We start from the raw sequence: 54,410 nt of genomic DNA, 5'->3' as shown, positions 1-54,410 counted from the left end.
GTGGGGCCGGGCCCGGTCGACGACGTGGCGCGTGACGCCGCAAGGGTGAGGGCGGTTCGGGCGTCCGACGAGTCCCTCCGCCATCGAGGCCGGTGCGAATCTGATCGACCCCTCCGCAGTCGAGGCCGGGGCGAATCTCTTCGGCCCCGCTGCCGGACTCGCGTGTTTTTAACCCCCGTAGCACCAACGGGAATGTATGACCGTCCGAGTCTCCCGGACGTTCGAGTTCGACGCGCCCGCGGACGACGTGTGGGCGTTCATCTCGGACGCCGAGAAGCGCGCCGGCGCGATCAGCGTGGTCGACACCTTCGACGTCCACGACGAGAGACGCGCGACGTGGCACGTCGCGCTCCCGATCCCGATGATCCGGTCGACGATCTCCGTCGAGACCGAGGAAGTCGTGCGCGACCCCCCGAACCGAGTGAAGTTCGTCGGCAAGTCGAAGGCGTTCCGCGTGACCGGCGAGCACACGATCACCGAGACCGACGGCGGCTGTCGGCTGGCAAACGAGTTCGTCGTCGACGGTCGACTGCCGGGGGTCGAGTCGTTCTTCGAGCGCAACTTCGACGCGGAGCTCGACAACCTCGAAGACGCGCTGCGGGCCTCGATGGGCCCTAACGAATGAGGATCGCCTGCGTCCAGCTCGGCGTCGAGGGCGGCGCCGTCGCGGCCAACGTCGAGAACACGGTCGAGCGAGTCCGCGCGGCCGGCTGTCCCGGTTCGCGGCCGTCGCGGCCGACGCCGACGTCAACGTCCTCGCCGGGACCGTCGTCGAGGATCTGGCCGCCTCCGCGGCCGACGGGGTCGACGTCCAGACAGCGGAGGGGCTCGCGAACGCGGCCGTGCTCTTCGACCGCGACGGGGAGCGCCGGCTCGTCTACCGGAAGCACCACCTGTTCGGGTACGGCTCCGAGGAGACCGATCGAATGGTCCCCGGCGAACGGGTCCCGGTCGTCGACTTAGAGGGCGTCCGCGTCGGCGTCACGACGTGTTACGACCTCCGGTTCCCGGAGCAGTTCCGCGACATGGTCGAGGCCGGCGTCGAGTGCGTGCTGGTGCCGAGCGCGTGGCCGTACCCGCACGTCGAGCACTGGCGGACGCTCGGTCGGGCCCGGGCGATCGAGAACCTCGCGTACGTCGCGGCCGTCAACGGAAGCGGCGCGTTCGACGGCGACGCGCTCTGCGGCCGGACGGCCGTCTACGACCCGTGGGGGACCACGCTCACGTCCGCGGGAGAGGAGCCCGCCACGGTGACGGCCGAGGTCGATCCGGAGCGAGCGGCGGCGGTGCGCGAGGAGTTCCCCGCGCTGCGGGACCGGCGCTGACCGCCGACCACCGAGCGGCGGTCCCGAAGCCGCGGCCGCCGAGCGCGGACCGTCTGGTTTATACCGGAGAAGCGTTAAGGGGCATTCGCCGAAGTCCGACGCTTTTCTCGTTGGAGTTCGGCGACAACAACGCGCGCCCGTCCCGACCACTCGGGCGGCGACGCCGACGACAGCCCGGGGGTCCGCTGTCCGGCTGCCGCCCGCCCGCCTCCCGTCCACCCTTCGCCGTTCGCCGCGTCCCGCCTTCCCGTTCCGCCTTCCCTCTCACTGGCCACCGGACGATATTTGTGGCCCGTCGAGTATCGGTCTCGATAATTCGAGCGGTAGCTTCTTGTTCCGAATCGGACTGGTCGTAGACGCCGCGGACGAAACCGGCTGTCCCGTCCAGTTTCGGGCGGGACGGCCGGACACTCGCTTCCACCGTCCGTCGTCCGTCGGCCCTCGGGTTCGGGTCCGACCGCTCCCACACCGTACCCGAACCCGTTCTGCGGCGCGGGCGAAAGTTATCGTTCCGACGTTCTCGGCACCTGATAGTCGATACCGTCGTTCGCGGCATCGGGTGCCTCCCGCGACGGACGCGGTTCGAACCCGCCTCGACCGGGTCGGCCCCGATCCGTCCGCCGAGACCGTCACTCGTCCGGAAGCGGAACGCGGCCGGACCGAAGCGCAAGGACGAAACCCCCCGATCCCGAACCGTCGGTCGAATGTTCCCCCGCGAGTACCGCGGCGTCGCCTTCGTCGTCGGCCTGTTCCTCGTCGTCCAGCTCGGCGCGCTGGCGCTGGTCCCCGAGTTCGCCGAGAGCGGGTACCAGGCGGTCGAGAACCCGGACGACCCGACGAACAGCCTCGTGTACGTTCTCGCGATCCTCGTCATGACGGGGCTGATGCTCGCCGCGTTCAAGTACAACTTCGACGGCGCGATCCGACTCCTCATCGTCGGCGTCTCGGCGTGGCTCTCCTGGTACGTCTTCTCCGCGCTGGTGTCTCCACTCGCCGCGGCCGTGCCGGCCGTCGCGGTCGGCGTCGGGCTCCTCGTCTACCCCGAGTGGTACGTGATCGACACGGCCGGGGTGTTGATGGGCGCCGGCGCGGCCGGGCTGTTCGGCATCTCGTTCGGCCTGCTCCCCGCGCTGATCCTGCTCGCCTTCCTCGCTGTCTACGACGCCGTCTCGGTGTACGGCACCGAGCACATGCTGTCGCTCGCGGAGGGAGTGATGGAGCTGAACATCCCCGTCGTGCTCGTCATCCCGCTGTCGCTGTCGTACTCGCTTCTCGGCGGCGACGAGGCGGAAGACGCGGACGGTCCCGACGGCGCGACCGTCGCCGGGGACGACGGGGTCGACGAGAGTGACGGGGTCGACGGGAGTGACGGGGACAGCGAGATGGATCGAGGCGGCGAGCGCGCGGACGACGACGGCGCCGACGTCTCGGACCCCACGCCGATCGAGGAGCGCGACGCGTTCTTCATCGGCCTCGGCGACGCCGTGATCCCGGCGGTGTTGGTCGCGAGCGCGGCGACGTTCTCCCCCGCGGCCGGGCTCGCTGTCCCGCTGATCGGGATCAACCTCCCCGCGCTGCTCGCGATGGTCGGGAGCCTCGCGGGGCTCCTCGTGCTGATGAGTTGGGTGATAAAGGGCCGGCCGCACGCCGGACTCCCGCTTTTGAACGGGGGCGCCATCGGCGGCTACCTGATCGGCTCCGTGGTCGCCGGGGTCCCGCTCGCGGACGCGATGGGGCTCGCCAGGTTCCTCTGAGCGCCCGCAGTCGGACCGCGCGAGGCGGTCGGCGCGCCCGCCGGTCGACACCGTTTTTCCGTCGGTCGCCGTCGTTCGAGCCGTGTCCGATCCGACTCCGCACCACGTCGGCGTCACGGTCGCCGACCTCGACCGCGCCGTCGACTTCTACACCGAGACGTTCGATCTGGACGTCGCCGCCGAGTTCGCCGTGGGCGGCGAGGCGTTCGCGGACGCCGTCGCCGTCGACGACGCGGCCGCCGACTTCGCGCACCTCGTCGCCGGCGGGGCGGGCGACGAGACGGTCGTCGAACTCGTCGCGTACGAACCGGCGGGCGAACCGACGCCCAATCCGGAACTGAACCGACCGGGCGCGATCCACCTCGGGCTCTCCGTGGACGACGTGGAGGGGTTCTACCGCGGTCTCGACGGCGACGTCGAAACCCTCAGCGAGCCGCGAACGACCGAGAGCGGGACCACGATCCTGTTCGTCGTCGACCCCGACGGGAACCTGATCGAAGTGCTCGACGCCTGAGGACGGAGAAAAGCGAGACCGGTTCTTACTTGACTTTCGTGCCCGGCCCGGCGTCCTCGTAGGTCGTGAGGAGGTCGGCCTCGTCGCCGGCAGCGAGCACCATCCCGTTCGATTCGACGCCGAACAGCTCCGCCTTCTCCATGTTGGCGAGCACGACGACCTTCGTCCCGGGCAGGTCGTCGACGTCGTGGAGCTGTTTCAGTCCGGCGACGATCGTCCGGGTCTCGGCGCCGAGGTCGACGCGCAGCTTCAGGAGGTCGTCGGCGCCCTCGATCCCCTCGGCGTCCTCGATCCGGCCGATCCGGATGTCCAGTTCCTGGAAGTCGTCGAAGCCGATGCGGTCGTCGCTGAGGGGCTCGATGTCGGTCATGTCGGTGTCGTCGGTCGCGTCTTCGTCGGTCGCCGCTTCGTCGTCCGATCCGTCCTCATCGCCGTCGCCCTCGTCGCCGTCGGCCGCCTCCGCCTCGGCGACCCACGACTCCAGCTTCTCGTTGAGCGCCTCGACGCGCTCGTCTTCGATCTGCTCGAACAGCTCGGTCGGCTCCGCGAGGTCGCCGGCGGGACCCTCGCGGGCCGCGTCGACGGTGACCTCGTGGACGGAGCCGTCCTCGCCGAGCTGGTCCCACAGGCGCTCGCACTTCTCGGGGGCGATCGGCTCGAAGAGGACGGCGATCGCCTTCGCGATCGCGACGCAGTCGTGGATCACCCGCGCGGCCTCGTCCGGGTCCTCGTCGACGAGGTTCCACGGCTCGCTCCGCTGAATGTACTCGTTGCCGAACCGCGCGAGGTCGGTGACGGCGTCGCCGAGCGCGCGCACGGAGTAGTCGTTGACCGCGGCCTCGACGTCGTCGATCGCCTCTTCGATCCGGTCTCGCACCTCGTCGCTCGTCGCGTCCGCGATGGGCGCGTCGTCGTAGTTGCGGTGGGCGAAGAGGAGGGAGCGGTAGAGGAAGTTGCCGACCGTCCCCACCAGCTCGGTGTTGACGCGGTCGCGGAACTTCTCCCACGAGAAGTCGACGTCCTGCTGGAAGCCGCCGTTGGTCGCGAGGTAGTAGCGCAGCGGGTCGGGGTGGAACCCCTCGTCGAGGTACTCGTCGGCCCAGACGGCGCGGTCCCGGCTCGTGGAGAACCCCTTCCCGCCGAGGGTGACGAAGCCGCTCGCCATCACCGCGCGCGGCTCGGCGTGGCCCGTCGCCTCCAGCATCGCGGGCCAGAATATCGTGTGGTGCTGGATGATGTCGCGGCCGATCACGTGAACGATCTCGCCGCCCTCGGGGTGGGCGTCGCTCGCGCCCTCCAGCCAGGCCGCCTCCCAGTCGAAGGCGTCGGCGCCGACGCGCTCCGAGTACTGCTTCGTCGAGGAGATGTACTCGATGGGGGCGTCCACCCAGACGTAGAGGACGAGGTCGTTGTCGGCGGTTTCACCGCCTCCCCGAGGCGACTCCGTCGCCTCGCCGCCCGGGTAATCGATCCCCCAGTCCATGTCGCGGGTGATACACCAGTCCTGGAGCCCCTGCTCGATCCACTCGCGGGGCTGGTTCCGGGCGTTCGACGTCCCCTCGAGTCGGTCGAGGAAGCCGGAGAGGTAGTCGGAGAACTCCGAGACCTCGAAGAACTTGTGGGTGCGCTCGCGGTACTCGGCGGGGTTGCCGGTGATGGTGGAGACGGGGTCCTCGACCTCGCCCGGTTCGAGGTGGCGCTGGCACCCTTCGTCGCACTCGTCGCCGCGGGCGTGCGCGCCGCAGTACGGGCAGGTCCCCTCGACGTAGCGGTCGGGGAGGTACTGGTCGTCGACGGGGTCGTACGCGACCATGATCTCCTTCTCGTAGACGTGACCGGCGTCCTCCAGGTCGCGGACGAGCTCCTGGGTGACCGCGGTGTTCGTCTCGTCGTGAGTGTGGCCGTAGTTGTCGAACTCGACGTTGAACTTCGGGAACGTCGCGGCGTACCGGTCGTGCCAGTCGAGCGCGAACGCCTCGGGAGAGACGCCCTCCTGTTCGGCGTTGACCGCGACGGGCGTCCCGTGCATGTCCGAGCCGGAGACGAACGCGGTCTCCTGGCCGAGTCGTTCGAGCGCGCGGCTGTACACGTCGCCGCCGACGTAGGTGCGCAGGTGGCCGATGTGGAGGTCGCCGTTGGCGTACGGCAGTCCACAGGTCACCACCGCCGGGTCGTCGGTGGGGAAGTCGTCGTGGCTCATGTGGTGGGTGTATTGAGTTGTCGTGGATACGGGCCTAAAGCCCGCTGATTTTCGGGTGGAATCGAGGCGGGTCGCTCGGTCGGGGGGGAAGCCGCGGCCGATCGCTCAGACGGCTTCCGCACGCGGGCACGGCGACGGTTCCGAGGGGACGCCCCTCAGGGTTCCATCGACCGTTCGGCGCGAGCGGTGAGCCGGTCCGGGTCGAGCCGGTAGAACTCGAACTCCACCCGGCTCGCCGGCTCGCCGAAGACGTCGACGATCGGTATCTGGTCCGTCCGTCCGAGCCCGGCGAGCGACTCCGTGGAGATCGACTCGTCGGTGGTCGACACCAGCCGACCGCTCGCCACCACGCTCTTCCACCGATCGTCGCGCTCGCCGTAGGTGACGAACGTGGTTCCGCGGTCGGTCGGATTCGCCTTTCCGCTCTCTTCCCCGACGGCGAGCCGGAAGTAAAACACCTCCTCGACGGGGTCGTATCCGTACGACACCGGGACCGAGTGCGGGGGATCGCCGGCGGCCGTCGACAGGGAGAGGACTCCCGTTCCCGACCGCCCGAGGAACTCGTCGCGCTCGTCGTCCGCCATCCGAACCGCGTCGGGATCGGTCATACCTGACGTTGGACGGGCGCGGTAATGAATGTCAGCCACGGATCACGGTGAGAGCGGGCCGCGTCGGTCCGCCCCGCCACTACACGATCCCGCGGACGACCGCGGCCGCCTCCGACGCGGTCGGGGCGATCACGTACACGATCGGCTCGACGCCGACCGCGCCGGTCTGGTAGAGGACGAGCGTCGCCGCGTCGTCGCCAGCCGGGAGGTCGGCCGCGGCGACCGCGTCGGCGACCGCCGCGCTCGTCTCGCGTTCGGCGTCGAACTCGACGGTCGGGTGCGACGCGGCGAGCGCCGCGACGGTGTCGGGGTCGTACCGGACGTTCACGGCGCCGCGGGCGGTCGACCCCGCCTCGCGGGCGGCGAGCAGGACCGTCGCGACGTGCTCGCTGACGCCGAACTCGGGTTCGCCGGGGACCATCGCCTGCCCCTTCACGTCGACGAGGCGGCCGGGGACCGCGGCGACGTCGTCGATCGTCCGGGCGTCGTCGAGGCACTCGGCGACGTTGGCGCCGACGTTCGGAATGAGCGCGGCGAAGCCGGAGGCGTTCGTCAGGGTGCGGAGCCCGCGCCGCACCGACCCGAGGACCCGCTCGCGCTCGCGGAGCCCGCTGTCCGGGTCGTGGACCGAGAACTCCACCTCGGCGTCGGCGAGCGCCGGCATCGCCTCCTCGTGGAGGTCCGCGAGGAGGTCGCCCTCCTCCAGACGCCGGATCAGCACCTCGATTTCGACGAGCGCGCCGACGGGGCTCAGGTCGCCGTCGGCGAGCCCCTCGCCGATTCGATCGACCAGATCGCGGACCCGATCGTCGGCGACGATCCGGTTGTTGCGGGCCACTTCGCCGTGGGCGTACTTCGAGACCGCGGACTGGGAGATCCCCAAGGCGTCGGCGACCTCCCGCTGCGTGAAGCCGCGGTCGCGGAGGTCCTCCGCCAGCATCGAGCGGACCGTCGGGAGGAACTCGTCGACGACGACCTCCTCGATGAACTTCATGAGCGGTCCCCCCTCGCCCCGTCGTCGCCCTCGGCGGCGCTCGTCGAGGTCCCCGCTGCGCTCCCGTCGCCCTCGAACTCCGGGTCGTCGCCGATCCGGGAGGCCTGCGGGCCGTCCTGGTCCTGGTACTTCGACCCGCGCTCCGCGCCGTACGGGCGGTCGGCGGGCGACTTCAGCTCGGTGAACGTGAGCTGGGAGACGCGCATCCCCGGCGAGAGCGCGACGGGCGCGGTGCCGAGGTTCGAGAGTTCGAGCGTGATCTGCCCCTTATAACCGGGGTCGCACAGGCCGGCGGTGGCGTGGACGACGATCGCGAGCCGCCCGAGCGACGAGCGCCCCTCGACGTGCGCGACGAGGTCGTCCGGGATCTCGACGCGCTCGGTCGTCGTGCCGAGCACGAAGTCCCCGGGGTGGAGGATGAACTCGTCGCCCTCGTCGACGGTGGTCTCAGTGACGTACTCGCCGACCTCGTCGGCCTCGGTCGGGTGGATGCAGGGGATGTTGGTGCGCTGGAACTCCAGGAATCGCTCGCCGAGCCGTAGGTCGACGCTCGCGGGCTGGACCTGCTGGTCGACGTCGCCGAGCGGCTCGACCACGAGGTCCCCCGCCGCGAGCCGGTCGAGGATGTCCGCGTCCGACAGGATCATGTCGGGAGACGGAGCCCGCTCGGCTTAAAAACTCCCGAATGCGGCGGCTCGCGGTGCGGGGGGGTCACGGAGGTCACGGTGCGCGGGGATCGCGGGACGCGTGCGGCGCCGCGAAGGTGCGGCGCCGCGAGGGTGAGGCAGGCCCTCACACCGCCGCGAGAAGGAACGCGAGCACGGCGAACGCACCGGCGACCGCACCCGCAGTCCCGCGGTCGAGGTCGTGGGCCGCTTCCAACCCCCCGACGACGATCACCCACTGGACCGCGATCACGACCGCCGAAGCGGCGAGCAGGGGCGCCTGCATCGCCCCGATCGCGGCGACGATCTCGTTCGCTATCGCCTCGATCGTGGCGCCGTCGACCGCCGCCGTCGAGAGCGCGTACCAGACCGCCGCGACACCGGCTCCGAGTCGGACGATTTCCGGGAGGATCGCCCACGCCGCGATCACGAACGAGTCGCCCACGGAGCCGCTCCCGCCGGCGAGGCGCGCGCCGCCGTGGAGGACGAGCGCGAAGATCCCCCACCAGATCGGCACACCGAACAGGCCGTACGCGACGTAGTCGCCGGTCGCGCTCCGGAGTTCCTCCCCGACGTCGACGTCGACCCGTTTCGGGCGGTCGCACCGCTCGCCGACGAGCGAGTCGTCGTCGCCGAACGCCTCACAGGTCGCCTCCGGCGGTCGGTCTGGGTTGTCGACGGTGACCTCCCGGTCGATCGTCGCGTCGAACGCCGCGCCGAGCGCGGCGATCCCGCCGACCGTCGAGACGGTGACGAGCAGGACGAGTCCGACCGCGACCGCGCCGGACCGCGGGCGGACCGCCTCGAAGTGGCGGCGGGAGCGGTCGAAAAGCGAACCGACGGCTCGGGAGAGGGGGGCGATCGGGGAGGGCTTGACATCCTCCTCCGCGTAAACGCGGAGGAATCCCGAGCGGTGGGAGTTTCAGGTTCGCAGTCTAATTACCGGACTCCCAGTCCTTTCGGGCACGGGTAGTCCCACAGTGTCGGACTGGTGGACTGCTGGCCATGCCAACTGGCCGTTACCCCTATCCTCGGCCGTGTACGGCGTCCCAGTGTTGTTTTTGCCACGGGGACGCTGGCAGGCATCACCGGAGTTGGGGATATCGTCTGACTCGCTTCGAGCAGTCAACACAGACACACCCTTCGAGGATGTAGCGTTCACCGACTGCCCTTTCAAATACTGCCTCGTTACGCGGGCGGACAGGCCGCCTCTGAAGGACGGTTCGGAATCCGCTCCGTTCCGACCGATTCCTAACTACGTATAGAGCGGCCTGTCAGTTAAACCTCGGTATATGAAACTCGGTACAGACGTTCGGCCAGTGGATTGCTTCCCACCATGTCGGCTTCATCACCCGCCTAAAGGCGGGTGTATTCGCCTTCCAGTCTGTATAACCGGGGTATCCGCGAGGCCGGACAAGTGTCTTGTCCACCCGAGTCCCGAGCGGCCCCGGGGGGGATCACTCGCGTTCGGTCTCGGTCTCGGCGTCGGCCTCGCGTTCCCCGTCGGTCTCCGCTTCCAAGTCGTCCCCGCCCGCGGCCTCGGCGGCCTCCTTCCGGGCGCGGTCCGCCGCGAGCTCTTTGTCGATGTCGTCCTCGACGTATCCCATCGACTCGACGGTGACGACGTTGCCGCCGCCGGGATCGACGACCATCACCTCCTCGCCCTCCTCGATCGTGCCCTCGATCGAGCGCGCGGAGTAGTAAGGGTTGAAGCCGCCGCCGGAGAGCTTCACCTCGCCGCCGGAGGTCGTCACGACCTCGGTGACGGTGCCGGTCTTCCCTTTCAGCGAGTCGCTGTCGCTGGTCTGTTGCTGGCCCTTCCCGCCGTACAGGTCGAACTCGTGGTAGCCGTAGAAGGCGGCCGCGCCGAAGAGGAGCGTCAGCAGCGCCATGACGAGCGTGAGGCCCGCGCCCGCGATACCGAGCGACGTCAGCAGGAGCCCGCCGAGCCCCGCGCCGATCAGCGCGATACCGACGACGATGAAGTTCGCGCCCGGCGCGAGCGCCTCCGCCATAGAGAGCAGCAGGCCGGCCGTCAACAGCAGGAGGGGAAGCGTGTCCGGCCCGATCAGTCCGGACTGGAGGAGCGATCCGGCGCCCGTGATCAGATCCATGTCCGGACGTACGGCCGCGGCGGTATAAGTGGTAGTACGAGGGCCGGGCCGTCAGCGGCGAAAACGCGGGAACGCGCGCCGTCGGCTGAGAACCGGGGAAGACGCGCGCCGTCGACGAGGTGTCTCAGAACCCGAACACCAGCACGCCGACCGTGATCGCGACCCCGAGCGCGACGAACACGGCGTTCTCGACGTCGATGGGTCCGGGTTCGATCGGCTCCTCTTCGGGAGTGCCGGTGTCCTCCGTGACGCCGTCCGGGCCGACGTCGTCGACGGCGAACCGCCACTGGCGCTCGCCGGCGCCGTCGGTGTCCCGGGCCTCGTTCGCCCGGCTCCGCGTGTCGCCGTCGGCGTCCTCATCGCTGGACATGCCCGGTGATAGGCGCGTCGGTGATAAATGGCTGGCGGGTACGGGTCGGCGAGGGAGGCCGGCTATCGATTGCGCGCCGCCGCGATCACGTCGCCGTCGTAGATGACGCCGCGCTCGCCGTCGAGCGTGACCACGCTCCCGTCGGCGACGCTCTCGGGGAGCGTCGCGCCGGCGACCATCGGGACGCCGAGCTCGCGGGCGACGACGGCGGGGTAGCCGGTCATCCCCTCGCGGGCGTCGATGATCCCGACGAGCGCGTCGAGGTCACCCGAGAACTCGCCCTCGAAGCCGGGGCCGAGCGCGACGATGGAGCCCGCGGGAACCTCGCTCAGGTCGCCGTCGTCGGTCCGGTGGACGGGCGCGGCGACGCGGCCCGCGACCGCCGCCTTCCCGGTCACCAGCGTCTCGGCCGCGACGTGGACCTTCAGCGTGTTCGTCGTGTTCGTCCCCTCGAACTCGGTCAGCATCCCGGAGAGCACCACGAGCGTGTCCCCGGACGAGGCGCCGCCGGTGTCGAGCGCGGCGTCGACCGCGTTGTCGAGGATCGCCTCCATGTCGCTGGCGTACCCGGTCAGGACGGGTCTGACCCCCCACGAGAGCGCGAGCTGTCGCCGGACCCGGTCGTTCGGGGTCGTCGCGACCACGGGGACGCCCGGCCGGAACATCGCGGTCTTACGGGCCGTGAAGCCGGACTCCGACACCGCGACAACGGTGGACGCGCCGATGTCGCGGGCGAGGTAGCGGGCCGAGCGCGCCAGCGCCTCGGTTCGCGAGCCCTCCGCGGCGGCCGGGACGCGCTGCTCGCGCGTCTCGGCGTACTCGTCGCTGGACTCGACCTCGCGGACGATGCGGTCCATCGTCTCCACGACGTTGACGGGGTCGTCGCCGATGGCGGTCTCGCCCGAGAGCATCACCGCGTCGGTGCCGTCGAGGACCGCGTTGGCGACGTCCGAGGCCTCCGCGCGGGTCGGCCGGCGCGAGTGGACCATCGAGTCGAGCATCTCCGTCGCGGTGATGACGGGGACGCCCGCGTTGACGCACTTCCGGATGATCCGCTTTTGTATGACAGGCACGTCCTCCAGCGGGCACTCCACGCCGAGGTCACCGCGCGCGACCATCACGCCGTCCGCGGCGTCGACGATGCCGTCGAGGTTCTCGACCGCGCCGGCCCGCTCGATCTTCGCGACGACCGGGATGTCGTCGCCGCCGCGCTCCTCGAGCTCGTCGGCGATCTCGTAGACGTCGGCGGCGTTCCGCACGAAGGAGGCCGCGACGAAGTCGGCGTTCGTCCGGACGGCCAGGTCGAGCTCGTCTTCGTCCTCGGGCGTGATCAGGTCGACGTCGATGGCGACGCCGGGGAGGTTGACGCCCTTCCGCGAACTGAGCTCCCCGCCGGAGACGACGGTGGCGACGACGGCGTCGCCGTCGACCCGCTCGACGCGGCACTCGATCCGGCCGTCGTCGAGGAGGACCGTGTCGCCCGGGCCGGCGGCCGCGATGGAGTGCGTGAGCCCCACGCGCTCGGGAGTGGCGCCGTCGCCCTCCGCGAACGTCACCTCGGAGCCCGTCGCGAGCCGGATCGGCTCGTCGAGCTCCGCGGTGCGGACCTCCGGACCCTTCAGGTCGACCATCACCGCGAGCGGGTCATCGATCGCGTCGTCGACCGCGCGGGCCCGCTCGATGACCTTCTCGCGGTGGGCCGTCGTCCCGTGGCTGGCGTTCAGCCGGACGACGGACATCCCCGCGTCGGCGAGGGCGCGGATCGCGTCCCGGTCGTCCGACGCGGGACCGATCGTACAGACGATCTTTGCGTTGCGCATACCGCCGGGTTCGGCGCACGCCCGCAAAAAGGCACACGGTTGAGTCGGGAGCGAGTGAACGTTCGTGACGTTCGCCGGGCGTCGGACGCGGTCACGCGTTCGGTCAGGGAGTGAGTCCGACCGACAGCGCGAGGGCGGCGGCGCCGACCCCGAGGAACAGCCGGTTCGCTCGCGGGTTCGCCGCCGGCGTCAGGTCGAGCGTGACGTGCCACGCCGAGAGGGGGCGAAACGGCCGGATCCCCATCGGCGTGATCGCGTCGCCGGCGACGTGCGAACAGAGCGAGAGGGTCGCGACGCCGCCGACGAAGGCCGGGGTCCACGACGGGAGGGCGACCCCGGTCGGCGCGCCCGCAGGGAGAGCGACCCCGGCCGCGAGCGCCGCGAACGCCCCCGCGGCGACGGCGAACGCGACCGTGTGCGTCGGGCCGCGGTGGGCGACCGGCAGTCGGTGGTCGAGGTCGGGGAGCGTCGAGCACGCGGCGGCGACCGCCGCGCCGAGGACCGCCAGTCCGGGCTCGCCGGCGACCCGGACCGCCCCCGCGACCGGCGCGTACGCGAGCAGCGCGATGCCGACGTGGCCCCGCCAGTACATGGGTGTCGCTCTGCGGATACCGATAATAAATCCGTCGGGGGAGGAGCGTCGTCAGCGGGGCGCTGAGCGTTGGCGGGGGGAGGTGTTCGCGTCTCGGACCGCGCCTCAGTCGTCGGCCGGCGCGGGCGCGTCGCCCGCGGAGAGACGGACGTCGGGGCCGTCGACGCCGAGTTCGTCGAGCGCGGACTGCGCGGCGCGCTTCCCGGAGACGAGCATCGCGCCGAACGTCGGGCCCATCCGGGGGAGGCCGTGAGCGGTCGCGACCGCCATCCCGGTCGCGATCAGTCCGTCGTGGACGACGCCGGTGTGCTCGACGACTCGGTCCTCGCTCTCGCCGACCCACATGGAGTCGTGGCCGGGCGAGTCGTGGCCGGGGGCGCCGTACTCGCCGTCGCCGGTCTGGTCCATCCCGGTGTTGTGCTCCTTCGCGTGCTCGATGCCGGGCGCCGAGAGGACGCCGCGCTCGTCGAGCTTGCTGATCGCGACCGCGTCGTGGCCGGTCGCGTCGATCACGAGGTCGGACTCGACCGCGATGGGGTCGACGCAGGTTATCTCGCGCGGGAGCGCGTGGACGGGCGTCCAGTTCATCACGATCCCGCCGACGCGGTGGTCCTCGCGGACGACGAGGTCGGTGAACTCCGTCATGTTCTGGACGCGCGCGCCGGCGTCGCAGGCGGCCTTGATCAGCCCGGAACAGGCCTCGGGGCCGGCCGCCGTGTAGAGGCCGTCGACGTCCTCGACCGGCTCGTAGTCGACGTCGAGGTCGTCGAGGACCTCTTGGGCGGGGTCCCGGACGGTGACGGTGTTCATCAGGAACCCGCCGAGCCAGAAGCCGCCGCCGAGGTAGTTGTTCTTCTCGACGATCATGACCTTCACGCCGCGCTCGGCCAGCTCCTTGGCCGCCATCAATCCGGACGGACCGCCGCCGAGGACGATCACCTCGGAGTCGGTGAACTCGAGGAAGCCGTCGGTCCACTCGTTGCCGATCGCCTTCGTCACGTCGGTCTCGCTCACGTCGCTGAAGCCGTCGAATCCTTGCATACAACTTAGTGATATTACTTAGTTGTGAAAGGCGTTGCGGTCGATGCGCGGAGTACGGACCCGGCGATACGGTCGATTGCTTATAAACAGTAACCGCTGGAACGGCAGCGAACGCCTCCGAAGCCCCGGCCACTCGGCTAGACGTGGTCGACAACGGATCGAAACCGAACGCCTCCAAAGCCCCTCTGAGTCCCGTCCGACCGCACCGTGATACGCCTCACGCCTCCCCAGCCTCGCGGTTCGCGCTCTCCGAGCGCTCACCGCGTCCCTCGCGGGCCCCTCGCGGTCGCCGATGGCGACCGCTCGGCGGCGCGCCGCCGCTTCAGTGTCTCAGTTGACCACCGATGTCAGACTCGCGAATCGAGCGCCCGCAGCGGGGTCGAAGCGTCGATATCTCCGCGTCTCTGGCTCGGTCGGCCCGTCCCCCGCGGCGCCCCCGACTCGTAGCCTTTTTACCCGCGCTGGCGGTAGACGGACTCACTATGGCTGAGGACAAGGCACGAAGCACCGGTAGTGCGGGCCGATTCGGCGCTCGCTACGGCCGGGTCTCCCGCAAGCGGGTCCAGGACATCGAAGAGGAGATGCGCAACGCGACCGTCGACGGCGACGACGTCACGCGCAAGGGCACCGGCATCTGGGTGAACGAGGAGACCGGCGAGACGTTCACGGGCGGCGCGTACCGCCCCGAGACGCCCGGCGGCCGCACCGTCCGCCGCTCCATCCGCGCCGCGCTCGCCGACGAGGAATAGGTAATGAGCTACAAGTGCTCCCGCTGTAAGCGCGACGTCACCCTCGACGAGTACGGCGGCGTGCGCTGCCCGTACTGCGGCCACCGCGTCCTCCTGAAGGAGCGCGGCGGCGACGTGAAGGAAGTGAACGTCGAGTAACCGTCCGGGCCGATCCGACCGTGACGGCGTCCCGCGCACACGAGGCGGTCCTCTCGTTCGCCTACCCCTCCGAGCGGCGCGCACGGCTCGTCGCCGACGCGCTCGCCCCCGAGGTCGGCGAGATCGACGACGCGCGCTCGGCCGCGACCGTCTCCCGCGACGGCGACGCGGTTCGGGTCCGGGTCGCCGCGGACGACCTCGTCGCCCTCCGCGCCGGGATCAACAGCTGGTCCCGACTCGTCGAGGTCGCGGAGCGGGTCGAGGCCGCGTCCGGTCGCGGGTAACCGCCGACCCGATTCGGAGATCCCCCGCTGTCCGCCCGCTCACGGTCCCTCTCCGGCGGTACGGCCGATGGGGACGAAGACGTGGGTTTTTCCGTCCGGACCGCCTCGCTTCGCCTATGCAAGGGAACATGCCGCCCGAGGCACAGGAGAAGATCGAGGAGCTTCAGGAACTGCAGGAGACCGCACAGCAGGTCGCCGAGCAGAGGGAGCAGGCGCAGACCGCGCTCAACGAGTCGAAGACGGCGCTCGACGCCCTCGAAGACGTCGACGAGGACGCCGGAATGTACCGCGAGATCGGCGAGGTCCTCGTCGAGACGGACTACGAGTCCGCCTACGACGACCTCGAGAACAAGGTCGACTCGCTCGAGGTCCGCGTCGAGCAGCTCCAGAAACAGGAGGAGCGCGTCGAGGAGCAGTTCGACGACCTGCAGGGCGAGCTCCAGCAGATGCTTCAGGGCGGCGCCGGCGGCGGCGGTCCGATGGGCCCGGGCGGTCCGGGCGCGGGCGGCGCGTAAGCGTTCGATGAGCGACGAGCCGTCGGACGACGAAGTGGTCCGCACCGCGGCCGAGGCCGCGGAGGGCGTCATTTTCGCCCACTACGACCAGTCGGCGGTGACCGACCTCGACGTCACGGTGACGTTCGAGGAGGGCGTGCTCGACGTCGACGTCTACCTGAACGCCCCGGAGGACCCCGACCCCGACGCGGTCGCCCGCGAGGCGGCCGAGACCGCCGGCGAGGCGGTCGATGAGCTGTTCGCGGAGTAAGCGGTCGTTTCCTCCCGCTTTTCGACGAGTCCGACGAGCCTGGCGACGGGTCCGACTACGCTGACGACGGGTCCGACTATCCCGACGACGGGTCCGACCGTCGCGGCCTCGACGCGCGTCACGGGTCCGAGAGCGACGCACGGGAGCGGCGCGGTCCCCACGGGACCCTCACCGACAGCTATTAATCGAAGTATTGTGAACTGTTACCGCATGTCATCGAGCTACGGCGGCACGTCGGCGTTCGATCGGCTCCGTGCTCGGCTCGACGGAAGCGCCCTCGCCTGCGAGGAGTGCGGGTTCGTCGACGACGAGGGCGAGTGGGAGGCGGTCACCACCGGCGGGACCGTCGAGTACCGACGTGAGTGCCCGAGCTGCGGGACCGAACACGTCCACCGGTACCGACTCTGAGCCGCGGGGGAAGACTCGGCCGCGATGTACGACGAGATCCTCTGTGCGACCGACGGGAGTCCCGGGAGCGATGACGCCGTCGAACACGCGGGCAGCATCGCCGAGTTGGCCGGCGCGCGGATCCACGCGCTGTTCGTGGTCGACGAGACGATCGCCGGCGCCGACCGCTGGGACGTGGTCGTCGAGCGCGAGGAGGAGCGCGGCGAGCGCGCGCTCGACGCCGTCGCCGCGGCCGGCGCGGAGCGCGGCGTTCCGGTCGAGAGGCACCTCCGGCGCGGCCGGCCGCACGAGGCGATCCTCGACGCCGCGGACGACTACGGGGCCGACCTGATCGTGATGGGGACGCACGGTCGGACCGGGGTCGGCCGGTTCATCGCGGCCGGGTCGGTCGCCGAGCGGGTCGTGCGACACAGCGAGGCGCCGGTACTGACCGCGCGGGTGGAAGAGTGAGCGGGGCCGAAAACGGGGGGAGCGTCTACGCCGACTCGCAGATCGAAACGAAGTTCTCGAACACCTCGTCGCCGCGCTCGGTGTGGGCGACCTCCGGGTGCCACTGGACGCCGTATAGGTCGGCCTCCGGGTTCGACATCGCCTCGATGCCGCAGACGTCGGAGGTGGCGGTCCGGGCGAACCCCTCCGGGAGCGACTTCACTTCGTCGGCGTGCGAGGCCCACACGCGGGTGTCGGGCGCGAGCGACCCGACGAGCGGGTCCTCGTCGTCGACGATCTCCACGTCGACGTCGGCGTAGCCGCCGTAGTCGCCGCCGCCGACCTCGCCGTCGAGCTCGGCCGCGATCAGCTGCATCCCGAGGCAGATACCGAAGACGGGGACGTCCAGATCGAGGTAGTCCGGCGCGTTGCCGACGCGGTCCATGTCGGGGCCGCCGGAGAGGACGACCCCGTCCGCCTCCACCTCGTCGGCCGGCTCCTCGGCCGAGACGATCTCGGTGTCGACGCCGATGTCGCGGAGCGCCCGCCGCTCGAGGTGCGTGAACTGGCCGTGGAGGTCGATGACGACGATCCGGGTCATGGCCCCGATTGACGGCTCCCGCACAAAAACGGCTCGGAACGGGCCGCAGTATCGTGGTGTTTTCGACGCTCTCGACGCCTCGGTAATGCACGAACGAGGATCGGTCGAGGGTCCGCACCCCGCTCAGAGGTCGAGCGGCCCGCTCTTCGTGAACTCCCGGAGCAGCACGGTCGCGTACGATCCGCTCGGGAGCGCGAACGCGAACCGGGGGTCTCCGTCCGAGAACGCCACGTCGAGGTCGGTGCGCAGGAGGAGCGCCCGGCGCGTGCCCGCGGAGTCGAACTCGCCGGGGAGCGCGAAGTCGCCGGGCTCGATCCCGGCGTCGGCGAGGACCTCGCGCTCGATCTCGCCGGGCTCGCCGTCGCCGAGTTCGGTCTCGGTCCCGACGAGCGGAGCCGTCACGAACGCCCGGCCGCGCTCGCAGTGCCGGGAGACGACCGACACGCGGTCGGCGTCGACCCGCTGGAGTCGGTCTGTATCGGGGGCGTACAGCTCGTCGGGGGCGTCGCCGTCGGCGAAGCAGACCACGTCGCCGGCGACGGGGCGATCGAACGGGAGGCCGCGCCGGAGCCGCTCGCTCGCGATCCGGTTGAAGAGGAACGACTGGGCCGCGTTGACGAACAGGCGCTGGAGGTTCGACGGCACCGCCTCCAGCGCGTGCCACCAGTCCTCGTCGTCTGGCGGCGCGTCGGGGGCGACGCCGCGGTCGGCGAGCCGGTGGACCATCGAGCGCTCGAACCGGAGCTTGCCCGGGATCGCGTCGAGGCAGGCGCCCCAGTCGCCGTCGCCGGTACCGTCGGCGGCGGAGCGCTCGGCGTCGGCGACGTCGGCGGCGGCCGCCCCGCCCGCGATACCCTCCCCGGCGACCTCGGGGTTCACGCCGAACGCCGCGTCGACGCGGTCGCGCGCGGCCCGCGTGTCGTCAGGCTCCGTCTCGGCGGGGTTACCCGCGTACAGCCGGACCGCCTCGCGCGGGTCGTTCCGGGCGATCGCGAGCCCCACGACGTGGGTGACGGGCCGCCGGCTTCCGAACCGCTGTTGGCCGAAGTAGTTCGGGACGCCGACGGTCGCGCCGCTCGCGAGGTCGGCGTCGGCGCTCGCGGCGTCGACCGAGTCGCTCTCGTCGCCCGCGAACCCACGGAGGTCGCGCACCGCGTCGGCGACGCGGCCGGGCGCCTCCCCCACCGCGTCGGCGACCCGGATCTCGAAGGCGTTGCCGGCCAGATCGCCGAAGGAGAGCCGCCGGCCGGCCCGACCGAGCGCCTCGATCTCGGCGCCGCGGATCGCGGGGAGGTCGTCGGGGTCGACCTCGCGGAGCGTGAACAGCTGCGTCGTGACCGCGCGCTTGTCCTTCGTGCCGGCCCACGAGACGCGCTCGCGGCTGATCCCGAGCGCGTCGGAGATCCGGCGCGCGAAGTCGTTCGTGTCCCAGTCGCGCAGCGTGACGCGGACGACAAGTTCGGGGTAGCTCCCGCGGTCTGCGCCGAGCGGCTCCGGCTCGAACGCCTCCAGTTCGCGGACGCGGAAGTCCTCGGGAGACTCCCGGAGCCGGCCGCCGATCCCGTCGGCGTCACTGACGTAGTAGTCCATGCCGACCGCGCGCTCGGTCGGGTGCGCCTCGCGGAGGTCGCGTTCGGAGGCCATCTAGTACAGCGAGAGGTCGCCGGTCACGCGGTCGACGGTGTCGTCGCGGGCGGGCCCGACGGCGAGCGCGGTGACGGTCCCCGGCTCCAGTTGGGTGTGGCCCGCGTCTCGGACGATGGCGTACGGGATCCCCTCCGTCTCCGCCTTGTCGGCCAGCGCGAACAGCTGGCTCTCGGAGTCGCCCTTCAGCACGACCTTCTTCTGTCCGTCGCCCTGCCACTTCTTGCGGGCGCGGCGCCCCGCGTCCTGGTACGCCGACAGCGACGCGTGCGCGACCTGCGCGGCGAGCTTCCCCTCGCCCATGCCGATGTCCGTGCGGGCGACGATGGCCTGCTTCATGTCCCGTTCCACCGCCGCCGCGGGTTTAGCGCTTTGCTCTCGGCCGGACCGGCGGCCGACCGGCTGGACGGAGCGATGGCAAAAAGGAAGAGTGGAACCGCGGGGCGGTCGGCCGGCCTCAGTCGTCGGCGGGCGAGGCGCCGCCGGAGGCGGAGCCGAGGCCCGAGGCCACCTTGGCGACCGCGCTCTCGTTGTCGACGACCCACCGCAGGAGGAGGAACGCGAAGAGGTACTTCGCGATGATGTCCATCCCGCTGTACGCCCACGAGGTGATCGCGACGTCGAGCACCGCGAGCCCCTCGGCGCCGAGCGCCCAGAAGATCGGGTAGCCGAGCCACAGGACCACGGTGAGCACCTTCAGCGTGTTGAAGATCTCGGCGGTGCCGGCGACCTCTGCGTCCCGTGCCCACTCGGCGAGCAGGATGTAGAGGACGACGGCGAAGAAGGCGCAGCTGATGACGTACCAGACCCAGCGTAGCATGTATGAGGACGTGGTCAGCGCGGCCGCGAGACCGGTGACGCACATCCCGATGTCGGCCACGACGGCCGTGAACAGCTTCGTCATGTTCGAGCCGGCGAGCAGGCCGAGCGCGATGAGGATCATCGGCGTCGACAGCGCCCACGTGAGATACCGGCCCCACGGAGTGAGCACCTCCTGACCGGCCAGCGCGTGTCCGGCCGGCATCTCGAGGAAGCTGACCGTGAGTCCGGAGACGAGTCCGGTGTAGCTCGATATCGACACCAGCGGTACCATCAGCGTGGCGACGAAAATCAGCTGAGCGCGGGGGTCCTCCACGTTCCGGCCCATGTACACGAACAGGAGGATGGACAGGCCCGCGAGGGCGATGTTTATCCAGAGCGACGCGCTCAGGAGCTGATCGCTCTGAATCGCTTGGAACACGTCGGTTTGAGTCATTTCGAGCGGGACGATTCCCTGCGCGAGTAGGTCGGCCGCTGCTGTTTCGATCATGCGACGTACCTCCTTACGTCGCGGGACAATTAAATGGACCAACCTGACAGGTAAGGGTTTCTCAACGGATTCCGGTCTCGGGCGGAATAGTTCGAAAACCTCAGCTTCTGCGGCCCGATAATGAACGGTCGATCCAAAGTCTCCCGTTCATCGCCCGATCAGCGGAAGCCGGTCGAAAGGACCGCCGGCGACGTCCGCCGCGACCGCGTCGGCGCAGTGCTCCCCGCTCAGCAGGCACATCGGGACGCCGATCCCGGGGTTGCTGCTCCCGCCGACGTAGTAGAGCCGGTCGACCCCCCGGACCCGCGGGCCGGGGCGGAGCGGTCCCGTCTGTCTCATGGTGTGCGCGAGCCCGAGCGCGCTCCCGCCCGGTCGGTCGAACCGGTCGGCGAAGTCGGAGACGGACGCCGACTCCTCGACGACGATCCGGTCGCGGAGGTCGGTCCCGGTGTACGACGCGACCGCGTCGAGGACGCGCTCGCGGAACGCGGCCCGGCGGTCGGGGCCGTCGTCCAAGCCTGGCGCGATCGGGACGAGCGTCACGACCGTCTCGTGGCCCTCCGGCGCGACCGACGGGTCGGTGCGCGAGGGCACGTTCACGTATATCGTCGGGTTCTCGGGCCACGCGGGCGACTCGAAGATGGCGTCGAAGTGGGGCTTCCAGTCGGTCGGCAGCGCCAATGTGTGGTGCGCCAGCGAGTCGAGGGACCCCTCCACGCCGAGGTAGAGCAGGAAGGCGCTCGGGCCGTACGTCCGCCGGTCCCAGTAGTCGCCGAAACGGGGCACCGCGCCCTCGGGGAGCAGCTCGCGCTCGACGTGCTCGGGCGGCGCGTTACAGACGACCCGGTCGTGGACGTAGCGGTCGCCGCCCAGCTCGACGGCGACCTCGTCGGGCCCCGGCTCGATTCCGGTGACGCCGACCCCCGTGTGGACGTCCGCGCCCTGCGCCGTCGCGACCGCCTCGATCGCCTCGATCACCTCGTACATCCCGCCGAGCGGGTAGTAGACGCCGTGACCGAAGTCCACGTGGCTCATCAGCTGGTACAGGGCGGGGGTGTCGTACGGCGACCCGCCGAGGAAGACGAGGGTGTACTGGAGCAGCTGGCGGAGCTTCGGGTGCTCGACGTACGACGCGACGTGTTCGTCGAGCGTGTCGAACAGGTTGAGCTTGCGGCCGCCGGCGAGGACGTCGGTCGAGAGGTAGTCGCGGAACCGCGACCGCCCCGGCCGCACGAAGCTGTCCATTCCGACCTCGTAGGCCGTCTCGGCGTCGTCGAGGTACCGGCGAAACGCGTCGCCCGCGCCGGCCTCGTACGAGTCGAACAGCGCCGCGGCCGCGTCCGGGTCCGCGGGGACGTCGACCCGGTCCCCGTCGTCCCAGAACACGCGGTAGTGCGGGTCGAGCCGCTCCAGCTCGTAGAAGTCCTCCGGTTCGCGGCCGAATCGCTCGAAGAAGCGTTCGAACACGTCCGGCATGAGGTACCACGAGGGACCGGTGTCGAACCGGAACCCGTCGCGTTCCAGCCGGCCGGCCACCCCGCCCACGCGCTCGCGGCGCTCGTAGAGCGTCACCTCGGCCCCGGCGTCGGCGAGGTGCGCGGCCGCCGAGAGCCCGCCGACGCCGCCGCCCACGATACCGATCGAGACCCCGTCGAGCCCGCGCGCTGTCATCGTCGATAGAACGGTTTCCGGCCGGGAGAGTCGTGTCCGTCCCACGACGGGGTTTTATAAATTCCACGCGCGGCTCGGTCGACGGACGTACTCGTTCGGGACCGTTCTTTTACCGGTCCGTCGGCTTAATTCGAACATGTCGCGGGGGTCACGTCGCTCGTCGTCCGCCGACGGTTCGACCGACCCCCACGCCGACGATCCCCCCGACGACGACCGCGACGGCCCGATACCCGACGAGCCCGCCGGCGGGTCGCGGGGCGTCCGCGCTCGCCTCGCCGTCCGGGACCCGCCGCACGCGCCGGTCGCCGAGGCGCTCCCCGACGGGACGGTCGCCACCGGCGTGGAACGCGTCCGCCTCGACGACGCCGTCGTCTCGGAGTTCCGCACAGAGCGGCCGATCGACGCGGATCCCGTGTTCGCGGCCGACGGCGAGTACGTCTACCGGATCCGGAGCCCTCCGACGGAGCCGTACCCCTGCCGGTCGATCGAGTCGCTCGGCCACCCGGTCTCCGACGTCACGGTCCGGACTGGCCCCGACCGGATCCTGCTCACGCTCTCGTTGCCCACCGGCGACCCGATCGGCGACATCGTCGAGACCGTCGAGGCCACGGGGGCGTCGGTCACGCTCGAACGGCTCACCCGGTCCGGCGCGTCGGGCGACTGCGACCCGGTCGTCGTCGATCGGGACCGGCTCACCGACCGACAGCGCGAGGTCGTCCGGACCGCCCACCGGCTCGGGTACTTCGAGTACCCGCGCGAGGCCGACGCGGAGGCGGTCGCGGCGGCCGTGGGGATCGCCCGGTCGACGTTCGCCGAGCACCTCGCGGCCGCGCAGCGGCGGGTGTTCGACGAGCTCGTGGACCCGTGACGGGAGCCGAGCCGTCGGACGGAGCGGTCGGCCGCTTCCCGAGGCCCGCGACGGTTCCCACGCGGTGGGGCGAACCGCGATATTGAAACGACTGAAACCCCGAGGACGGGTATGCATCGCAGACGGTTCCTCCGGCGGATCGGGGCGGCCGGCGTCGGCACCGGGGCGACCGCGTCCCTCGCCGGCTGCGCCGGCGTCGGCGGCGAGCCGGACTACGACGTCGGGATGGTCGCGTCCGGGTACCGCCCCGCCGAGCTGACCGTGTCCGTCGGGGACACGGTCGTCTGGGAGAACACGAGCTCGCGGGCGCACACGGTGACCGCCTACGAGGCGGCGATCCCCGACGCGGCGGAGTACTTCGCCTCCGGCGGCTACGAGGACGAGGAGACCGCCCGCGAGGCGTGGGCGTCCGACTTCGGCGGCGGACTGGAGAACGGCGACCGCTTCTCGCACACCTTCGAGGTCGCCGGGCGCTACGACTACGTCTGCATCCCGCACGAGACCGGGGGGATGTACGCGACCGTCTTCGCGGAGGAGTGACGTGCGCCGCAGCCGTCGCGGACCGTCGGTCTCGTCCCCGACGAAACCCATTACCGCCCGCGACGCCAAGACGCGGTAACACACGCCCATGGACATCTCGACGCTTCTGGGGACCGACGTCCTGCTGTTCCTGGCCATCGGGCTGCTCGGCGGCGCCCACTGTATCGGCATGTGCGGCCCGCTCGTGACGGTGTACGCCGGTCGGATGCGCGAGGGGGACGGCCGGACCGACGGCGGGGGCGCGGCGAGCGGCGGGGCCGCCGCGTCCGCGGCCTCCGACGGTCGCGGGAGCCACCTCACGACCTACGAGGTCCGCCAGCACGCGCTGTTCAACCTCGGCCGCGCGGCGAGCTACGCGACCATCGGCGCGGCGCTCGGCGCGCTCGGCGGGGTCGTCCTCGTCACGACGGCGACGCTGACCGGCGCGGCGGAGCTCGTCCGGGGCGTCGTCGGCCTCGGCGTCGGCGCGGCCGTGATACTCGTCGGCGTTCGGTACGCGCTCGGCGGCGCGACCGGGGGGATCCACCTCCCGGGACTCGAACGAGTCACCGGCTGGCTCACCGGCCACGTCGACCGGCTCGCGAACGGCCCCGGCATCGTCGGGCTCGGCGCGGTCCACGGCCTCCTCCCCTGCCCGATCCTCTACCCGGCGTACCTCTACGCGTTCGCCAGCGGCTCGGCGGTCAGCGGCGGAATCGCGCTCGCGGCGCTCGGGATCGGGACGATGCCCGCCGTCTTCCTCTACGGCACCGTGATCGAGAGCGTCGACGCCGTCCACCGGCGCCGGATCCACCGGCTGCTCGGCGTCGCCTTCGTCGCGCTCGGCTACGTCCTGTTCGCGCACGGGCTGATGTCGGTCGGAATCTCCGTGCCGCACCCGCGGCTCCCGTTCTGGAACCCGCTCGACGCCGGGACGATGGGGGGGATGTGACCGATGAGCGCGCCCGACTGCACCCTCTGTGAACTCCCGACCGACGGCGTCGACGTGACCGACGACGCGGGCAACGAGTTCTGCTGTCCCGGCTGTCGAGACGTGTACGCGGCCCTCGGCGACGTCGACGTCGACGCCGACGCGGTTCGGGAGCGTCGACGCGCGGGCGACGAAGGCGGGGAGGCCGGGGGCGATGAGGCCGGCGACGACGTCCCGGCCGACCACGAGGCGACGTTCCTCGAGGTCGACGGGATGCACTGCGCGACCTGCGAGGCGTTCATCGAGACGGTCGCGACCCGGACGGAGGGCGTCAGCGCCGCGAGCGCCAGCTACGTCACGGACACCGTCCGGATCGACCACGACCCGGACGGCGTCTCGACCGACGACCTCTCGGAGGCGGTGAGCGGGCTCGGCTACAGCGCGTACCCCCGCGACGACGCCTTCGCGCGCCGGCAGGCCGACAACATGGCGACGGCCCGGCTCGCGGCCGGCGTGCTCGTCGGGATGGCCGTCATGCTGCAGTACATCGTCATCATCTATCCGACCTACTTCGCGTTCCCCTTCTACAACGAGCGCACCCTGGAGTACCTCGACCAGGCGATGTCGTCGACGTCGGGGACGTACTTCTTCATCGTGATCGCGGTCCTGACGACCGTCGTCCTCCTGTTCACCGGGAAGCCGATACTGCGGGGCGCCTACGTCAGCGCGAAGACGCGGTCGCCGAACATGGACCTCCTCGTCGCCATCGCGGCGGTGAGCGCGTACGTCTACAGCACGCTCGCGGTGATATTCGTCGAGTCGCCGTCGATCTACTACGACGTGACGGTCGCGATCATCGTGATCGTCACCGTCGGCAACAGCTACGAGGACTCGATCAAGAAGCGCGCGACGGAGCTCCTCTCGGACCTCACCGCGGTGCAGGTCGACAGCGCTCGGCGGGTCGTCGGGACCGGCGACGCCTCCGGCGGCTCCGATGCGGCCGATGCGGGGGCCGTCACCCAGACGGAGGAAGTCGCCATCGACGCGCTCGAACCCGAGGATCGCCTGCTCGTGCGGGCGGGCGAGCGCGTCCCGGTGGACGGCGAGGTCGTCGCCGGCGACGCCGCGGTCGACGAGTCGGTCGTCACCGGCGAGTCGATGCCGGTCCGGAAGACCGCCGGCGACGACGTGGTCGGCGGCTCCGTGGTCGCCGACGGTTCGCTGACGATCGCGGTCGGTCCCGACGCGAGCTCCAGCCTCGACCGCGTCGCGGAGCTCGTCTGGGACCTCCAGAGCGGGAACCACGGCGTCCAGAAGCTCGCCGACCGGCTCGCGACGGTCTTCGTCCCGGTCGTCCTCGCGGTGGCCGTCGTCGCCGCCGCCGCGAACCTCGCGCTCGGCAACGGCGTCACCGAGGCGATGCTCGTCGGGCTCACGGTGCTCATCGTCTCGTGCCCCTGTGCGCTCGGGCTCGCGACCCCGCTCGCGGTCGCCGCCGGGATCCGCGACGCGCTCGAGCGGTCCATCGTGATCTTCGACGACACCGTCTTCGAGCGGGTCCGCGACGCGACCACCGTCGTCTTCGACAAGACGGGGACGCTCACCACCGGCGAGATGGAGGTGATCGCCGCCGACGTCGACGACGACCTCCTCCGGCTCGCGGCCGCGTTGGAGGAGCGGTCGGCCCACCCGGTCGGCCGGGCCATCGCCGCGGCGCGAGCGCGCGGAGACGCTCGCGGAGACCCGGACGCGTCGCCCGCCCCCGCGGCGGTCGCCGACGGCGGGACGACCGAGTCGGCGTCGCCCGACGACGGAGCCGGCGCGACCGCCGGCGGCGACGCCGGAGGCGCGACCGACGCGCTCGCGGTCGAGGGCTTCGAGAGCCACGCCCGCGGGGTCTCCGGGACGGTCGACGGGACCGACGTGGTCGTGGGCCACCCCGCCCTGTTCGACGAGCGCGGCTGGACCGTCCCCGACGAGATCCGGCGGGCGGTCGCCGAGGCGCGCGACGTGGGTCGCGTCCCCGTCGCGGTGGGGCGCGACGGCGCCGCCGAGGGCGTCGTCGTGGTCGGCGACGAGCTGCGCGAGGGGTGGGAGGAGACGGTGACCGCGCTCGCCGACGAGGGCGTCGACGTGGTCGTGCTGACGGGCGACGACGAGCGCGCGGCGACCGTCTTTGAGGAGCACGAGGCGGTCTCCTCGGTGTTCGCGGGCGTCCCGCCGGAGGGGAAAGCCGAGACGATAACGCGGCTGAAGGCGAGCGGGCTGACGGTGATGGTCGGCGACGGGACCAACGACGCGCCGGCGCTCGCCGCCGCGGACCTCGGGATCGCGCTCGGCGGCGGCACGGCGATGGCGGCCGACGCCGCCGACGTGGCGATCGTCGACGACGACCTCGGCTCGGTCGCGACCGTCTTCGAGCTGTCGCGGGCGGCCGGCCGGCGCGTGAAGGGGAACATCGGCTGGGCGTTCCTGTACAACGCGGTCGCGATCCCGCTCGCGGTCACCGGCCTGCTCAACCCCCTGTTCGCCGCGGTCGCGATGGGCGCGTCGAGCCTGCTCGTCGTGACGAACTCCTCGCGGGCGCTGCTGGAGTGACGGGCGGCGGGAGGCCGCGCTCAGTACATCAGCACGGCGGTGAGGAGCCATCCGACCCCGACGGCGACCGACGCGGCGGTCGGCGACCGGGTCGGTTCGGTCGGCGGGTTTCGGAAGAGAATCTCGTAGAGGACGAGCGTGGACACGAGGCTCCCGCCGGCGAGCCCCTGGTGAAGGGCCACCGCGGAGTGGACGCTCGCCCCGACACCGACGATCATCGCGGCCGCGATCACCGCGAGCAGCCAGTCGTAGTAGCTCGCCATTCCCTCGTCGATACTTGTGACTCAGTTGCCAAGTATCGCTCGTCGCTTCCCGCGAGCCGATAACCGAGGGCGCGGGCCGACGGATGACCGGAACCGCAACCGACTTTCCCCTCACGCGACTACCCGGAGCCATGTCACAGCGACAGCGGTCCTTCGACGTACCGACCCGCGACGGGATGCCCGTGCTCGGGCTCGGCACGTGGGAGAACGACGAGCCGGCGCAGTGCACCGAGTCGGTGAAGACCGCGCTGGAGACCGGCTACCGCCACGTCGACACCGCCCAGATATACGGCAACGAGGCGGCCGTCGGCGACGGGATCGCCGCGGCCGACGTCGACCGCGACGACGTGTTCCTCGCCACGAAGGTGTGGATCGACCAGCTCGCGCCCGAGGACGTGGCCGCGTCCACCCGCGAGAGCCTCGAGAAGCTCGGCACGGAGTACGTCGACCTACTGTACGTCCACTGGCCGGCGGGCGCGTACGACCCCGAAGAGACGCTGCCCGCGTTCGCCGAGCTCCGCGACGACGGCCTGATCGACCGGATCGGCGTCTCGAACTTCGAGCCGCACCACCTCGACGCCGCGACCGACGCGCTCGGCGAGGCGCCGTTCGCGAACCAGGTGGAGATGCACCCGCTGCTCCGGCAGGAGGAGTTGCGCGAGTACGCCGACGCCAACGGCGTCGAGCTCGTCGCCTACTCTCCCCTCGCCCGCGGGGTCGTGCTCGACGACCCGGCGGTCACTCACATCGCCGAGAAGCACGGCGTCAGCGCCGCGCAGGTGAGCCTCGCGTGGCTCCGCGAGAAGGGCGTCACCGCCATCCCGAAGGCGACGGGAGAGGATCACATCGCCGACAACTGGGCGAGCATCGGGCTCGAACTGGACGACGAGGACGTCGAGGAGATCGACACCCTCGGTCGGACCGACCGCCAGCTGAACCCGGACTTCGGCCCGGACTGGTAGTCGGACCGATGACGGCGCGGCCCCGTTAGGGACCGGTGACGGCGCGCGTCGCGCCCCTCATTTTCCGCCGACGTCCCGCTGTTGGAGCCCGGTCCACTCGTCGATCTCGAAGCGGTAGCCGCGGACGCCGCGCATCGGATGCGCGGACGAGAAGACGTTCGGGTGCCACGCGTTCTCCATCGCGCTCCGGAGCTCGTCCCACTCCCCCTCCTCGACGGCGGTGATTCGGCCGGTCAGCGAGACGCTCTGCCAGTCGTACATGGACTCGGCGCGGTAGACCAGGAACTGAGCCCGTCCCGCCTCGGTCACGAGCGTCTCCTTCCGGCTCTCGGACCCGAACAGCAAGAAGACGAAATACAGCGTCGCGTCCCCGTCGAAGCCGAACGAGATCGGGAGGAGATACGGGAGGTCGTCGGTCGGGAGCCCGAGCGTTCCGACCCCCTCCGCTTCGAGGAGCTCCCCCATCTGGCCCTCGCTCATCGAGGCCGCCGTGGACTCGGCGATTGCGTCGATGCCCATGATAGATAATGTTTGTCGTACAGCATAAGACTACTGCGACCCCTCACCGTCCCGTCGACGAGCCGAATCCCGGGGCGCTCGACGCGATATCCCGGGCGTCGGTCCCGCGCCGGCTCCGCACTTCACCCCGCGTCCGATCTCCATCTCAGACGCGTCGACTCAGACGTGCTCGGCGAGGAAGTCGACGACTTCGCGGTACGCCTCGATGCGGTTCTCCAGCTTCGCGAAGCCGTGCCCCTCGTCGTCGAAGATCAGCTTGCGCACCGGGACGCCCTGCTCGCGCGCCTCCTCGACGATCTGTTCGGCCTCGTCCACGGGCACCCGCGGGTCGTTCGCGCCGTGGAGGACGAACAGGGGGGAGTCGATGGCCTCGATGTTGTTGATCGGCGAGATCGACGCCAGGAACTCCCGGTCCTCGTCGAGCGAGCCGTACTCGGCCTCGCGGAGCTCGCGGCGCCAGTCGCCGGTGTTCTCCAGGAAGGTGACGAAGTTCGCGATGCCGACGATGTCGACGCCGGCGGCCCACAGCTCGGGGTACTCGGTGAGCGCGGCGAGCACCATGAAGCCGCCGTAGGAGCCGCCCATCGCGACGACGCGGTCGGGATCGACCTCGGGGTGGTCGTGGAGCCACTCGACGCCGGCCTCGACGTCGGCCACCGAGTCCATCCGCTTCTCCACGTCGTCGAGCGCGGAGTAGGCCTTCCCGTACCCGGAGGAGCCGCGGACGTTCGGTTCGAAGACGGCGTAGCCGTTGTTCAGCAGGTACTGCTTCACCGAGGCGAAAGAGGGGCGGCGCTGCGACTCCGGCCCGCCGTGGATGTCGACGACGACGGGGTAGCCGCCCTCGGGCGGCTCCGTCTCCGGGACGGAGAAGAAGGCGGGGATCTCCCGGCCGTCGAAGGTCGGGTAGTGGACGAGCTCGGGCTCGACGAACGTGTCCGGCGGGATCCCGGCGGTCGAGGCGGCGGTCCAGCGCTCCGTCTCGCCGGTGGTCGCGTCGACGACGTAGGCGTTCGCGTTGTGGGTGCTCCCGGTCGCGGTGACCGCGAAGCGGTCGCCGTCCGGCCCGAAGCTCACGCCGCCGGCGACGCCCCTCGGGAGGTCCGGGGCCGGGAACGGGTCGATCCGGTCGGGGTCGACGAGCTCCCCGACCGTCAGCTCGGTGTAGCCGTCGACGTTCCGCGAGTAGACGACGCGGCGGGACTCCTCGTCGACCGCGACGCCGTCGACGTTCCAGCCGTCGTCGCCGCCCGGCTTCTCTGGGGCGTCGTCCGACTCGTCGGCGCCGGCGCCGCCCTCGAGGGCCGACCCCTCGCCGGACGCGACCACGGTGAAGTCGCCGGTCGCGAGCTCGAGCCGCTCCAAGCGGAGCGTGTCGCTGTCGCGGTCGGTGACGAGGTACAGCGACTCGCCTTCCGGTCCCCACTCCGGACTGCCGTACCGGACGTCGCCCTCGTGAGGCGTGTGATGCGTCAGGTCGCCGCTCGCGACGTCGAGAGTGTACACGTCGTGATCGAACGAGGAGTGCGCCTCGTGGACGATCAGCCGGTCGTCGCTCGGCGACCAGCCCGCGACGGAGAGCCAGCCGTCGCCCTCGCACACCAGCTCGGCGTCGTCGCCGGTCGCGTCGCGGTCCTGCACGTACACGTCGAACACGGACTCGTCGCGCCGGTTGGAGGCGAACGCGAAGCGGTCGCCCTCGGAGTCCCAGCCGCCCCAGCGGTGCTTCGCCTCGGGGCGCTCGGTGAGGTCGACGATCTCGCCGGACTCGTAGTTGAGCCGGTAGAGCTGGGCGCGCTCGTTGCCGCCCTCGTCCATCCCGAAGACGGCCTCGGCGCGCTCGGGCGACGAGTCGACGAACGAGACCGCCTCCTCGAAGAACGTGTGCTGTTCGGGCCACCCCAGCGGCTCGTCGAGAGACCACACCTGGCCGGTGCCGGTCGTGTTCAGCAGGAAGGAGAGCCGACCGTCGGGCCCCAGGTCCGCTCCGCCGGCGTTCCGCACGTTGAGGTACCGTTCGATGTCGTACCGGTGCATGGGGTCCGGTTCCGCCCGCGGTGGGAAACCGTTTCGGGTGGCGGAGGTGGCCGGAGCGTTCCGGTCCCCGCCGACCACGTCGCGATGCCGTGTCTTTTTATTCGGGCCCGTCGTCCGGTCGCCGTATGCGCGTCGCGTTCGCCTCGCTTTTCGCCCCGGGTCACGGCGACACGCCGGCCCGGGAGCGGACGCGACGAGTCGCCCGCGGCCTCGCGGCCCGCGGCCACGAGGTCGCGTGGCTCTGCGCGCGCTGGTGGGGCGGCGATCACGACGCCTTCGAGGAGGACGGGATCGAGTACCGGTCGGTGACGACGGACCCGTCGCCCACGGCGTTCGCGGCGCGGCTCCCCGTCGCGCTCCGCCGCGTCGATCCCGACGTCGTCCACGCGGTCAACAGCCCGCCGACGCCGGGGCTCGGCGCGACGGTCGCGGGGACGCTGACGAGGACGCCGGTCGTCGTCGACTGGTGGCGCGACCACCCCGCGGACGCCGCCCGCCGCTATCGATTCCTCGCCCGGAGCGCCGACGGAGTGACGACCCCCTCGCGGACGACGAAGACGCGGGTCCGCGAGCACGGCGCCGACGGCGACGACGTGCGGGTCGTCCCGGAGAGCGTCGACTTCGAACTCGTCGAGTCGGCCGGCGTCGACGACCGGTTCGACGCGGTGTACGCCCGACGGTTGGACCGCCACGCGAACGTCGAGACGTTCCTGCTCGGACTCGCGGAGCTCCGCGGACGCGACTGGACCGCCGCCGTCGTCGGCGACGGCCCCGAGCGGGAGCGGATCGAGGCGACCGCGCGCGACCTCCGGATCGACGACCGGGTGTCGTTCCTCGGCGACCTCCCGCGCCGCGAGCGCGTCGAGCTGTACAAGGGGACCCACGTCGTCGCCGCGACGGCGACGTGGGAGACGTTCGCGACCGAGCTGTTGTGGGCCCTCGCATGCGGCTGCGTCGCCCTCGTCGAGTACCAGGCGGACTCGAGCGCCCACGAGCTCGTGGAGGGTCGCGAGCGCGGCCGCCTCGTCACGGGCCCGGCCGAACTCGCGGACGAGTTCGTCGCCGTCGGCGACCTCGAACGGAAGCCGATCGAGCGGGAGTTCGCGAGCTACGACCGCGACGCGGTGTTAGACCGGTACGTCGAGACGTACCGCGGGCTCCTCGGCGAGTGAACTGAAAAGGCGGGTCGAAATCTCGGATCGGCGACGCGCCCGCCGACCGCCGCGTGGTCGCGCCGAACGCCGACTACTCCTCGTCGCCGGTTATCGTCCCGCCGTACTTCATGAAGACGAACGCCAGCCCGAGCGTGCTCACCATCGCGATGAACGTGGCGATGCCGAGCGCGCGGGCGCCCTGCGGGACGAAGACGGCGTTCGATCCGCCGCCGCCGCCCGTCGACTCGGTCTCGATGTCCCCGCCGACGGCGAGGCCGGCGTGCATCCCGACCGCGGTGTGGGGAACGCAGTGGTAGTGCGTGATGCCGACGTCCTCCTCGCTCGTCTCGTACTCGTAGGTGTACCCCTCCTCGCCGACCGGGTCGCCGCTGTCGAGGCTGGCCGGGCCGCCGCCCTCGACGGTCTGGACGTTGTGGGCGCCGCCGTTCCCCGTCCATTCGAAGGTGATGGTCGTTCCCGGGTCGACCCACAGGAGGGTCGGGTCGAAGGCGAGACCGCTGTCGCCCGCGCCGACGGAGACGGTCACCTCGCTCTCGCCGCGGGCGTCCTGATACGACCCGACGTTCCCGCTGCTGGCCCCGCTCGGCCAGACCGGCTGTTCCTCCTGTGCCGCCGCGGTCCCCGCCGTCGCCGTCGCCGCCCCGGCGGCAGCGGTCGCGCCGCCCGCGGTCCGCATGAACGCGCGCCGGGAGACGTCGTCCGAGCTCATATCACCCGGTTCGTGACGGGTTGTAGTGAATATGTTGATCCGGACGCGGGCGGGATCGGCGTCCGGCCCCGCCGGCGAAGGCCGACGCGTCGCCGACGGGCGTATAAAAACGGCGCCCGTACGTCGGCCATGAGCTATCCGGTCACCTACTACTGTCCGCACTGCGGGACGCTCGTCGAGCTCGAACGCGACGGCTACCTCGCGGACAAGGCGGTGACGCCGTACCCCCTCGAGGGGTGGACGTACGTCGCCCCCGGGGAGCCGTTCGAGGATCGGGACGGCGTCGACGGCGTCAGATTCGTCTGCGGCGAGAGCGACGGGGTCGTCTGGGACCCGCACGACGGGGTTCGCGGGCCGGACGTCGGCGGGGCGGTCGCCAGCGACGGAGAGGGCGGGGACGAGCGGGAAAGCGAAGTCGACGACCCCGGCTGCGGCGAGCCGTTCTACCTCTCGTTCGTCCGGTACGACGAGGGACGCGAGATCGACCCGCGCGCCGAGAGCGAGCTGGTCGAGATCGACCCCGACCCGCGGCCGAGCGGACCGCGCGGGCCGAGCGGGCCGGGCGGCGTCGGGGACGACAGCGACTCCGACGGCGGATTCTGGTAGCGCGAAACCGCGGACCGACTCCGGACGCCGATCCGTCACGATCGACCGTACAATTATCACCGTGAGGCGTGACGAGGCAGGTATGCCGGACACCAAATCGGGGCGCGACAAGCAGGCCCGCGACGAGGAGCGCCGACGGATCGAGCGCGACATCTCGGAGGCCCGCGAGCGCGGCGACGAGGCGGAACCGTCGGACGACGGCCCGGAGGAGTGTTACCGACGCGGCTGCGACGAGCCGGCCGCGTTCGAGGTCACCGAGCGGTATCAGGAAGAGACCGGAACCGGCGCCGTGGAGGCGACCGCCCTCCTCTGCGTGGACCACACGGCCGCGGAAGGGCCGGCCAATCTGGACAGCGCGTACGAGGGGTACGTCTTCCGCGTCGAACCGATCTCGACGGGCGACGGCGACTGAGCCCGGGAGTCCACGGCGACTGAGCCCGGGAGTCCACGGCGACTGAGCGGAGCCGACGGGCGCGCGACGCGGACGGCGGTGCCAACAGACAAACCCCTTAACCGGGGAGCGAAAAGTATCGAGCATGGAAAGCATCAATCGGACCGCGATCGAGCTCGTCGACGAGGCGCTCGACTTCGCCGGTGAGCTCGACGTCGTCGGCTACGAGCTGGAGAACGGCGCCACCGTCGTCGACTTCGGGATCGACGCCGCCGGCGGCGTCGAGGCCGGGCTCCTGCTCGCCGAGATCCAGACCGCCGGCCTCGCGAACCTCCGCACCCGCGTGGGCGAGGTCGCCGGCGCGCCCCGCCAGTACGTGGAGCTGTCGACGGACCACCCCGCGATCGCGCTGCTCTGTTCGCAGAAGGCCGGCTGGGAGCTCGACTTCGAGTCCGGTTACGAGGGGCTCGGCTCGGGTCCCGCCCGCGCGCTCGTCGGGCAGGAGGCGGAGTTCGAGCGCGTCGGCTACTACGACTCCTCCGAGTTCGCCACGCTCACCGTCGAGTCGACCGCGCTCCCGACCGAGGAGGTCGCCGAGCACGTCGCCGACCTCGCCGAGGTCGACCCCGAGGGCGTCTTCCTCCCGGCGTACGCGACCGGCTCGACCGCCGGCTCGGTCGCCACCGCGGCCCGCGCGGCGGAGCTCGCCGTCTTCCGCCTGCTGGAGCTCGGCTACGAGCCGACCGACGTGCTCCACGCGTCCGGCGCCGCGCCGATGGCGCCGGTGACCCGCGACGAGGACCTCGCGATGGGTCGGACGAACGACGCCCTCGCGTACGGCGGCGAGGTCCACCTGCAGGTCGCGCGCGACGACGACCGCTTCGACCAGATCGTCTCGACCGCCCGCGAGGAGTACGGCACCCCCTTCGTCGAGGTGTTCGAGGACGCGGGCTGGGACTTCTACGAGGTCGACGAGCGCGTCTTCGCGCCGGCGAAGGTCACCGTCGACGTCGTCGACGGCCCCGTCTACGCCGTCGGCGAGACGGACGAGGAGCTGCTCGCCGAGTCGTTCGACTACCGCTGAGACGGTCGCGGATCGACGTCGATGCGAATCAAGCCCGTCCCCGACCCCCCGGCCGCCGTCGACGACCTCCGCGAGCTCCAGCGCGCGGTGCCGCTCGTCCCCGGCAGCACCGACGACTGCTGCGCCCGCCTCCGCGACCGGTGCGGGCTCGCCGACCGGCGGGTCGCGAACGACTGGCTCGCGTTCCTCCGCGCGCTCGGACTCGTCCGGGAGACGTCGCGGGGGTTCGTGCGGACCGACGCGGAGCCGACCCCGGAGCTGGTCCGCGAGGGACTCCGCGAGGGCGTCCTGCTCGCGCCGGAGGCGCTGGCCGCTCTCCGGGAGGCCACGCCCGAGGACCCGGTCACGCCCGAGGCGCTGTTCGAGGCGACCCGCGAGTCGGTCCCGCGACACGACCGCGCTCGCGACCCGGAGTGGGAGGCGACGTGGCGCGACCGGGCGGCCCGGCTGCTGGCGTGGCTCGCGCTCGTCGACCTCGCCCGGCGGGTGTCGAACGACGGGGAGAGAGACGGCGACGCGGGGGGGACTCCCGCCTACGTCGCCGGCGACGAGGCGGAGACGTCTCCCTGAGCGCCCCGCGCGCAATCGGCGGGAGCGCCCCGCGACAAGCCTTTTAGTCGGCGCCGGAGAGGGTGTTCGCATGGGACGATTCGACCGGCGGGAGTCGCCGCTGTCGGTCACGTACGAGCCGACGAGCGTGAAGGACCTGCTCGTGGAGATGAAAGACACCGCGGAGCTGCTGATCGATCTGTCGTACTCGGCGGTGCTCCACGGGAGCCCGACGATCGCCGAGGAGGTCGTCGAGCTCGAACACCGGATGGACGTCCTCCAGATGCGCGCGCGGATGAGCCTCATGCTCGCGGCGCGGAGCCCCGACGAGGCCGAGACGCTCGCGCCGGTGCTCGGCGTGGTCGGCGCGGCGGACAAGATCTCCGACGCCGCGGGCGACATCGCGAAGATCATCACCGATGAGATCGGCCTCCCCGACGCGATGCGTGGCGCGCTCACGGGCGGCGTCGAGACGCTCGTCCGCGGCACCGTCGCGTCGGACTCCGGCTACGCCGGTCGCACGCTCAAGGACATCGACTTGGAGTCGAAGACGGGGGTCCGAGTCATCGCGATCCGGCGCGACGACGACTGGATCCTCAACCCCGGACCGAAGACGCGGATCGAGGTCGGCGACGTGACGCTCCTCCGCGGCCCGGAGACGGGCGTCGTCGAGGCGTACCCCGAGCTGGCGGGCGAGCCGTTCGAGCCGGCGGAGCCGGTCGAGCCCGCGATCGACGACCTGGAACGCGCGGTCGACTCGATCGTGCTGATGAAGAACCTCTCCGAGCTCGCGGTCGACCTGGCGTACGGCTCGATCCTGTTCAACAACGAGGAGCTCGCGGAGGAGGTGTCCAACCTGGAGATCGAGGTCGACGCGCTCCAGTCGCGGTTCGAGGCGTGGACCCTCCGCGCCGCGCGAGAGGCCGACGACCCCGTCTCGCTCCGCGGGCTGATCCACCTCGGCGTCGCCACCGAGGAGATCTCGGACGCCGCGGTGAAGATCACCGAAGGCGTCAGGCGCAACTTGGGCGTCCACCCAGTCGTGGAGATGGCGGTCCAGGAGTCGGACGAGATCATCACGCGGACCGTGGTCCGGGAGGGGAGCGACCTCGCGGGCACGAGCGTGACGAACGGGATCCCCACGACCGACGTCTCCACGAGCGTGATCGCGATCCGCCGCCCGGACGAGGGGTGGCTGATCGGTCACGACATCGACACGGTGCTGCGCGCCGGCGACGCCGTCATCTCGAAGGGGACTCGCACCTCCGCCGAGGAGTTCGAGGCGCTCGCGTCGTGACCGCCCCGCCGACCGCGGACCCCGAGGGCCTCGCCCGCGCCTACTACGACGCGCTCGACGCCGGCGACTACGAGCGGCTCCGAGGGCTGCTCGCCCCGGACTTCGCCCAGCGACGCCCGGACCGCACCTTCGAGGGGCGCGACCGCTTCGTGGCGTTCATGCGCGACGAGCGGCCGATGACGGACACGACCCACGCCGTCGACGCGGTGTACCCGTCCGGCCCCGGCGTCGCCGTTCGGGGACGACTGCTGGACGCCGACGGCGACGAGGTGTTCGCGTTCGTCGACGTCTTCGACGTCACGGACGGGCGGCTCGCCTCGCTGGAGACGTACGCCGGCGACGGGGAGTGAGTCGAACTCGGCGGCGGCGGGGAGTGAATCGAACTCGGCGGCGGCGGAGCGGGCGCGCCGAGTCGGGCGTCGCTCACGCGCGGATCCGGTCGAGGTCGGCGACGAACGCCCGAAGCGCGTCGCGCGTCACGTGGGGCATGCAGACGACGCGGAGCTCGCCCGCGGCCGTCCGCGACACCTTCCAGCCGGCCTCTCGGAGCGCGTCGAACTCGGCCTCGGGGAGCGCCGCGGCGACGAGCGGGAGCGTCGGCTCGACGACGTCGTAGCCGCGCTCGGCGAGGGCCTCGGCGAGCCACGCGGCGTCGTCGGTCGCGCGCTCGCTCGCTTCGCGGTACCCGTCGGGCCACAGCGCCTCCATCGCGGCGACCGCGCCGGCGACGCCAGCGCCGCTCCGGGTGCCGGTCAGGGTCGCCTGCGACCGCGTCTCCAAGTAGGGCGTGTCGACCGCGAGCGCGTTCATCGCGGCCGGTTCCCGGGCGAGGAGCCCGCCGGCGGGAACGGGGGCCTGTCCGAACTTGTGGGGGTCGATCGTCAGCGTGTCGATCGGGGCGTCGCCGAACGACCACGCGCGGTCGGCGAACGGAAGCACGAACCCGCCCCACGCCGCGTCGACGTGCATCAGCGCGCCGGCGTCGTGGGCGATCTCGGTCAGCGCCGGGATCGGGTCCACGCGCCCGTACTCCGTGCTGCCGGCGACGCCGACGACCAGCGCGGTGGCGTCGTCGACGGCGGCCGCGACCGCGTCGGTCCGGGCCCGGTAGTCGTCGTCGACGGGGACCGTCCGCAGTTCGACGTCGAGCAGCTCCGCGGCCTTGTGGAACGAGAAGTGGCCGCTCTCGGGGACGACGACGTTCGCGTCGCTCGCGTCGTGTCGGTTCCGCGCGGAGCGGACCGCCTGCACGTTCGCCTCGGTCCCGCCGGCGGTGACGTAGCCCGCCGCGTCGGTCGGCTCGGGGTGGGCCGCGAGCGTCGCGAGCAGCTCGACCGCGCGCGTCTCCAGCGACGCGACCGCCTCGTAGGTGGCCGGGTCGCCGGGGTTCGTCGCGAGGTAGCGCTCGGCCGCCTCCCGGGCCGCGGGGTGCGGTTCGGTACACATCGAGGAGAGCACCCGGTCGAACGACTGCGGCTCGGGCTGCTGCATTCAAGAAACCGTTACCGCGGAGGGTCTTACCCGTTCCGAAAAATTGAGGAGAGAACCTCGCGCTTCAGCGCGGGGAGGATGTCAACCGTTCCGTTCTCAGCTCCGAGAGACAAAATCCGGTTCAGCACGGCCTCAGCGCACCGAGTCGAGGAGGAGCCGCTGTTCGGTCCGCTTCACCTCGTGTTGGACGTCGCGGACGGCGTCGATGTTCGCCGAGATAGAGGAGACCCCCTCCTCGACGAGGAAGTCGACCATCTCCGACTTGGAGCCGGCCTGCCCGCAGATGCTCGTGTCGACGCCGAGCTCGCGGCACGTCTCGATCGTGTCGCCGATCAGCTGGAGCACCGCGGGGTGGAGCTCGTCGAACCGGCCGGCGACGTGCTCGTTGTTGCGGTCGACCGCCAGCGTGTACTGCGTGAGGTCGTTGGTGCCGAAAGAGGCGAAGTCGATACCGGCGGCGGCCAGCTCCCCGATCTGCAGCGCGCTCGCCGGCGTCTCGATCATCACGCCCCACCGGTGCGTCTCGGGGTCGATGCCGGCGTCGCGCATGTGTCCCGTTATCGCTTCGACGTCGGTCGCGTCGTTGACGAGGGGGAACATCACCTCCAAGTTGTCGTACCCCATGTCGAAGAGGCGCGCGAACGCGGCGAGCTCCTGCCGGAACGGGTCGGGCTTGTCGAGGCTCCGCCGGATCCCGCGCCACCCGAGCATCGGGTTGTGCTCGTTGGGCTCCCCCTCGCCGCCCTCCAGCTCGCGGAACTCGTCGGTCGGCGCGTCGATGGTACGCACGCGGACCGGCCGCGGGTAGAACTCGTCGGCGACGCGGCGCACGCCCTCGATCAGCTCGTCCTGGTACGCGCGGGCGCCGTGGTCGTTGATGTACTTCTCGGGGGTCTTCCCGAGCGAGAGCACCATGTGCTCGATCCGGAGGAGTCCGACCCCGTCGGCGCCCGTCGCGGCCGCGCGTTCGGCCGCCTCGGGGATCGAGACGTTCACCTTCACCTCCGTCGCCGTCATCGGCTTTACCGGCGTCTCGGGGCGGGCCGCCTCCACGGGCTCGAACTCCTCGCCGGGCTCGGCCTCCTCGTCGACGCCGGCGCGGACGGTGCCCTTGTCGCCGTCGAGGGTGACCTCCTGGCCGTCCTCGAGCAGTCGCGTCCCGTTACCCGTCCCGACGACGGCCGGGACGCCGAGCTCGCGGGAGATGATCGCGGCGTGGCTCGTCATGCCGCCCTCGTCGGTGACGATCCCCGCGGCGCGCTTCATCGCCGGGACCATGTCCGGCATCGTCATCTCCGTGACCATCACGTCGCCCTCCTGGACCTGGTCGAGGTGGTCGAGCTTGTGGACGATCCGGACCGCGCCGGAGACGACCCCCGGGCTCGCGCCGAGCCCGTCGGCGAGGACGTCCTCGTCCGCGCCGGCGGATCCGCCGTTGGCCGCGCCGGGCCGGCCCGACGCGCCCCCGACGGTGGACTTCCTCGGGGTCTCTCCGCCGGTCCCGCCCGCGTCCGCGCCGCCCTCGTCGCTCTCGTCCTCCTGAATCGTCGTGATCGGTCGCGACTGGAGCATGTATATCTCGCCGTCGCGGATCGCCCACTCGACGTCTTGCGGCGTCCCGTAGTGGTCCTCGACGCGCTCGCCGAGCGCGACCAGATCCCCGATCTCCGCGTCGGAGAGGACCCGCGCGGTGCGGCGCTCCTCGTCGACGTCGAGCTGGACCGTCTCGCCGGTCTCGGCGTCCTTCACCATCTCCACCTTCTTGTCCGCGACGGTGACCTGGTCGACGGCGCCGCGCTCGCGGTCGTACACGTAGTTGTCGGGCGAGACCGTGCCGGAGACGACCGCCTCGCCGAGCCCCCACGCGGCCTCGATGGTGATCTGCGGGTCGCCGGTCGAGGGGTGGCTGGTGAACATCACGCCGGACTTCTCGGCGTCGACCATCCGCTGGACGACGACCGCGATGTCGACGTCGGCGTGCGGGAACCCCCGCTGCTGCCGGTAGTAGATTGCTCGCTGGGTGAAGAGGGAGGCCCAGCACTCCTTCACTCGGCGGAGCAGGTCGTCCTCGCGGACGTTGAGGAACGTCTCCTGTTGCCCGGCGAACGAGGAGTCCGGGAGGTCCTCGGCGGTCGCCGAGGACCGCACGGCGACGAACGCCTCCTCCTCGCCGCCCATCGAGCGGTACCGTTCCAGGATCTCCTCGCGGACCTCCTCGGGGAACGGCGTGTCGAGGATGAGCTCTTCCGCCCGCTCCTCGGCCGCGCGGAGCGCGGCGGAGTCCTCGGGATCGACGTCGACGGCCGAGAACAGCTCCTCGTCGATCCCCGCCTCCTCGATGAAGGTCCGGTACGTGCCCGCGGTGACGGCGAATCCCGGGGGAACCGGGAGTCCGGCGCCGATGAGTTCACCGAGCGACGCGGCCTTCCCGCCGACAGTCCCGACGTCGTCGGCGTCAACGTCCTCCAGCCAGAGTACTGCCATTCGTGTACCCGGAGGATCCGCGAGCCGACCTATGAAGCTTCCGGCCGACACTTCGGTGAATAAAAGATTACTCAGTCGCGAGTTACGGGTGCGCCGAGGGCGGCGACCGAAACCGGACGTCACGGTCGGTCAACGGATCGAACGCGGGGAGGTGGGCCGAAGAGGGCGAACGAGAGAGGGCCGAAGCAGTCAGGGAACGACGAACCGTCCGTCGGTCCGTACCCGTTTTTCATCCCCGTTTATCGTATACTTACCCCCCGTCAAGAGAGTCAGCACCCGTAACGTGTTACAGGTGTTGTAACATCTCGCCCGGAACGGTCACTCGTCGGCGAGCCGCTCGCGCTCCGCGCTCAGGATCCGCTCCCAGACGCCGAACAGCCGGCTGTTCAGGTCGTACCGATCGTTCACTCGGCGGACCCACGCGTCATCGGCGAACAGGAGGCGTTGGAACCGACGGACGGGCGGCGAGAGCGACGCCCGGTCGCCCCCGTAGTACGACACCGTCTCCTCGCGAGTCCGCTCGACGAGGTCGGGCGGGACGCCGATCCCGTCGGCCGCGGCGGCGTGGTTGAACCACTCCAAGTGTAACAGCGCGTCGGCCAGCAGGAAGCGGTCACGGAACCCCGAGACCCCCGCGAGCGCGGGTCGGCCGTCGACGGTCACGTCCCGCGGGCGGGAGAACCGCGGGGCGGCCACCGTCACGCCGGCGGCTCCCGCGACCGCCGCGGCGACGCGCCGAAGGCGCCAGTCGCCGTACCGAACCGGAGCGATCAGCGCGAGCTCGTACCACGTCGGCAGCCACTCGCAGTACGGTTCGGAGAAGGCGCCGTCGGCGAGCAGCGTCGCCGCGACCGACCGCGCTTCGGCGGGCGACAGCGTCGTGTGATCGGTCCGGAGCCGCTCGACGACCCGCGCGCCGTCGACCGCGTCGGCTCCCGCGAACCCCATGCCGTCGGCGACGTGGCGGGTGTACGCGCGGCTCGCCGCGTACCAGTCGGCGAAGTCGGCGGGCGCCGTCAAGCGGAGGAGTCGGAGGACCGTGATGCGCCGGTTACGGCCGCGGCCGACAAAACCGCTCCGCCCCGTCGCCCCGTCCCGTTCCGTCTCATTCCGCCCTGTCCCGTTCCGTCTCGTCCCGTCTGTTCCGTCCCGTCTCTCCCCGTCTGTCCCGTCTCGCCCCGTCTGTTCCGTCCCGTCTCGCCCCGTCTGTTCCGTCCCGTCTCGCCCCGTCTCGATCAGCGCTCCGGTCCGGACTCGCTCGCGGTCGCGAGGTCGGCGTTGGGGTCGTCGCCCCCGGGGTGCTCGTCCGCGAGCGCCGCGTCGAGCCCCCACTCGTCGGCGCGCTCTGCCGCCTCCGCCCGCGCCTGCTCGCGTATCGCCTCAATCCGGTCGTCGTCCGCGAGGAACGCCGCGACGGCGTCGGCGTCGTCCGCCCCCGGGCCGTCCAGCCGCTCGTCGGGTGCCGCGTCGCGGGTGCGGTCGGCGAGCGCCGGGTCGTCCGCGAGCTCCGTCGCCGCCGCGCCCGGGGCGACGCGGAGCGCGTCTGCCTCGTGGGCCGCGTCGAGCCCGCCGCCGTCGACCGCGTACAGTTCGACGCGGTACGGGCCGGGCACCGCGAGCTCCGCGAGGGCGTCGGGACCGCCGCTGTCGGTGACGGTGTTGTACGCGAGCACGGGAACCCCGTCCGCGAAGGTGAGAACGCCGCGCGCGTCCCCCTCCAGGAGGAGCGTCTCCTGCGGGACGATCGTCGCGTAGCCCGTCAGACCGCGGTCCAGCGCCCGCGAGAGCGTCGTGGCCACGTCGGAGACGACGCGCGACCGGAGGAGGGTCCCGCGGGGGATCCGAAGCTCCGGGGCCTCGTTCGACTCCCCGGGCCCCGTCGGTCCGTCTGCGGACCCCGTCATGGCGTGTCCGGCACGACCGCGCTCCGGAACCGGTCGGCGACCGCGTCGCCGTCGCCGTCGCGCACGTCGAGTCGGGCCGCGGCCCGTCGGTAGCCGGCCGCCGCGTCGCTCTCCGGCGCGTGCGCGACGAGGGGCTCTCCGGCGCGGCGCGCGTCCCGGACCACGTCGCTGTCGGGGACGCGGGCGAGCACCGGCCCCCCGAAGTGGCGCTCGGCCTGCTCGGCCACGTCGGCGGCGTCTTTCCGGACCTTGTTGAAGAGAACGCCCGCAGTCTCCGTCCCGTACGAGCGGGCGTACTCCTGAACCTTCAGTCCGTCCGAGAGCGCGGGAATCGTCGGCTCGACGACGACGACGACCCGGTCCGCGAGGACGACCGGGAGCACCGCCGACTTCGAGCCGAGCGCGGCCGGCGAGTCGAGCAGGAGGACGTCGGTGTCGCTCGCGAGCTCGGCGACGACGTCGCGGAGCCGCTCGGGCTCGGCCGCCTCGAACCCCGCGAGCGACGTGCCGCAGGGGACGACGGAGAGGCCGAACCGTTCGTACGTCGCCTCCGTAACGCCGGTCGCGGTCCCCTCGACGAGCAGGTCGTGGAGGGTGACCGCCGCGTCGTCGAGCCCGGCGTGAAAGAGGAGGTTCGCCATCCCCGTGTCGGCGTCCACGACGGTGACGTCGTGTTCGTCGGCCAGCGCCATCCCGAGCGCGAGCGTGCTCGTCGTCTTGCCCGTGCCGCCCTTCCCGCTGGCGACCGCGAACGCCTCGACCATGCGCACACCTGTCCGGTCGCTCGGCTAAAGGCTGTCCATCGCGAGTGCGAGCGAGCGGGCGACCGCGGACCGGACGCCGCCGTGGGCCGGACGCGGCCGCGGGCGCGGGCCGAACCCCACCGGACAGCGTTTTGCCGTTCGGCGCCAATCCCCGACCATGCCAACCGTCATCGACGCCGACGCGTTCCGCGACGCGATCGACGAGCGCCGACGCGGCGAGCGGCCGTTCACGCTCGTCGACACGCGGCCCCGAGGGAGCTACGAGAGCTGGCGGATCGCCGACTCGGTCCACTACTTCTACAAGCCGTTCCACGAGTTCGACGTCGACGACTTCGAGGCCGAGACCGGGGTCGACGCGGACGACGCGATCGTCACCGTCTGCGCGAAGGGAAAGGCCTCGCTCGACTTCGCCGAGGAGCTCGAAGCGGCGGGCTACGACGACGTGACCGTCGTCGCGGACGGGATGCGGGGCTGGTCGGGCGTGTACGACCGGACCGAGGTCCCGCTCCCGGACGCGGGCGACGACCCGCTCGACGTCGTCCAGATCCAGCGGCGCGCGAAGGGGTGTCTCGGGTACCTCGTGGTAGGCGACCGGCCGGCGGACGGCGACGCTGAACGGGACGGCTCCGACGGCTCCGACCGCGTCGCCGTCGCTGATTCCGACGGCTCCGACCGCGTCGCCGTCGCTGTCGACGTCTCGCGTCACGGCGACGAGTGGCGGGCGGCGGCCGCCGAACGCGACGCGTCGATAGGGGCGGTCCTCGACACGCACGTCCACGCCGACCACCTCTCCGGGGGTCGGGCGCTGGCCGACGAGCTCGGCGTCCCGTACTACCTCCCCGCGGCGGCCGCCGAGCGCGACGTCGCCTACGCGTTCGAACCCCTCGCGCGCAACGAGACGCTCGACGTCGGCGGCGTGGCGGTGAAGGCGCTCGCGACCCCCGGCCACACCGATGACGGCGCGAGCTACCTCGTCGGGCGGTCGGCGGTTCTCACCGGCGACACGCTGTTCACCGACAGCGTCGGTCGGACGGAGCTGCAGTTCGCGGCGGGCGGCGACGACGCGGCCGGCGGCGGAAGCGAGTCCGCGGGCGCCGCGACCGGTGCCGAACGGCTCTACGACTCGCTCCACGCGACCCTGCTCGCGGAGCCGGACGGCGTCGTCGTCTGTCCCGGCCACTTCGCGGTCGGGAACGACGGGACGACCGGCGACGTCGAGCCCGGCGAGCCGGTGACGACGACGGTGGGCGCGGCGCGCCGGGAGCTCGACGTGCTCGGACTCGACCGCGAGGCGTTCGTCGACCTGATCACGGCGACGCTCCCGGAGAAGCCGCCGAACTACGAGCGCGTTATCGCGGCGAACCGCGGCGTGGAGTCGCCGCCGGACGAGACCGCGGCGATCGAGCTGGAGCTGGGTCCGAACCGGTGTGCGGCGGACGCGGGCGGGGAGTCGACGGCGGACGACTGAACCGTTACTGTCGAACCCCCTCGGGATCGCGACGCGCGCTCCGGTTCGAGCGCCGCGGTCACCCGCTCGCGGTCATCCGTCGTCCGACCGGTTCGCGATCCGGGTCGCGAGCTCGCGCGCGGCGGCGACGCGGTCGTCGGCGTCCGGGTCACCGGTACCGTCGACCTCCGCGAGCAGCGTTCGGATCTCGTCGGCTCGCCTGGCGACGGTCGCGTCGTCGAGGCCGCCGTCGGCGATCTCCGCGGCCAGCGCCTGTGCCTCCCCGAGTCGCCAGCCGGCCTCGCGCTCCACGGGTAGCTCCTCGGTGGCCGCGAGGTGCTCGTGCAGCGCCGCGGCCGGGTCGAACTCGTCGCTCACGGTTCCGTCACTGTCACGTCACTCGTCGTGGATGAACACGAGCCGCTTCGTCTCGGTGTTACACAGGCAGAGGTCGATCCCGTCGCGGGTCGCGCCGATCTGCTGCCAGCCGTGGTCGCTGACGAACAGCGTCTGGAACACGCCGCGGTCGCAGTCCGGATTCGGGCAGCCGACGCCGGCGGCGTTCTTGTAAACGGTCGTCCCCCCGCCGGAGCTCTGGCGCACTAACCCGTCGCGCAGCGAGCGAAACTCCTCGGCAGACATCGGTCCGTCCGTGTCCTCGTCTCCCATGTCTTGGCGTTCGCGGGCCACGATATATAAACCGGCGGTCCGTGACAATCGATATCATGGCCGGCGCGCCGGTCGCTCGGGGAGTCGAAGGGATTCGCAAGCCGATCAGCCTCGCGGGTCAGTCGGACTCGCTGTTTGATCAGTCGGACTCGCTCTTTACGGCGTCCGCGTACGCGTCCGCGAGCCGGGTCGGCTCGGGGAGCTTGTACCCCGCGCACAGCGCGTCGACGAGTTCGACGGTCGTCTCGGCCGAGACCCGGTGTCCGGAGCTCACGTACAGGGGATTCACGCGGCGGCTGTTCGGGTACTGCCGCGACTGAAATGCGTGACCGATAACGGGGGCGACGTCGCCCGCGTCGGCGCCCCTCTCGATCGTCTCCACCGAGTCGTCCGCGCGGATCGGCGTCCGCCACCCCTCGGGCCGCTCCTCGGTCGTCGATTCGGGCTCGCCGCACAGCAGGCGCTTCGCGACGCCGACGCTCGGGACGTCGAGCAGGACGCCGACGTGGGTCGCGACGCCGGCCTCCCGGAAGTGGATCCGGCCGGAGCCGTCGCAGACCAACAGGTCCGGCTCGGCGTCTAACGCGTCGAGCGCGGCCAGCATCGGCTCCCCCTCGCGAAACGCGAGGAGGCCCGGAACGTACGGGATCGAGAGCGGCGTGGTCGCGCTCGCGTACTCGATCACGGCGCCGTCACGGATCGCGACCGCGGCCGAGACCGCTCTGTCCTCGCCGTCGTCCGGGGTCAGGAACGCCTGATCGACGCCGACGACGACCGGCGCGTCGGGATCGCCGGCGTCTCGGTGCGTACCCGGGAGGGACTCCTGGCGCGCGTCCGGAAGCCCCTCGGTCAGATCCGCGGGCTCGTCGATCGCGACCGCGGTCGGGTCGATGCCGTGGTCGTCCGCGAACGTCGCCGTCGCGGCCAGGTCGCGCTGGAGCGACTCCATCTCGGCCCGGGAGAGCGCGGGGTCCGGGAGAAACTCCGGGCGCGCGACGGCGTCGGGATCGACCGGCGACCGCTCCGGTGGGGCCATTTAAAAGCGCCCGCCGGGACCGCCCGGGCCACCGGGACCGCGCGGGCCGCGCACGCCTCCCATGTTCGTCCCGCCGGGACCGCCCGCGGACCGCGCGAGGCTCTCGTTGCGCTTCCCGAACGCGAGCCCGATCGCGAAGCCGATCAGGTGCGCGAGGTGCGCGATGCCGCCGACGCCGCCCGTGCCGCTCTGGATCACGAGCACCGCCGAAATCAGGGCGATCCCCCACGTGAGGTACTTGATCTTCATCGGGATGACGAAGAAGAGGAGCACCTGCATGTTCGGCCGCCACACGGTGAGCACGCCTAAGATTGCGAAGCCGGCGCCGCTGGCCCCGAGCACGCCCGTCGTCGGCGCGCCGGTCGCGACCGCGAACAGGACGTGGCCGAGGCCGGCGAGGATCCCCGCGCCGAAGAAGAACGCCACGAAGCGGCGCGAGCCGACCGCGCGCTCGACGAGCGGGCCGAAGAACAGGATCACGATGCTGTTGCCGATGATGTGGAACAGCTGGAGTCGGGAGTGCGATAGCACGGACGTCACCCACGTCCAGACGCGACCGATCGCGTCCGACCGGAGGACGAAGATCTGACTGTGGGCGGCGTCGCCGAGGGTGAGCGTCACGACCCACTGCGCGAGGAAGGTGATCCACATCGCCGCCAACAGGGCGTACGTGGCGTTGCCCCGAAAGTAGCTCACCAGGCCGCCGGTGCTCGTCTCGCGGTCGATGCGGTGCTTGACGCGGTCCGCGACGCCCGCGGACTCGCCGCCGGAGGCGCTCGATCCGCCGGCCTCGACGCTCTCGTCGAAGCCGCTGTCGAACACCCCGCCCGGGTCGTTCCACTCGGAGAGGCCCGGACAGTTGTGGTTCTCCGGCAGACGGTGTTCGGCGCAGAACGTCTGTCCGCACCGCTTACACTGATACGGGAGGTTCTCGTACTCCCCACACACGTCGCACGTCGCCATTACCTCTACTTACGGGGGCCTTCCTAAAGCGGTTTGGCTCTCAGACGTGGTGGGCGGGAAAACGATTCGTGAGCAGGACGGCTATTTATAAGAACGAGAACGAGTTTTACCCGATAACACCGACCTAGTACCGACTGTTTGTATATAAACCGTCGCTGACGCGGTGGACACTTCCAAAGCCCGAGCCGCTCGGCGATACGTCTTCGACTACCCCACACCAAACGCCTCCAAAGCCCCGGCCGCGAGGACTCGCGTGACTCGCTGTCGTTCGAAAGGCGCGGAGCGCCTTTCGTGATGTCGTCAGAACGCCCTGCGTTCTGACTGCCAGCCGGGAATCTCTGATTTCCGGCGATGACGAAACGGCTCCGCCGTTTCGAACCACGCGCTTCAGTCGCTCGCGGTGCTCGCTCCTTCCAGTGCTTGCGTCGTCAGGCGTCGTCCTCGCGACTGCCCCTTTGAGTCCCGCCCCGCTCAGCACCGCACCTCACGCCTCCCCAGCCTCGCCGGTCGCCCATCGCTTCGCTCGGGCGACCGACTCCAGCGAGAGACCGGAGGTCTCTCTGGCAGCCGGTGGCGACGCCGCCGGCGACCTCGCGCGTGCGACTCGCGCCCGTCGGGCGCTCGCCGGCACGCGCCGCCGCTGGTTGGTTTATGAGTGATCTACCGTTTATGAGTGATCTACCCGTCCACATCGTCGCCACGCAGTCCGTCGACGAGGCCGCGGAGCGTCGCGAGCGGGTACTGCCCGGGCGCGGTCGCGTTCGCGGGGTCGACGGGCGCGTAGCCGATCTTCGAGCCGTAGATCGGGGTGACGGCGCGGGTGTGACGGCCGGGCTCGCCCATGCACATCGTCGCGACGCGGTGGCCGGCCGCGGTCGCCTCGTGGGTCGCCTCGATCATCGCGAGTGCGTCCCGAGGGGCGGTCGCGGTCGTTGCCAGCTTCCCGACGTCGCCCTCGCTCGCCGCGTCACCGAGCAGGTCGACGAGCGCGGCCGGCTCCGGCGTCGACTCGAAGTCGTGGACGGAGACGACGACGCTGACCCCCTCCTCGCGGGCCGTGTCGCGAAGCGCGGTCGCGTGCGACTGCGCTCCCTGGGGCGCGTTCCCGCGGAGCGCCGCGAGCTCGACGTCGACCGCGGCGACCGCGTCGTCTCCGAGCGCGGTCGAGAGCTCGTCGTACCGTGCCACGGCCTCTGCCTCGCCGCCCTCCCACGACGCGCGGTTCGTGACGAGAAGCGGGAGCTCGCCGTCGTAGGCATCGAGCTGGACGAGCGGGGCGTCCGCGAGGTCCATCCGGAACTCCACGGCGTCGGCGTGCTCGCGGGCGCGCGGCTCCTCGGAGAGGTCGGCCGTGCTCGCGGTCAGGACGAACTCTTCGAACATACCCGGGCGTTCCGCGGCCGGGGACTTAGCTGTGTGCGTGCGCGTCGAGAACGGGCCGCAGAAACGGAGGACGCGAGAGCCTTACGCGACGAGGCCGTCCTCGGCCTCCAACAGCTCGTGGTACCGGTTCCGGATGGTGACCTCGCTGATGTCGGCGACCTCGCTGACGGCGGCCTGCGTCGTCTTCTCGTTGGTGAGGAGGGCGGCGGCGTAGACGGCGGCGGCCGCGAGGCCGACCGGCGACTTGCCGGAGTGGACGCCCTTCTCCTTGGCGTTGCGCAGGAGGCTCTTCGCGCGCATCTCGGACTCCTCGGAGAGCTCCAGGTCGGAGGCGAACCGGGGGACGTACTGCTCGGGGTCGGCGGGCTTCACTTCGAGCTTGAGCTCGCGGACGACGTAGCGGTACGTCCGGGCGATCTCGGCCTTCTCGACGCGGGAGACGTCGGCGATCTCGTCGAGGCTGCGCGGGACGCCGGCCATCCGGGCGGCGGCGTACACGCAGGAGGTGGAGACGCCCTCGATGGAGCGGCCGGGGAGCAGGTCCTCGTCGAGCGCGCGGCGGTAGATGACGGAGGCGGTCTCGCGGACGTTGTCCGGGAGCCCCTGCGCGCTGGCCATGCGGTCGATCTCGCCGAGCGCCTGCTTCAGGTTGCGCTCCTTCGAGTCGCGGGTGCGGAACCGCTCGTTCCACTTGCGGAGCCGCTGCATCTTCTGGCGCTGACGCGCGCCGAGCGACCGACCGTACGCGTCCTTGTCGCGCCAGTCGATGTTCGTCGAGAGCCCCTTGTCGTGCATCGTGTTGGTCGTCGGGGCGCCGACGCGGCTCTTCTCGTCCTTCTCGCGGGAGTCGAACGCGCGCCACTCCGGCCCGCGGTCCACCGAGTCGGCCTCGACGACGAGCCCGCAGTCGGCGCAGACGCTCTCGCCGTGCTCCTCGTCGTTGATGACGTTGCCGTCGCACTCCGGACAGCTCAGCGTCTCGTCGGTCTGTTCCGATTCCTTCTCGTCGGTCTCAGTTCGGGAGCGACTCCCCCGCGTGTGTAATCGTTCACTCATGGCTAAACCCTCTCTCGGTAACTGAACACGGTCCGAGAGCGATCTTGTCCGATAGACGGTAGAACCGAACTTAAAACGACCGGAACGTGTCGCCGGAAACCCGACGAAAGGACACGATCTATCACGTGTTTTCGAGGTGCGACACGACCGCCGATCCTGACCGACCGTCGGCCGACGCACCGCGGGCTTCGCACCGACCGAAACGCTTGGGCCGTCGGCGCCCCGAGTCGGCGACCATGACCGCGCCCCGCGTCGTCTCGCTGGCCCCGAGCGCGACCGCGACCGTGACCGCTCTCGGCGCCGCCGACGCGCTCGTCGGCGTCACCCACCACTGCGACCCGCCCGCGGATGCGGGGTCGGCGCACGGGAGGGAGTCCCCGCTCGCCGTCGGCGGGTGGCTGAACCCCGACCTCGACCGCGTCGCCGACCTCGATCCGGACGTCGTCCTCACGAGCGACGGGCTTCAGACTGACCTCGCCGACGCGTGTCGCGAGCGCGGCTTCGACGTCCGCCACCGCGAGCCGGCGACGCTCGGCGAGGCGGTCGAGGCGTTCGCCGCCCGCGGCGCCGACGTGGGGCGGCCGGAGGCGGGAGAGCGGCTCGCCGCGGAGGCCCGCGGGCGGCTCGATCGAGTCGCCGAGGCGGTCGCGGACCGCCCCCGACCGACGGTGTACTGCGAGGAGTGGTCGGACCCGCCGATGGCCGCCGGCAACTGGGTGCCCGACGCCGTGCGCGCCGCGGGGGGCGGCTACCCGTTCGTCGACCCGGGCGAGCGCTCCCGCGAGGTCGCCCTCGCGAGCGTCGAGGCGGCCGATCCCGACCACCTCGTCGTCCACGTCTGCGGGCACGGCGACCGGGTCGACCCCGCGAGCGTCGCGGAGCGCGACTGGACCGTCGACGCGCCCGTTCACGTGATCGACGACTCCCTCCTGAACCAGCCGAGCCCGGCGCTGATCGACGGCGTCGAGCGACTGGCCGAACTGTTCCACCCGGAGGCGTTCCCGGGGTCGACGTCGTAGCCGCGGCACCGACCCGCGGCGCCGACCCGACGGCTATTCGTACTCCGTCGCCCAACCGCCGGTATGCGAGTCGGCGTCGGCAGCGGCAACCCGGTGAAGCGGCGCGCGGTCGAACGGGTCCTCGAGTCGTCGCGGGGGCGGGACCTCGCCGCCGAGCGCTCCGCGGACCCGACGACCGTCGCGGTCGAGTCGGTCCCCGTTCCGTCCGGAGTGAGCGAGCAGCCGACCGGTCACGCAGAGACTATCGCCGGCGCGGAGAACCGCGCCGAGACGGTCCTCGACGCGGGCGCGTACGACCTCGGCGTCGGGATCGAGGGCGGCGTGGCGCGGTTCGACGGCGCCGAGGAGCTGTTCCTCGTCATGTGGGCGGCGATCGACGACGGGTCGCAGATGGGCCGCGGGAGCGGACCGAGCGTCGCGCTCCCCGCGGACGTTAGCGCGCGGATAGCCGGCGGCGAGGAGCTCGGTCCCGTGATGGACGACGTGCTCGACACGACCGGCGTCGCGAAACGCGGCGGCGCCGCCGGGGCGCTGACGGCCGGCCGAGTCGACCGCGCCGACGCGTTGGCGACGGCGGTGGCGGGTGCGCTCGGCCCGTTCGTGTCCGACCTGTACTGAGTCGGCGACGGGTCTCGGTCCCGCGGCGTTCGGTTTTCGTACCGAAACCGGGGACCGGTCCGGTGGTCGACGGTCTTTTTTCGGGGACGAATCACCCGACTGCGGCGTGTTAACCGGGTCTACCAACCCGCTTATGGGCGGACGTCGCCTGTATCGGGTATGAGCACGGTCCAATCGGACGCCGTCGTCGTCGAACCCGCCGGCCTCTCCGCGAAGCAGGCGCGGATCCTGCGCTACCTGCGCGAGAACGCCGGCGACCGGACGTACTTCAAGTCGCGGCTGATCGCCGACGACCTCGACCTCTCCGCGAAGGAGGTCGGCGCGAACATGGGCGCCGTCGCCGAGGCGGCCGCCGACATCGATGTCGAGAAGTGGGGGTACTCCTCCGGCACGACGTGGATGGTGACGGAGTAGAGGCGGGAAGGGTCGGAGAATAGCATCGTCGGCTACGGTTGTCGGCTACAGCCCGTCGACTACGGGCAGTCGATTACGGGTCGTAAGCGACGATTTCGGCTGCGTCGTCGGCGAACGCGACGGCGTCGGCGTCGAACGAGTCGGCGTATCGGACCACGAGCGTGAGCAGCCGTTCCGGCTCGGTCAGCACGTAGCCGTCGGTCCGGTCGAGCAAGCCGGCGTCGTCGAGCGCGCCGGCCGCGGCGCTGATCGTCGGCCGCGACACGTCCAGCGCGGCCGCGAGCTCCGCTCCCGTCGCGTCCGGGTCGCGCAACAGCGCGAGCACCATCCCGCGGGGCGTGTCCCGTCGGAGGTACCCGAGCGCTCGCTTGTCGAGGTCGTCGAACCGACCCGCCGGGAAGTACCGGCGGTAGTCGGCGTCCTTCGTCGACTCGATCTCGCCCGCCTCCTCCAGCTTTCGGAGGTGGTACTGCGCCTCGCCGGTCCCGAGCCTGAGGTCGTCGCGGAGCTTCGAGAAGTGGGCGCCGGGGGTCGTCGGCACGTAGCCGCGGATCGCCTCGCGGGTCTCGTTGGCGTCGTCGCCGCCGTCGGCGCTCGCGGTCCCGACGAAGGGCGCGGCGGCTCCGATGGCGGCGAACCGCCGGAGCGTCTCGCGCTTCCGTCCGTCGAACCCATCAGTCACGCGAGAGGATAGTCGGCCGCGCGGCAAAAGCACTTCGTTCGGGGCAGCGTCAGAATATCCGGTCGTTCGGGCGGCGATACGGGAGATACGTATCGCTGGCGACGGCGGTATCGGCGTCGCGGCCGATCAGGATTTTCGAGGTGGAGCCCCCGACCTCAAGGAGCGAACGGAGTGAGCGAGTAGGTCGGGGAAGAAACCGACATGGTACGACACAACCGCCACACTGCGACCGACCGATTCCCGTGTTTATAAGTACCGTCGGGTACCCTCTGAAAACAGGGATGTGCGTCGAACCGCCGTCGTGAAACTCGCCGTTTCCGACGAGCAACGCGACGCACTCCACCGAACCGCCGAGCAATACCTGTACTGCGCGAACCGAACCGCCGACTACTGTTGGTCCGACACCTCCTACACCGAGTGTAAGACCAACAAGCGAGAGGTTCGTGACGCGCTCTATTCCGAACTTCGAGAGGAGACAGACCTACAGGCCCAACTTGTCCAAGCCGCTATCAAACGCGCTGTCGAAGCGGTCAAAGCGTGTGTCGAACGGTGGAAAAAGGGACAGCGCGTCTCTCAACCGACGTTCACCGCCGAAACGATGGACTACGACACCCGGAGCGCAACCTTCTACCGGAACAAGGTGTCGCTGGCAACTGTTGAGGGCCGAGTCGAACCGTCGTTCGTTCTCCCGGCAGACAGTCCGACGCCCTACGAGCGGTACGTACTCTCCGAGAACTACGAGTTCCGCGAGAGTACGCTTCGGTACGACACGGCCACTGACGAGTTCTATCTCAACATTTCGATGCGACGGACAGACTGTGATGGGGTTTCGGAAGATACCGGGCGCTCCGACCAAACGGTCCTCGGTATCGACCTCGGCGTTCGCAAGAGCGAAGCTCTTGCGCAGCCCATCAGAAATCTTCGATTTCTGAGGACGTCAATAGCCTCGCTGTGTCCTCAACCGGCACGTTTTGGCAGGGGGACGACTACGACCACTGGTGTCGTGAGTTCGAGAAGCGACGTGGCGAGATGCAACGGCGCGGCACGCAGGCCGCACACAAGGCCCTGCTTCGCCTCGGGAAGCGTGAAGAAGCCTGGCGCAAACAGTATATCCACACGATCGCCAACGAACTCGTCTCGGAAGCCGTCGAACACGACTGCGACGTGATCGCGTTCGAAGACTTGAGCGACATTCGAGAACGACTTCCACAGGCAGAGTGGCACCACGTCTGGGCGTTCCGACGCTTGTTTGAGTACGTCTCCTACAAAGCCCCTAAACAGAGTGTCTCCGTGGAACAGGTCGAGCCGAGCCACACATCCCAACGCTGTTCTCGGACGGACTGTGGGTTCACGCACGAGAATAACCGCCATGGAGAACAGTTTGAATGCCAGAAGTGTGGGTATGAGGTGAACGCGGATTACAACGGCGCAAAGAATATCGGGCTACGGCACGCTCGAAAGCGGACACACAGACTCCGTTCCTCGCCCAAGTCGGGGAGCGGAGACGCACAAGTAGACGTGCGTGTGAATGGTGGGACGTTGAACGGTGAGAGTCACCAGCCTATTGCTGGCGACTGATTGCCGGGAGTCTACATCAAAGCCTCATCACCAGAAATCTCTGATTTCTGGTTAGCAGTCAGAACGCGGCACGTTCTGACGACACCCTCAAGGACCGAGGCGCGGAGCGCCGAGGGAGTAGGGTGGGGTAGTTTACGTCTCGCGCTCGACCTCTTCGTCGACTGGCTCCTCGTCCATCTCCTGAATGACCTCGTCCGCGGACTTGATGTCCGCGCCGGCGCCGCCGGCCTTGACCGCTTCGGCCTCCTTCTCCAGCTCCTCGACGTCCATCTCGGCGGACTCCTCGATCTGCCCGAGGATCTCGTCGATGTCGTCGAGCCCGAGCATCTTGCGGGTGTCGTCGTCGAACTCCTGTCCCTCGAGCCCCTCCATGTCCTGAACGTCGGAGCCGGAGAGCGC

General features: G+C 70.9%; 58 protein-coding genes and 3 pseudogenes (1 of these 61 running past the window's edge). 29 read left to right on the top strand and 32 right to left on the bottom strand.

Going from position 1 to position 54,410, the window contains the following annotated elements:
- From DJ75_RS15785 to DJ75_RS15765, 5 genes and pseudogenes are all read left to right on the top strand, one after another.
- Positions 1-49, top strand: partial view of a hypothetical protein gene (locus DJ75_RS15785; protein ID WP_094525371.1) — the final stretch only. 179 nt of this gene lie to the left of the window's left edge; only the last 49 of its 228 coding nucleotides appear in the window; the start codon falls outside the window, past its left edge; it ends in the stop codon at positions 47-49.
- A 147-nt stretch (positions 50-196) separates the two neighbouring features.
- Positions 197-625 (top strand): CoxG family protein, encoded by a 429-nt coding sequence (locus DJ75_RS15780; RefSeq protein WP_094525370.1) that lies wholly within the window; start codon positions 197-199, stop codon positions 623-625.
- Positions 622-1,325: pseudogene (locus DJ75_RS15775) on the top strand (nitrilase-related carbon-nitrogen hydrolase). Before DJ75_RS15780 ends, DJ75_RS15775 begins: the two are co-directional and overlap by 4 nt.
- 704 nt (positions 1,326-2,029) lie before the next feature.
- Complete coding sequence (locus DJ75_RS15770; protein WP_094525369.1) at positions 2,030-3,079, top strand: presenilin family intramembrane aspartyl protease PSH; 1,050 nt, start codon at positions 2,030-2,032, stop codon at positions 3,077-3,079.
- Between the two features lie 82 nt (positions 3,080-3,161).
- Positions 3,162-3,593, top strand: a complete 432-nt coding sequence (locus DJ75_RS15765) for a VOC family protein (protein ID WP_094525368.1) — start codon at positions 3,162-3,164, stop codon at positions 3,591-3,593.
- 25 nt (positions 3,594-3,618) lie between these two features.
- Here the strand turns inward: DJ75_RS15765 and metG are convergent, their stop codons facing one another.
- From metG to DJ75_RS15715, 10 genes are all read right to left on the bottom strand, one after another.
- Positions 3,619-5,793: a methionine--tRNA ligase gene (metG, locus tag DJ75_RS15760; RefSeq protein ID WP_094525367.1), complete on the bottom strand. Its 2,175-nt coding sequence runs from the start codon at positions 5,791-5,793 to the stop codon at positions 3,619-3,621.
- Positions 5,794-5,948: 155 nt separating this feature from the next.
- Positions 5,949-6,401, bottom strand: coding sequence for a pyridoxamine 5'-phosphate oxidase family protein (locus DJ75_RS15755; protein ID WP_094525366.1), 453 nt, complete (start codon positions 6,399-6,401; stop codon positions 5,949-5,951).
- A 79-nt stretch (positions 6,402-6,480) separates the two neighbouring features.
- Complete coding sequence (locus tag DJ75_RS15750; protein ID WP_094525365.1) at positions 6,481-7,395, bottom strand: thiamine-phosphate synthase family protein; 915 nt, start codon at positions 7,393-7,395, stop codon at positions 6,481-6,483.
- Positions 7,392-8,042, bottom strand: a complete 651-nt coding sequence (dcd, locus tag DJ75_RS15745; protein ID WP_094525364.1) for a dCTP deaminase — start codon at positions 8,040-8,042, stop codon at positions 7,392-7,394. The genes DJ75_RS15750 and dcd overlap by 4 nt, the downstream gene beginning before the upstream one ends.
- A gap of 145 nt (positions 8,043-8,187) precedes the next feature.
- Positions 8,188-8,922 carry a YIP1 family protein gene (locus tag DJ75_RS15740; RefSeq protein WP_094525363.1) on the bottom strand — a complete coding sequence of 245 codons (735 nt, stop codon included), beginning with the start codon at positions 8,920-8,922 and terminating at the stop codon, positions 8,188-8,190.
- Positions 8,923-9,517: 595 nt separating this feature from the next.
- Entirely contained in the window at positions 9,518-10,174 is a 657-nt protein-coding gene (locus tag DJ75_RS15735) for a protease (RefSeq protein ID WP_094525362.1), read from the bottom strand.
- A gap of 124 nt (positions 10,175-10,298) precedes the next feature.
- On the bottom strand, positions 10,299-10,544 hold the full coding sequence (locus DJ75_RS15730; RefSeq protein WP_094525361.1) for a hypothetical protein: 246 nt from the start codon (positions 10,542-10,544) through the stop codon (positions 10,299-10,301).
- A gap of 62 nt (positions 10,545-10,606) precedes the next feature.
- On the bottom strand, positions 10,607-12,364 hold the full coding sequence (gene pyk, locus DJ75_RS15725; RefSeq protein WP_094525360.1) for a pyruvate kinase: 1,758 nt from the start codon (positions 12,362-12,364) through the stop codon (positions 10,607-10,609).
- A gap of 103 nt (positions 12,365-12,467) precedes the next feature.
- The gene (locus tag DJ75_RS15720) at positions 12,468-12,956 is read right to left on the bottom strand and encodes a metal-dependent hydrolase (protein WP_094525359.1); all 489 of its coding nucleotides are present in this window, start codon (positions 12,954-12,956) and stop codon (positions 12,468-12,470) included.
- Between the two features lie 105 nt (positions 12,957-13,061).
- The gene (locus DJ75_RS15715; RefSeq protein WP_094525358.1) at positions 13,062-13,997 is read right to left on the bottom strand and encodes a thiazole biosynthesis protein; all 936 of its coding nucleotides are present in this window, start codon (positions 13,995-13,997) and stop codon (positions 13,062-13,064) included.
- Positions 13,998-14,479: 482 nt separating this feature from the next.
- Here DJ75_RS15715 and DJ75_RS15710 point away from each other — a divergent pair, with 482 nt between their 5' ends.
- The 7 genes from DJ75_RS15710 to DJ75_RS15680 all read left to right on the top strand — a co-directional run bounded on the left by DJ75_RS15710 (position 14,480) and on the right by DJ75_RS15680 (position 16,791).
- Entirely contained in the window at positions 14,480-14,746 is a 267-nt protein-coding gene (locus tag DJ75_RS15710; RefSeq protein WP_086220860.1) for a 50S ribosomal protein L37ae, read from the top strand.
- A 3-nt stretch (positions 14,747-14,749) separates the two neighbouring features.
- Complete coding sequence (locus DJ75_RS15705; protein WP_004049526.1) at positions 14,750-14,884, top strand: DNA-directed RNA polymerase subunit P; 135 nt, start codon at positions 14,750-14,752, stop codon at positions 14,882-14,884.
- Positions 14,885-14,904: 20 nt separating this feature from the next.
- Positions 14,905-15,168: a KEOPS complex subunit Pcc1 gene (locus DJ75_RS15700; protein WP_094525357.1), complete on the top strand. Its 264-nt coding sequence runs from the start codon at positions 14,905-14,907 to the stop codon at positions 15,166-15,168.
- A 128-nt stretch (positions 15,169-15,296) separates the two neighbouring features.
- Entirely contained in the window at positions 15,297-15,683 is a 387-nt protein-coding gene (locus tag DJ75_RS15695; RefSeq protein ID WP_094525412.1) for a prefoldin subunit beta, read from the top strand.
- Between the two features lie 7 nt (positions 15,684-15,690).
- Positions 15,691-15,933 (top strand): DUF3194 domain-containing protein, encoded by a 243-nt coding sequence (locus DJ75_RS15690; RefSeq protein ID WP_094525356.1) that lies wholly within the window; start codon positions 15,691-15,693, stop codon positions 15,931-15,933.
- A gap of 210 nt (positions 15,934-16,143) precedes the next feature.
- On the top strand, positions 16,144-16,341 hold the full coding sequence (locus DJ75_RS15685; RefSeq protein ID WP_094525355.1) for an HVO_0649 family zinc finger protein: 198 nt from the start codon (positions 16,144-16,146) through the stop codon (positions 16,339-16,341).
- A 24-nt stretch (positions 16,342-16,365) separates the two neighbouring features.
- Positions 16,366-16,791, top strand: a complete 426-nt coding sequence (locus DJ75_RS15680) for a universal stress protein (protein WP_094525354.1) — start codon at positions 16,366-16,368, stop codon at positions 16,789-16,791.
- Between the two features lie 25 nt (positions 16,792-16,816).
- Here the strand turns inward: DJ75_RS15680 and DJ75_RS15675 are convergent, their stop codons facing one another.
- From DJ75_RS15675 to DJ75_RS15655, 5 genes are all read right to left on the bottom strand, one after another.
- On the bottom strand, positions 16,817-17,371 hold the full coding sequence (locus DJ75_RS15675; RefSeq protein WP_094525353.1) for a GMP synthase subunit A: 555 nt from the start codon (positions 17,369-17,371) through the stop codon (positions 16,817-16,819).
- Between the two features lie 123 nt (positions 17,372-17,494).
- Positions 17,495-19,015: a tRNA pseudouridine(13) synthase TruD gene (gene truD, locus DJ75_RS15670; RefSeq protein ID WP_094525352.1), complete on the bottom strand. Its 1,521-nt coding sequence runs from the start codon at positions 19,013-19,015 to the stop codon at positions 17,495-17,497.
- A complete protein-coding gene (pth2, locus tag DJ75_RS15665; RefSeq protein ID WP_094525351.1) occupies positions 19,016-19,354 on the bottom strand; it encodes a peptidyl-tRNA hydrolase Pth2 in 339 nt (112 codons plus the stop codon).
- Between the two features lie 118 nt (positions 19,355-19,472).
- Positions 19,473-20,270: a bacteriorhodopsin gene (locus tag DJ75_RS15660; RefSeq protein ID WP_094525411.1), complete on the bottom strand. Its 798-nt coding sequence runs from the start codon at positions 20,268-20,270 to the stop codon at positions 19,473-19,475.
- Between the two features lie 201 nt (positions 20,271-20,471).
- A complete protein-coding gene (locus tag DJ75_RS15655) occupies positions 20,472-21,995 on the bottom strand; it encodes an NAD(P)/FAD-dependent oxidoreductase (protein WP_094525350.1) in 1,524 nt (507 codons plus the stop codon).
- Positions 21,996-22,131: 136 nt separating this feature from the next.
- Here DJ75_RS15655 and DJ75_RS15650 point away from each other — a divergent pair, with 136 nt between their 5' ends.
- The 4 genes from DJ75_RS15650 (at position 22,132) to DJ75_RS15635 (ending at position 26,911) form a co-directional block, all read left to right on the top strand.
- Positions 22,132-22,863, top strand: a complete 732-nt coding sequence (locus tag DJ75_RS15650) for a helix-turn-helix domain-containing protein (protein WP_094525349.1) — start codon at positions 22,132-22,134, stop codon at positions 22,861-22,863.
- Between the two features lie 111 nt (positions 22,864-22,974).
- A complete protein-coding gene (locus DJ75_RS15645; protein WP_094525348.1) occupies positions 22,975-23,403 on the top strand; it encodes a plastocyanin/azurin family copper-binding protein in 429 nt (142 codons plus the stop codon).
- 88 nt (positions 23,404-23,491) lie between these two features.
- Positions 23,492-24,334 (top strand): sulfite exporter TauE/SafE family protein, encoded by an 843-nt coding sequence (locus tag DJ75_RS15640; RefSeq protein WP_094525347.1) that lies wholly within the window; start codon positions 23,492-23,494, stop codon positions 24,332-24,334.
- A 3-nt stretch (positions 24,335-24,337) separates the two neighbouring features.
- Complete coding sequence (locus DJ75_RS15635; protein ID WP_094525346.1) at positions 24,338-26,911, top strand: cation-translocating P-type ATPase; 2,574 nt, start codon at positions 24,338-24,340, stop codon at positions 26,909-26,911.
- A 20-nt stretch (positions 26,912-26,931) separates the two neighbouring features.
- Here the strand turns inward: DJ75_RS15635 and DJ75_RS15630 are convergent, their stop codons facing one another.
- A complete protein-coding gene (locus tag DJ75_RS15630) occupies positions 26,932-27,174 on the bottom strand; it encodes a hypothetical protein (RefSeq protein ID WP_094525345.1) in 243 nt (80 codons plus the stop codon).
- Between the two features lie 176 nt (positions 27,175-27,350).
- Here DJ75_RS15630 and DJ75_RS15625 point away from each other — a divergent pair, with 176 nt between their 5' ends.
- Positions 27,351-28,136: an aldo/keto reductase gene (locus tag DJ75_RS15625; protein WP_094525410.1), complete on the top strand. Its 786-nt coding sequence runs from the start codon at positions 27,351-27,353 to the stop codon at positions 28,134-28,136.
- Positions 28,137-28,193: 57 nt separating this feature from the next.
- Here DJ75_RS15625 and DJ75_RS15620 read toward each other — a convergent pair whose 3' ends face one another.
- Positions 28,194-28,655 (bottom strand): pyridoxamine 5'-phosphate oxidase family protein, encoded by a 462-nt coding sequence (locus DJ75_RS15620; RefSeq protein WP_094525344.1) that lies wholly within the window; start codon positions 28,653-28,655, stop codon positions 28,194-28,196.
- 159 nt (positions 28,656-28,814) lie between these two features.
- Positions 28,815-30,692, bottom strand: a complete 1,878-nt coding sequence (locus tag DJ75_RS15615; RefSeq protein WP_094525343.1) for a S9 family peptidase — start codon at positions 30,690-30,692, stop codon at positions 28,815-28,817.
- Positions 30,693-30,817: 125 nt separating this feature from the next.
- Here DJ75_RS15615 and DJ75_RS15610 point away from each other — a divergent pair, with 125 nt between their 5' ends.
- A complete protein-coding gene (locus DJ75_RS15610) occupies positions 30,818-31,864 on the top strand; it encodes a glycosyltransferase (protein WP_094525342.1) in 1,047 nt (348 codons plus the stop codon).
- A gap of 73 nt (positions 31,865-31,937) precedes the next feature.
- Here DJ75_RS15610 and DJ75_RS15605 read toward each other — a convergent pair whose 3' ends face one another.
- Positions 31,938-32,576 carry a halocyanin domain-containing protein gene (locus tag DJ75_RS15605; protein ID WP_094525341.1) on the bottom strand — a complete coding sequence of 213 codons (639 nt, stop codon included), beginning with the start codon at positions 32,574-32,576 and terminating at the stop codon, positions 31,938-31,940.
- Positions 32,577-32,705: 129 nt separating this feature from the next.
- Between DJ75_RS15605 and DJ75_RS15600 the strand changes: the two genes are divergently transcribed.
- From DJ75_RS15600 to DJ75_RS15575, 6 genes are all read left to right on the top strand, one after another.
- On the top strand, positions 32,706-33,182 hold the full coding sequence (locus DJ75_RS15600; RefSeq protein WP_094525340.1) for a hypothetical protein: 477 nt from the start codon (positions 32,706-32,708) through the stop codon (positions 33,180-33,182).
- A gap of 82 nt (positions 33,183-33,264) precedes the next feature.
- On the top strand, positions 33,265-33,594 hold the full coding sequence (locus tag DJ75_RS15595) for a hypothetical protein (protein ID WP_094525339.1): 330 nt from the start codon (positions 33,265-33,267) through the stop codon (positions 33,592-33,594).
- Positions 33,595-33,718: 124 nt separating this feature from the next.
- Positions 33,719-34,657, top strand: coding sequence for a methenyltetrahydromethanopterin cyclohydrolase (gene mch / locus DJ75_RS15590; protein WP_094525338.1), 939 nt, complete (start codon positions 33,719-33,721; stop codon positions 34,655-34,657).
- Positions 34,658-34,678: 21 nt separating this feature from the next.
- Positions 34,679-35,227, top strand: a complete 549-nt coding sequence (locus DJ75_RS15585) for a hypothetical protein (RefSeq protein ID WP_094525337.1) — start codon at positions 34,679-34,681, stop codon at positions 35,225-35,227.
- 70 nt (positions 35,228-35,297) lie between these two features.
- The gene (locus DJ75_RS15580) at positions 35,298-36,503 is read left to right on the top strand and encodes a potassium channel family protein (protein ID WP_094525336.1); all 1,206 of its coding nucleotides are present in this window, start codon (positions 35,298-35,300) and stop codon (positions 36,501-36,503) included.
- Positions 36,500-36,853 carry a nuclear transport factor 2 family protein gene (locus DJ75_RS15575; protein ID WP_176451095.1) on the top strand — a complete coding sequence of 118 codons (354 nt, stop codon included), beginning with the start codon at positions 36,500-36,502 and terminating at the stop codon, positions 36,851-36,853. Before DJ75_RS15580 ends, DJ75_RS15575 begins: the two co-directional genes overlap by 4 nt.
- Positions 36,854-36,926: 73 nt before the next feature.
- On the opposite strand, the gene mfnA is transcribed toward DJ75_RS15575, so the two are convergent.
- The 5 genes from mfnA to DJ75_RS15550 all read right to left on the bottom strand — a co-directional run bounded on the left by mfnA (position 36,927) and on the right by DJ75_RS15550 (position 43,146).
- On the bottom strand, positions 36,927-37,994 hold the full coding sequence (gene mfnA, locus DJ75_RS15570; RefSeq protein WP_094525335.1) for a tyrosine decarboxylase MfnA: 1,068 nt from the start codon (positions 37,992-37,994) through the stop codon (positions 36,927-36,929).
- A gap of 132 nt (positions 37,995-38,126) precedes the next feature.
- A complete protein-coding gene (gene ppsA, locus DJ75_RS15565) occupies positions 38,127-40,478 on the bottom strand; it encodes a phosphoenolpyruvate synthase (protein WP_094525334.1) in 2,352 nt (783 codons plus the stop codon).
- 318 nt (positions 40,479-40,796) lie between these two features.
- On the bottom strand, positions 40,797-41,426 hold the full coding sequence (locus tag DJ75_RS15560; protein ID WP_094525409.1) for a hypothetical protein: 630 nt from the start codon (positions 41,424-41,426) through the stop codon (positions 40,797-40,799).
- 287 nt (positions 41,427-41,713) lie between these two features.
- Positions 41,714-42,382 (bottom strand): hypothetical protein, encoded by a 669-nt coding sequence (locus DJ75_RS15555; RefSeq protein ID WP_094525333.1) that lies wholly within the window; start codon positions 42,380-42,382, stop codon positions 41,714-41,716.
- Complete coding sequence (locus DJ75_RS15550) at positions 42,379-43,146, bottom strand: AAA family ATPase (protein ID WP_094525332.1); 768 nt, start codon at positions 43,144-43,146, stop codon at positions 42,379-42,381. Before DJ75_RS15550 ends, DJ75_RS15555 begins: the two co-directional genes overlap by 4 nt.
- Positions 43,147-43,303: 157 nt before the next feature.
- Here DJ75_RS15550 and DJ75_RS15545 point away from each other — a divergent pair, with 157 nt between their 5' ends.
- Entirely contained in the window at positions 43,304-44,614 is a 1,311-nt protein-coding gene (locus tag DJ75_RS15545) for a rhodanese-like domain-containing protein (RefSeq protein ID WP_094525331.1), read from the top strand.
- A gap of 72 nt (positions 44,615-44,686) precedes the next feature.
- On the opposite strand, the gene DJ75_RS15540 is transcribed toward DJ75_RS15545, so the two are convergent.
- From DJ75_RS15540 to DJ75_RS15515, 6 genes are all read right to left on the bottom strand, one after another.
- Complete coding sequence (locus tag DJ75_RS15540) at positions 44,687-44,971, bottom strand: hypothetical protein (protein ID WP_094525330.1); 285 nt, start codon at positions 44,969-44,971, stop codon at positions 44,687-44,689.
- An 18-nt stretch (positions 44,972-44,989) separates the two neighbouring features.
- Positions 44,990-45,262 carry a hypothetical protein gene (locus DJ75_RS15535; protein ID WP_049906210.1) on the bottom strand — a complete coding sequence of 91 codons (273 nt, stop codon included), beginning with the start codon at positions 45,260-45,262 and terminating at the stop codon, positions 44,990-44,992.
- 139 nt (positions 45,263-45,401) lie between these two features.
- Positions 45,402-46,298 (bottom strand): endonuclease V, encoded by an 897-nt coding sequence (locus DJ75_RS15530; RefSeq protein WP_094525329.1) that lies wholly within the window; start codon positions 46,296-46,298, stop codon positions 45,402-45,404.
- Positions 46,299-47,261 carry a rhomboid family intramembrane serine protease gene (locus DJ75_RS15525; RefSeq protein WP_094525328.1) on the bottom strand — a complete coding sequence of 321 codons (963 nt, stop codon included), beginning with the start codon at positions 47,259-47,261 and terminating at the stop codon, positions 46,299-46,301.
- A gap of 678 nt (positions 47,262-47,939) precedes the next feature.
- Positions 47,940-48,644 (bottom strand): type I 3-dehydroquinate dehydratase, encoded by a 705-nt coding sequence (locus DJ75_RS15520; RefSeq protein WP_094525327.1) that lies wholly within the window; start codon positions 48,642-48,644, stop codon positions 47,940-47,942.
- An 81-nt stretch (positions 48,645-48,725) separates the two neighbouring features.
- Positions 48,726-49,700 (bottom strand): transcription initiation factor IIB family protein, encoded by a 975-nt coding sequence (locus DJ75_RS15515; RefSeq protein WP_012659836.1) that lies wholly within the window; start codon positions 49,698-49,700, stop codon positions 48,726-48,728.
- Positions 49,701-49,936: 236 nt separating this feature from the next.
- Here DJ75_RS15515 and DJ75_RS15510 point away from each other — a divergent pair, with 236 nt between their 5' ends.
- The 3 genes from DJ75_RS15510 to DJ75_RS15500 all read left to right on the top strand — a co-directional run bounded on the left by DJ75_RS15510 (position 49,937) and on the right by DJ75_RS15500 (position 51,751).
- Positions 49,937-50,719 (top strand): cobalamin-binding protein, encoded by a 783-nt coding sequence (locus tag DJ75_RS15510; protein ID WP_094525326.1) that lies wholly within the window; start codon positions 49,937-49,939, stop codon positions 50,717-50,719.
- A gap of 63 nt (positions 50,720-50,782) precedes the next feature.
- Positions 50,783-51,337 (top strand): DUF84 family protein, encoded by a 555-nt coding sequence (locus tag DJ75_RS15505; RefSeq protein WP_094525325.1) that lies wholly within the window; start codon positions 50,783-50,785, stop codon positions 51,335-51,337.
- A gap of 159 nt (positions 51,338-51,496) precedes the next feature.
- Positions 51,497-51,751 carry a hypothetical protein gene (locus tag DJ75_RS15500; protein ID WP_094525324.1) on the top strand — a complete coding sequence of 85 codons (255 nt, stop codon included), beginning with the start codon at positions 51,497-51,499 and terminating at the stop codon, positions 51,749-51,751.
- Positions 51,752-51,824: 73 nt separating this feature from the next.
- Here DJ75_RS15500 and DJ75_RS15495 read toward each other — a convergent pair whose 3' ends face one another.
- Entirely contained in the window at positions 51,825-52,433 is a 609-nt protein-coding gene (locus DJ75_RS15495; RefSeq protein WP_094525323.1) for a MarR family transcriptional regulator, read from the bottom strand.
- A gap of 301 nt (positions 52,434-52,734) precedes the next feature.
- On the opposite strand from DJ75_RS15495, the pseudogene DJ75_RS15490 reads away from it, so the two are divergent.
- A pseudogene (locus DJ75_RS15490) lies at positions 52,735-54,011 on the top strand (RNA-guided endonuclease InsQ/TnpB family protein).
- 132 nt (positions 54,012-54,143) lie between these two features.
- On the opposite strand, the pseudogene DJ75_RS15485 reads toward DJ75_RS15490, so the two are convergent.
- A pseudogene (locus tag DJ75_RS15485) lies at positions 54,144-54,410 on the bottom strand (phosphoesterase); the annotation flags it as partial.

Source organism: Halorubrum sp. Eb13, assembly GCF_002252895.1.
GTDB lineage: Archaea > Halobacteriota > Halobacteria > Halobacteriales > Haloferacaceae > Halorubrum.
The sequence above is the reverse complement of the archived record's forward strand: the minus strand, read 5'-3'. Positions and strand labels throughout refer to the sequence as shown.

Bases quoted from the DNA above. Each gene is read 5' to 3' on its own strand.
- DJ75_RS15780 (WP_094525370.1), top strand. From the start codon at position 197: ATGACCGTCCGAGTCTCCCGGACGTTCGAGTTCGACGCGCCCGCGGAC.
- DJ75_RS15510 (WP_094525326.1), top strand. From the start codon at position 49,937: ATGACCGCGCCCCGCGTCGTCTCGCTGGCCCCGAGCGCGACCGCGACC.
- DJ75_RS15715 (WP_094525358.1), bottom strand. From the start codon at position 13,997: ATGCAAGGATTCGACGGCTTCAGCGACGTGAGCGAGACCGACGTGACG.
- DJ75_RS15595 (WP_094525339.1), top strand. From the start codon at position 33,265: ATGCCGGACACCAAATCGGGGCGCGACAAGCAGGCCCGCGACGAGGAG.
- DJ75_RS15640 (WP_094525347.1), top strand. From the start codon at position 23,492: ATGGACATCTCGACGCTTCTGGGGACCGACGTCCTGCTGTTCCTGGCC.
- DJ75_RS15515 (WP_012659836.1), bottom strand. From the start codon at position 49,700: ATGAGTGAACGATTACACACGCGGGGGAGTCGCTCCCGAACTGAGACC.
- mch (WP_094525338.1), top strand. From the start codon at position 33,719: ATGGAAAGCATCAATCGGACCGCGATCGAGCTCGTCGACGAGGCGCTC.
- pyk (WP_094525360.1), bottom strand. From the start codon at position 12,364: ATGCGCAACGCAAAGATCGTCTGTACGATCGGTCCCGCGTCGGACGAC.
- DJ75_RS15630 (WP_094525345.1), bottom strand. From the start codon at position 27,174: ATGGCGAGCTACTACGACTGGCTGCTCGCGGTGATCGCGGCCGCGATG.
- DJ75_RS15535 (WP_049906210.1), bottom strand. From the start codon at position 45,262: ATGGGAGACGAGGACACGGACGGACCGATGTCTGCCGAGGAGTTTCGC.
- DJ75_RS15645 (WP_094525348.1), top strand. From the start codon at position 22,975: ATGCATCGCAGACGGTTCCTCCGGCGGATCGGGGCGGCCGGCGTCGGC.
- dcd (WP_094525364.1), bottom strand. From the start codon at position 8,042: ATGATCCTGTCGGACGCGGACATCCTCGACCGGCTCGCGGCGGGGGAC.
- DJ75_RS15625 (WP_094525410.1), top strand. From the start codon at position 27,351: ATGCCCGTGCTCGGGCTCGGCACGTGGGAGAACGACGAGCCGGCGCAG.
- DJ75_RS15605 (WP_094525341.1), bottom strand. From the start codon at position 32,576: ATGAGCTCGGACGACGTCTCCCGGCGCGCGTTCATGCGGACCGCGGGC.
- DJ75_RS15660 (WP_094525411.1), bottom strand. From the start codon at position 20,270: ATGACTCAAACCGACGTGTTCCAAGCGATTCAGAGCGATCAGCTCCTG.
- DJ75_RS15695 (WP_094525412.1), top strand. From the start codon at position 15,297: ATGCCGCCCGAGGCACAGGAGAAGATCGAGGAGCTTCAGGAACTGCAG.
- DJ75_RS15750 (WP_094525365.1), bottom strand. From the start codon at position 7,395: ATGAAGTTCATCGAGGAGGTCGTCGTCGACGAGTTCCTCCCGACGGTC.
- DJ75_RS15525 (WP_094525328.1), bottom strand. From the start codon at position 47,261: ATGGCGACGTGCGACGTGTGTGGGGAGTACGAGAACCTCCCGTATCAG.
- DJ75_RS15560 (WP_094525409.1), bottom strand. From the start codon at position 41,426: ATGGGGTTCGCGGGAGCCGACGCGGTCGACGGCGCGCGGGTCGTCGAG.
- DJ75_RS15600 (WP_094525340.1), top strand. From the start codon at position 32,706: ATGAGCTATCCGGTCACCTACTACTGTCCGCACTGCGGGACGCTCGTC.
- DJ75_RS15615 (WP_094525343.1), bottom strand. From the start codon at position 30,692: ATGCACCGGTACGACATCGAACGGTACCTCAACGTGCGGAACGCCGGC.
- DJ75_RS15550 (WP_094525332.1), bottom strand. From the start codon at position 43,146: ATGGTCGAGGCGTTCGCGGTCGCCAGCGGGAAGGGCGGCACGGGCAAG.
- DJ75_RS15770 (WP_094525369.1), top strand. From the start codon at position 2,030: ATGTTCCCCCGCGAGTACCGCGGCGTCGCCTTCGTCGTCGGCCTGTTC.
- DJ75_RS15530 (WP_094525329.1), bottom strand. From the start codon at position 46,298: ATGGCCCCACCGGAGCGGTCGCCGGTCGATCCCGACGCCGTCGCGCGC.
- DJ75_RS15520 (WP_094525327.1), bottom strand. From the start codon at position 48,644: ATGTTCGAAGAGTTCGTCCTGACCGCGAGCACGGCCGACCTCTCCGAG.
- pth2 (WP_094525351.1), bottom strand. From the start codon at position 19,354: ATGAAGCAGGCCATCGTCGCCCGCACGGACATCGGCATGGGCGAGGGG.
- DJ75_RS15720 (WP_094525359.1), bottom strand. From the start codon at position 12,956: ATGTACTGGCGGGGCCACGTCGGCATCGCGCTGCTCGCGTACGCGCCG.
- DJ75_RS15500 (WP_094525324.1), top strand. From the start codon at position 51,497: ATGAGCACGGTCCAATCGGACGCCGTCGTCGTCGAACCCGCCGGCCTC.
- DJ75_RS15730 (WP_094525361.1), bottom strand. From the start codon at position 10,544: ATGTCCAGCGATGAGGACGCCGACGGCGACACGCGGAGCCGGGCGAAC.
- DJ75_RS15505 (WP_094525325.1), top strand. From the start codon at position 50,783: ATGCGAGTCGGCGTCGGCAGCGGCAACCCGGTGAAGCGGCGCGCGGTC.
- DJ75_RS15755 (WP_094525366.1), bottom strand. From the start codon at position 6,401: ATGACCGATCCCGACGCGGTTCGGATGGCGGACGACGAGCGCGACGAG.
- DJ75_RS15680 (WP_094525354.1), top strand. From the start codon at position 16,366: ATGTACGACGAGATCCTCTGTGCGACCGACGGGAGTCCCGGGAGCGAT.
- DJ75_RS15675 (WP_094525353.1), bottom strand. From the start codon at position 17,371: ATGACCCGGATCGTCGTCATCGACCTCCACGGCCAGTTCACGCACCTC.
- DJ75_RS15555 (WP_094525333.1), bottom strand. From the start codon at position 42,382: ATGACGGGGTCCGCAGACGGACCGACGGGGCCCGGGGAGTCGAACGAG.
- DJ75_RS15655 (WP_094525350.1), bottom strand. From the start codon at position 21,995: ATGACAGCGCGCGGGCTCGACGGGGTCTCGATCGGTATCGTGGGCGGC.
- DJ75_RS15650 (WP_094525349.1), top strand. From the start codon at position 22,132: ATGTCGCGGGGGTCACGTCGCTCGTCGTCCGCCGACGGTTCGACCGAC.
- DJ75_RS15735 (WP_094525362.1), bottom strand. From the start codon at position 10,174: ATGGATCTGATCACGGGCGCCGGATCGCTCCTCCAGTCCGGACTGATC.
- DJ75_RS15585 (WP_094525337.1), top strand. From the start codon at position 34,679: ATGCGAATCAAGCCCGTCCCCGACCCCCCGGCCGCCGTCGACGACCTC.
- DJ75_RS15690 (WP_094525356.1), top strand. From the start codon at position 15,691: ATGAGCGACGAGCCGTCGGACGACGAAGTGGTCCGCACCGCGGCCGAG.
- DJ75_RS15610 (WP_094525342.1), top strand. From the start codon at position 30,818: ATGCGCGTCGCGTTCGCCTCGCTTTTCGCCCCGGGTCACGGCGACACG.
- truD (WP_094525352.1), bottom strand. From the start codon at position 19,015: ATGGCCTCCGAACGCGACCTCCGCGAGGCGCACCCGACCGAGCGCGCG.
- DJ75_RS15620 (WP_094525344.1), bottom strand. From the start codon at position 28,655: ATGGGCATCGACGCAATCGCCGAGTCCACGGCGGCCTCGATGAGCGAG.
- ppsA (WP_094525334.1), bottom strand. From the start codon at position 40,478: ATGGCAGTACTCTGGCTGGAGGACGTTGACGCCGACGACGTCGGGACT.
- DJ75_RS15580 (WP_094525336.1), top strand. From the start codon at position 35,298: ATGGGACGATTCGACCGGCGGGAGTCGCCGCTGTCGGTCACGTACGAG.
- DJ75_RS15705 (WP_004049526.1), top strand. From the start codon at position 14,750: ATGAGCTACAAGTGCTCCCGCTGTAAGCGCGACGTCACCCTCGACGAG.
- DJ75_RS15635 (WP_094525346.1), top strand. From the start codon at position 24,338: ATGAGCGCGCCCGACTGCACCCTCTGTGAACTCCCGACCGACGGCGTC.
- DJ75_RS15710 (WP_086220860.1), top strand. From the start codon at position 14,480: ATGGCTGAGGACAAGGCACGAAGCACCGGTAGTGCGGGCCGATTCGGC.
- DJ75_RS15685 (WP_094525355.1), top strand. From the start codon at position 16,144: ATGTCATCGAGCTACGGCGGCACGTCGGCGTTCGATCGGCTCCGTGCT.
- metG (WP_094525367.1), bottom strand. From the start codon at position 5,793: ATGAGCCACGACGACTTCCCCACCGACGACCCGGCGGTGGTGACCTGT.
- mfnA (WP_094525335.1), bottom strand. From the start codon at position 37,994: ATGCAGCAGCCCGAGCCGCAGTCGTTCGACCGGGTGCTCTCCTCGATG.
- DJ75_RS15545 (WP_094525331.1), top strand. From the start codon at position 43,304: ATGCCAACCGTCATCGACGCCGACGCGTTCCGCGACGCGATCGACGAG.